The organism is Pokkaliibacter plantistimulans, assembly GCF_003194385.1.
Classification (GTDB): domain Bacteria; phylum Pseudomonadota; class Gammaproteobacteria; order Pseudomonadales; family Balneatricaceae; genus Pokkaliibacter; species Pokkaliibacter plantistimulans.
On the sequence record NZ_LAPT01000067.1, the window covers coordinates 1 to 57,133 of the forward strand.

The window sequence follows — 57,133 nt, forward strand, 5'->3', positions numbered from 1 at the left end:
AACGCAGATAGATTTTCAACGCCCTGTTAAGCGGCAATCCCTTGGAGTGAAGGCAGCTCAGCCTTCGGGGCGGAACAGCTTGCGTGCGTTCAGCGGCCCTTTAGAGATGGTCAGCAGCCAGCTGGCCCAGCACAGCATACCCTGCGGTGCATTACGACGAATGCGGTGATAACCCTGCCAGTTGCCTACCATCAGCCAGGACATGGCCAGCGCAGTGCCATAAGGACCGGTCAGACCATCATGCATGCTGTCCAGAGCAAGCACACAGGTAACGACCAGAACAAGAACGGTGAGGCTGAGAGCGGTAGGCTTATACATGACGTGTTACGGACCTGCGGGGTTGAATCAAGGGAGTGCCTATTGTAACGGCATCGACATAAAAGCGAAGGGGCTTTTGGTTGAATTTTGTACAATTTGAGTGCTGTTTTGTCCTGTACGACCCGAGCCGGTTCGCCGCACGTTCCCGGTGCGTTCAGCGTTGCCATGGCCGCTGCTCCAGCGCCTGCTGCACGATGCTCACGCCGCGATCAATCTCATCCTCACGATAACCGGCATAGCCCATGACCAGCCCGCGGGCAGGGCTCTGCAGGCAGTGGGCACTGAGGGCGCGGCAACCTACTCCCTGCGTCATCAGATACTGGCTCAGGGCGCTGTCATCGACCTCCGGCAGGCGCTGGCACAGATGCATGCCCGCTTCCGGTAAGCGACAACGCTGCTCACTGCCGACCAGCGGCAGCAGGCGCTGCCACAGATAATCACGCCGGGCGGCATAGAGCTGGCGCATCTTGCGGATATGGCCAAGCAGGTTGCCGGAAGCAATAAAGCGCGCCGCCGCGGCCTGAGTATGCAACGGCGCGTGATAGTCCACCAGTGAACGGTAGCGACAGAAGCTGTCGACCAGATGCTCGGGCAATACCAGATAACCCAGCCGCAATGACGGGAACATCACCTTGGCCAGCGTGCCGATATACAGCACCCGGCCGCTCGGGTCGAGGCCCTGCATGGCGGCCAGCGGACGGCCCTCGTAGCGGTATTCGGAGTCGTAGTCATCCTCCAGAATCCAGCAGTTCCACTGCCGGGCCAGATCGATCAGTGCCAGCCGTCGTGCCAGAGGCAGGGTGCCGCCGGTGGGATACTGGTGCGAGGGGGTCAGGTAGATCAGCCGCGGTGCCGCCGCCTGAGCATCAGGAATCAGCCCTTCGTCATCCACCGCCATGGGCTGCAGCTGCACATCGGCGGCGATAAACCCGCCACGGGCGCCGATATAGCCAGGGTCTTCCACCCACACCCGGTCACCGGGTTCCAGACACAGTCGTGCCACCAGCTCAATGCCCTGCTGGGCGCCACTGGTCACCACCACCTGCGCTGCATCACAACGCACGCCGCGGGATTCGCGCAGATAGTCGGCCAGCGCCTGACGCAGGGACAGATAGCCCTGCGGCTGGCCGTAATTGGCCAGCCGTCGCGGCGCGCGGCGAATATCCTGATTGAGCAGGCGGCGCCATTCGGTCCAGGGAAAGGTGTCCAGTTCGGGGATGCCGGGCGCCAGAATCAGCTGCGAGTTACCACCCCCGCGTCCCAGCTGGCTCAGACGCTGGCCGCGTTGCGACAGACCGGGCAGGGTGGCCTTGCTGTCCAGCACGGTGCTGCTCTGCTGCAGGCTGTCGCTGGCCAGTGAGTTGACGAAGGTGCCGGCACCGGTGGCACCGCGGATATAGCCCTCGGCCAGCAGCTGTTCGTAAGCCTGCATAACCGTATTGCGGCTGATCTGCAGCTGGCTGGCGAGATGGCGTGAGCTGGGCAGACGGCTGTCGGCGGGCAGCTGGCCATCCAGAATGCGCTGCCGGATGGCCTGATACAGCTGGCGGAAGCGCGGCACATCGCCATCAGTCAGGGCAGGCAGCATACCTTGCAGATCGAGCATAGGGACTCCGGAGCCGTTACCGGCGGTCATCGACGAATTGGCTCCATCATATTGAAAAAAGTGGACCTTTATCAGGGCCAATTTAAACGAGAAAGTAGGGCCATTGCTGCCGGGGCGTAAACCCGCTCCCGGCGCTGGTGTGCAAAGGAGTGGCTGCGTTGCTCTGGCATGTGGCCGCCCTTTGACTTGATCTGTCCCGATACCGGCTTTCAGGAGACTGCCATGTCACTCAGCCCCCGTACCCGCCTGCGGCGCCTGCCCAAGCGTTCTGTCGAAGAGCGTGAGCAGGCCTACGCCATTATCGACGAATGCCTGATCTGCCACGTGGCCGGTTTCAATGGTGAGCACGCCACGGTGCTGCCCACTGCACACTGGCGCATGGGGGATTACGTCTATCTGCACGGACATGGCAAGAATGGCCTGCTGCGTCAGCTGCTGGACGGGCAGGAGGCCAGCCTGTGCTTCACTCTGATCGACGGTCTGGTGCTGGCTAAGTCAGCCTTTCACCACTCGATGAACTATCGCTCGGTGGTGATGTTCGGCAAGGCCGAGGAGGTGACCGGCGCGCACAAGGCGGAAAGCCTGGATGCCTTTGTCGACAAGGTCGCCCCCGGGCGGGCCGCCCAGGCCCGTCCCGGTAACGAGATCGAGCTGAAGGCGACGCTGGTGCTGCGCATCCCCCTCACCGACTGGTCGTGCAAGGTCCGGGTCGGGCCTTCCTCTGATGATGCAGAAGATCTGCCACTGCTGGTGTGGAGCGGAGTGATTCCGCTGTCACTGCAGGCCGGTGCACCGTTACCTGATTATGCCGATGGTCCGCTGCCGCAGTTACCGGCAGGGATTGTCACCACGGCTGTTACCACTGTTGTTAGCACGCCCGTCGGGGAGGTTTGAGAATGAGTTTTACTGTGCAGTTATGGCAGCCGGAAGCCGCGGATGAGCCGTTGCTGGCCGCGCTGTTCAACGTCTTTCAGGTGCTGCGCCCGCATCTTGATCTGCAGGAGTTCAGCCAGCGTGCCTGTCGTCAGGCGGCTGAAGGCTATCGCATCGCCTATATTGAGGAAGACGGACAGGTACTGGCGGTAGCCGGGTTCCGGGTCGTGCACTTTCTGGCCTGGGGCCGGGTGCTTTATCTGGATGATCTGGTCACCGACCCGGGCCAGAAGCGCCGTGGTCTGGCAGGTGCGCTGATGGACTGGCTGAAGCAGCATGCGGCGGTGCAGGGCTGTGCCGAGCTGCATCTCGACAGCGGCTACCAGCGCCACGATGCCCATCGTCTGTATCTGAATCAGGGCATGGTGATGAACTGCCACCACTTTGCTGTGCCGGTCAAAGCCTGACCGTCGTTAACGATCCTGCGAGCCACAGAGACTGCCATGTACCTACCCAAGCATTTTGACCAGTCCGACCCCCAGCAACTGCAGCAGGTCATGCAGGATTTCCCGCTGGCTAACCTGATTACGCTTGGCCCGCAGGGCTTGCTGGCCAATCCGTTACCGTTGCTGTGGCTGCCTGACGCCGGGGGTGCGGGCCGCCTGCAGGGGCATGTGGCACGGGCCAACCCGATGTGGCATGACAGTGATCTGAGTGTCGAGGCACTGGCGCTGTTCAGTGCCGGTGATGCCTATATTTCACCGGGCTGGTATCCGAGCAAGCAGCAGCACGGCAAGGCGGTGCCGACCTGGAACTACATCACCGTGCAGGCCCGCGGCACGCTGCGCATCATCGATGATTGCGACTGGCTGCGGGATCTGGTCGGCCGTCTGACGGATCAGCATGAGCAGGGGCGGCAGACACCCTGGCAGGTCAGTGATGCCCCGGCGGACTATATTGATGCCATGCTCAGGGCCATCGTCGGTATCGAGATTGAGGTGCGCGAACTGACTGGCAAGTGGAAAGTCAGCCAGAATCAGCAGGCGGCCAACCGTCAGGGCGTGATTGATGGTCTGCAGCAGCAGGGCGATGCGGCCAGCATGAACATGGCGGAGCAGGTGCGGGCAGCCAGTGCCTGACCCCGCTCGCGGCGTGCCATCAACGCTCTGCCAGCAGCAGGTCGGCTGCCGCAACGGTAGATTGCATGCAAAATGGTCGACTTGGCTGCGGCTGGCAGGTTTAATAGTGCCGGTTTTGCCCGGCCCGCTGGTCGCGACAAGCCGGATAATCACCCTTATGCCCGCCCAATCTGCACGAGTTCGCCATGGCCACGCCGATTCCTCCCGCCATTCGTCAGCCCCTTGATCGCACCGCCGTCAGCGTTATGGTGGTGCTCTGTACCATCTGGGCCTCCCAGACCATCATGATCAAGCTGGCGTCGCCCGATATGGGCAATGTGGCTCAGGTGGGGATTCGCTCCGTCGGTGCCACCCTGCTGCTGTGGTGCTATGCACTGTGGTCGGGCGACCGGCTGTGGCAGAAGGATGGCAGCCTGCGCCCCGGTCTGCTGGCGGGCTTTCTGTTTGCCATGGAGTTCGTCTGCGTCACCTTTGGCCTGATGCTGACCTCCGCCACCCATGTGGCGGTCTTTCTCTATACGGCACCCTTATTCTCCGCACTGGGGCTGCATTTTCTGGTGCCCGGTGAGCAGCTCAGCCGTCGTCAGTGGGTGGGTATGGGGCTGGCGTTCGCCGGTCTGGCGCTGGCCATGTCCGATGGTTTTCTGGCCCAGCAGGGCATTGACTGGCAGATGTTTGCCGGGGATCTGATCGGGCTGGCGGGGGGGGCGTTCTGGGGAGTCACTACGGTCGCTATCCGCGCCTCTGCGCTGTCGGAAGTGTCGCCGGTGAAGACGCTGATGTACGAGCTGGGGTTCACCGGTGCCCTGCTGACACCCATGGCCTGGCTGCTGGGCGAGTTCGACAGCTTCCATTTCACCCTGACCTCCAGCCTCAGTCTGGCGTATCAGACCACTATCCTGTGCTCGGCCAGCTATTTGGGCTGGCTGATCCTGCTGCGACGTTATCTGGCCACGCGGCTGGCGGTGTTCTCGTTTCTCACCCCGATCATCGCGGCGGTATTCGGCTGGCTGATTCTGGGCGATGCCATTTCTCATTCATTTATCGGTGGGGGTGTGCTGGTGATGCTGGGCATCATGGTGGTTAACCGGCGCTGATGCGCTGTGCTTTGTGACAAGCTCATCCCATTCCTGCCAGAAGCGCAGCCATAAAGACGCCTCGTCACTGTCCAGCGGCAGCTTGTCCGGGCTGTCCAGATAATACTGCCGTATCTGGGCGGCCAGGGTCAGGACGGCGCTGTGCCAGTCGGCACGGGCGATGAGGATCTGCTGATCGGCGACGGTCAGCTCAATCAGGGCATCGGCCAGATGCCTGATCCATATTTCCACGCCGCCACCGCAGCCCTGTATGTCAATGCACGGCTGGTCGGCAAAGCTCAGCAGATCGAAGCCGCAACAGGGAATCAGCTCGTTATAGGGCGCCAGCGGTTGCTGACGGCTGTGATCCCGCCCGAGACTGCGCAGCAGGTGCAGGCCTGCGGCACTGAGGGTCCAGGAGCCCTGTGACGGGTGCAGCAAGGTGATGTTTCCGACCTGCAGATGCAGTGCGCCGTGCAGGCAGTAGTCGCTGCTGGCATCGCCCATCCAGTGCAGATCAGAGGCCTGTAACAGCAGGGTCGCGGGGGTGGTCATGGTGCTCGCCTGTCCATGGTGAGATGTGAGATGAAGGCCACAGCAGGGCGCTGCGATGATGGCATCGCAGCGCCCTGACCGCGTGTTCACGATCCGGTGTTACTGGAACGCCGTCTCGACAAAGCTGCGCAGTTTTCTGGAATGCAGGCGCTCGGGTGGCATGGCGCGCAGTCGCTCCATGGCCAGCATGCCGATCTCCAGATGCTGGCTGACCTGACGACGATAGAAGTCGCTGGCCATACCGGGCAGTTTCAGCTCGCCGTGCAGCGGCTTGTCGGACACGCACAGCAGGGTGCCGTAAGGGACGCGGAAGCGGAAACCGTTGGCAGCAATGGTGGCCGATTCCATATCCAGCGCGATGGCGCGGGACTGGGAGAAACGCTCCACCGGTTCGCGGTGATCGCGCAGTTCCCAGTTACGGTTGTCGATGGTGGCGACAGTACCGGTGCGCATGATCTTTTTCAGATCCCAGCCGTCCAGTCCGGTGATGTCTTCCACCGCCTGCTCCAGCGCCACCTGTACTTCTGCCAGCGGCGGGATCGGCACCCAGGTCGGCAGGTCGGCATCCAGCACGTGATCTTCGCGCACATAGCCGTGGGCCAGCACGTAGTCCCCGAGTTTCTGGGTATTGCGCAGACCGGCGCAGTGGCCAAGCATCAGCCAGGCGTGAGGGCGCAGCACGGCAATATGGTCGGTGATGGTCTTGGCGTTGGACGGGCCGACACCGATATTGACCAGCGTGATACCGGAGTTGTCCTTGCGCACCAGATGGTAGGCGGGCATCTGCGGCTGCCGGGCCGGAGCACTGCCCTCACGGGGAGTGCTGTCACCGGAGTAGGTGACCAGATTGCCCGGTTCGATAAAGGCCACGTAGTCACTGTTGCCATCCGCCATCATCTGCCGTGCCTTGGCAGCGAACTCATCGACGTAGAAGGCGTAGTTGGTAAACAGCACATAGTTCTGGAAATGCTGCGGACGGGTGGCGGTGTAGTGCTGCAGACGATAGAGCGAATAGTCCACCCGCGGGCCGGTAAAGGGGGCCAGCGGCATGGGTGCACCGGGATGCAGCTCCACCGTACCGTTGACGATGGCATCGTCCATGATGGCCAGATCCGGCACGTCGAAGATGTCACGCAGGGCCTTGGGCAGATTTTCCACCGCTTCGCCATCAACATAGGCGGTTTCATCAAAGGCAAAGTGCAGGGCAATCGGCACATCACTTTCGCCGATTTCCACCTCGGTATCGTGGTTATGGATCAGCAGGGACAGTTGCTCCCTGAGATAGCTGCGATACAGGGACGGGCGGGAAATGGTGGTGGTGTAGATGCCGGGGCCGGGGACATAACCGTAGGCCAGACGTGAATCAATCGCGGTGTGGCTGGTGCTGACAAAACGGATCATCGGATAGCAGGCGCGTACCCGGCCGTCGGGTATCTGACCATTGACCACCGCCTCAAAACGCTGGCGCAGCCAGGCGGTGTTGCGGTCATAGATGTGCTCCAGGCGGGCAACGGCGCTGGCGGCATCCCGGAAGGATTCAAAGCCGATGGAGTCGGGGCTTTCGATGCTGGGGAAGATATCTGCCATGTTCGTTCCTTGGGTATGCGGGTGATACGTTGCAGCAAAGAGACGCTGTCGCTGTCCTCAGTGTGGCCTGTGACGAGCGATTTGGCTATGGTGAGGCAGGATTATGACAGTGCGCCTGACGGCGCCGGAGGAGCACCACCATGCTGCGGGTAGACCGGGCAACCCATCAGGACGTCCCCGTACTCTGTGAGCTGCTGGCACAGCTGTTCAGTCAGGAGCTGGAGTTTCAGCCCGACCGCGAGGCGCAACGCCGTGGCCTGCTGCAGATTCTCGACAATCCCGGCTGCGGACTGATTCTGGTGCTGCGCCTGCAGCGGGCGGAGGAATCGGAGCAACTGGAACAACCGAAGCAGCCGGAACAGGTGATCGGCATGGTCAACCTGCTGTTCACCATCAGTACGGCGCTGGGAGAACGGGTGGCGCTGCTGGAAGACATGATCATCGACCGTCATCATCGCCAGCAGGGGGCCGGAGCGCAGCTGCTGGAGGCCGCCATCAGCCAGGCCCAGCAAGCGGGCTGCCGGCGGATCACCCTGCTGACGGATGAGGATAACCTCAAGGCGCAACAGTTCTACGGCCGTCAGGGTTTCACGGTGTCCACCATGAAACCGATGCGGCGGATGCTGTGACAGGCCGCTGAAAGCCTGTCTGCGTTGCCGGATACACAACAATAAACGTCAAACACGGCAGAGCACTGCTCTGGCATAGGGACATCATGCATCTCGACCCTCTCTCCCTGCGGCTGTTCATCGCCGTCATCGAAGAAGGCACCATCGCCCAGGCCGCGCAGCGCTGTCATATTGCGGCCTCCGCCGTCAGTAAGCGGCTGAGCGAGCTGGAAGACAGCCTGCAGACCAGTCTGCTGGAGCGCACCAACAAGGGCGTGGCGCCGACCGCGGCCGGAATCGAGCTGCTGCAGCTGGCGCGCAGTGCCCTGAATGAGCTGGAGCAGGTCAATGTGCGGATGCGCGACTTTGCCAGCGGTCTGCGTGATCATGTGCGGGTGTTTGCCAATATCTCCGCCATTACCCAGTTTCTGCCGCGGGAAATCAGTACCTTCCTTGCCAGCTATCCGCAGGTGCAGGTGCATCTGGAAGAGAAGATCAGCGCCCACGTCACTCAGGCGGTGGCGGAGAACGCCGCCGACATCGGCATCATCGCCCGCGGTCTCTATGGGCAGGCGCTGGAGAAATTCCCTTATCACAGCGATGAGCTGATCGTGATCACCCCCAGCCAGCACCCTCTCAGCCAGCGACAGCAGGTGACCTTTGCCGAGCTGCTGGACTACGACTTTGTCGGCCTGCACACCGGCAGCGCCATCAATATGCAGCTGCAGAAGGCCGCCAGTGCGCTGGAGCGACAGATCAAGCTGCGCATGCAGGTCACCAGTTTTGATGCCCTGTGTCTGATGGTCGAGGCGGGGCTGGGTATCGGCATTCTGCCCAAGGCGGTAGCACGTCCTTATCGCGCCACGCTCGGTATCCACGGGCTGGAGCTGAAGGAGCCGTGGGCGGCACGGGAGCTGCTGATCTGCGTGCGCTCCTATCAGGCCCTGCCACGGGCGGCACGTCTGCTGGTCGATCATCTGCGCCAGCTGTAGCGGCGGGGCGCTGCACCTGCCGTAGTAGCACATCGTAAATCTTTCGGTTGGTGTGGCGGGGCATCCGCCCCCATTAATCGGAGTGAATACCGACTCTTTCCTTTCTTCGATCTGAGGGCTGGCTGTGCGCTCACGTTTCCCCGTTTTGCTGACCATTCTCGGTCTGTTGCACCTTTATCTGGGCTGGCGTCTGTGTGACGGCCTGCAGCTGGGCGCGTCCGGCTCGCTGCTGGTGGGGCTGGCGTTACTGGCCTCCTGGGTGCTGATGCCACTCAGTGTGTTTGTGCGTGGCCTGCCTCCGCAGTGGTCGGACCGCATTGCCTGGGCAGGTTATGTGTTTATGGGCCTGTTCTCCTCGCTGATGATTCTGACCCTGCTGCGTGATCTGCTGCTGGGCGCCATGGCGCTGCTGTCGACGGTGACGCCGTCCTTCAGCTTTGCCTCGGCACTGACGGTCGTGGTGCTGGCGGCGTTGGTGACACTGGTGGGCTTTATCAACGCCCGGCGGCTGGCACAGGTGGTGAGGGTGGATGTGCCGCTGGCCGATCTGCCTGCTGAGCTGGAAGGCTTCACCATCGCCCAGATCAGCGATATCCATGTCGGGCCGACCATCAAGAAGGCCTATCTGCAGGCCATCGTCGAGCGGGTCAACAGTCTGGAGGCCGATCTGGTCGCGGTGACCGGGGATATCGTCGATGGCAGCGTCGCCCATCTGGCCGGGCATACGGCACCGCTGGCCGGTTTACGTGGCCGTCACGGGGTTTATCTGGTGACCGGTAACCACGAATACTACTCCGGCGCGCCGGCCTGGGTGGAGGAGTTCCGCCGTCTCGGCCTGAAGGTGCTGCTGAATGAACACGAGGTGCTGGACCATCAGGGCGCCAGTCTGCTGGTGGCCGGGGTGACGGATTACAGTGCCGGGCACTTTGATCAGGCTCACAGCAGTGACCCGCACCGGGCAGTGGCCGGAGCGCCGGACCATGCCACTACGCGGGTATTGCTGGCCCATCAGCCGCGCACGGCGACGGCCGCGGCCGAAGCGGGCTTTGATCTGCAGCTGTCCGGCCATACCCACGGTGGGCAGTTCTGGCCGTGGAACCTGTTTGTGCCCATGCAGCAGCCCTTTGTGGCCGGTCTGAACCGCTGGCAGGATCTGTGGGTCTACACCAGTCGCGGCACCGGTTACTGGGGGCCACCCAAACGCTTTGGTGCGCCCTCTGAAATCACCCTGATCCGCTTAACCCGCCGTTGATTCATCTCGGGCCTGGCATAGCGGGTCAGGTGAGCGTGCGTAAGTGCTCTGGTTGTTGGGGCTTCGGTGAAAAGCTCCTTTACCCCCCTACCTGAATGCTTTAAGTTAACCGCCGCAATATAAGGGTACGCTCCGGGAAATCAGTAGCACCGACATAATGATGACCGTGACCCCCACCGACGATGACAACAACGTCATGGCGCGGTTGGTGTACGGGGACAGCGGCCTCAAAGGCCAGCAGATGTCATCAGGCCCCATGGCTGCCTGATGATGCTGAACGAGAAGGCGCCTACGGGAGCCTTTTCACTTTCGCCTGAACCCTCTTTCGCATAAGGACATCCCCATTTCAGGGGGCGGCTCGGTAACCTGCTGCGTTCCTCCTTTATCGGTACCTTTATTGGCCTGCTGCCCGGTATCGGTGGCAGCGCCGCATCGGTGCTGGCCTATACCCAGCAGAAAAACCTGTCGAAGCATCCTGAGCAGATGGGCAAGGGTGCGGTGGAAGGTCTGGTGGCGTCAGCGTCAGCCAACAATGGCCTGACCGGCGGTGCGCTGATTCCGCTGCTGGCGCTGGGGATTCCCGGTGACAGCACCACCGCGGTGCTGATCGGTGCCTTTCCCCTGCAGGGCATTCAGGTTGGTCCGCTGTTTATCCAGGACAACATGAACACCTGGAACGCTATGATCATCGCGTTGTTCTTCGCCAACTTCGTCATGTACTTCTTCATGTTCTACGCCATCTGCTATATCGCCAAGGTGGCGTTGGTGCCCAAGTACTACCTGTTCCCCATCATCATCGTCATGTGTGTGGTCGGCGCCTACGCCATTATGTTCGATGTCTGGACCCTGCTGATCTTCGGACTGCTGGGCTATCTCGGCAGCAAGGTAGGGCTGGAAGTGGCGCCCTTCGTCATCGGCTTCATCCTGGGCGCATCGGCGGAAGCGTACTTCGTCAAGAGTCTGGAATCCTTCGGCAACCTCAGCATCTTCTTCACCAACAGCCCGATTGCTGTGTTCATCTGGGTGCTGATGCTGGCCTCCGTTGGATTCTCCATCAAAAGCTGCAGCCGACCCGGCTGCTGCGATCTGACGACGGTGCCCAGCCACTGAAAGTGGTGGACCCGGCAGCGCTGGAGCATACCGCCATCCTCGATGCCATCCGTGCCAGAGATACCGAAGGTGCCCGCAAGGCAATGCACAGTCACCTCTACCGCGCCTATCGCCTCTACGAACAGTATCGCTGCAGCCAGCAAGGCTGAGCGGTACAGGCTCAGAAACTGAACAGGTTCCTGCGCGGTGAATTTACCGCTGCACAGATAGCTTTTTACAACGTCTGAAATACTGCTGGCGATGCCGGTCGGGTGCACTCCGACCGGCCTCACGCAGCGGCACTGGCACGCCCAGTCAAGCGCAAGGCCGGTCGCATTCTCTGCAATGGCTATCCGACCGGTGTTGAAGTCTGTCATGCCATGGTGCACGGCGGGCCATTCCCAGCCACGTCTGACAGTCGCACGACTTCCGTGGGCAGTGCCGCCATCCTGCGCTTGCTGCGCCCGGTCTGTTATCAGGATCTGCCACAGGGTCTGCTGCCCGAAGCGCTGCAGGACGGCAATCCGCTGGCGCTGCGCCGGCTGCTGGACGGCGTCAGCAGCTGATTCAGCTGCCGGTTGCGGTGCTCCTGCGTGGGGGCGCCGCTGCGATCTGGCCGGCCACCTGTCCCATGGAACAGCTTGTTGGGCGGTGGCGGGAGGCTTAAGGTGTGCGCGGTCAGAGTAGTTCTGATCCTCACATCTAGCAGTTGTACTCGGTCCGGGACCGAGTACTTTTTTCCGGCGGTTAGCCGCCCCTTATTCCTGAATACTTACCCTTCGTTCCTTTCTTGCCTGTCTGCTGCCTGTCAGGGCTGGAACTGACCGATAAAAATGGTCGGGTCTACCCGTGTGCCGTTGAGGCTGACGTTCCAGTGCAGATGCGGTCCGGTCGCCCGGCCAGTCTGGCCCACATTGCCTATCACCGCGTGACGCTTCAGTTCGTCACCGACTCTGACCTTGATCTGCGACATATGGCAGAACATGGAGATCAGCCCCTGACCGTGATCGACAAACACGGTTTGACCATTGAAGAAGTAATCCCCCACCAGAATGACGCGCCCGGCTGCCGGGGTCTGGATCGGCGTGCCTGCAGCGGCGGCGAAGTCGAGGCCGGAATGCGGGGCGCGTTCTTCCTTGTTGAAGAAGCGACGCAGGCCGAAGGGGCTGGACAGCGGCGCGGTGACGGGCCGGTCGAACAGCAGATTGCTGGGCTGGCGCAGGGTGAAGGTGGCGTAGGCGGCATTCTGCTCGGCCAGTTCGCGATCAATGCGCTTGAGATCTTCCGCCAGCGGGTTGACCTGACGTTTGTTTTTCAGGGTGATGTGCTGTTCGCGGTACTGACGGGTACCGACGTCGAAGCGGGCCTCACGGCTGCCGAAAGCATCACGGACTTTCAGGGTCTGGCTGCCCTGGGCGGTTTTCAGTGGAATCCCCACGATGGCGATCCAGTGCTGCTTGTTTTCACGCACGACCAGCACCGGCTTGTCCTGATAGAACGCCTGTGGGGCGGCATCGTTGTCGCCCAGATCGACCACCGCCACGCCACCGGGCACGGGATGATTCAGCAGGTTGGTGATAAATCCGGCGCCATGAGCGGAGAAGCTCAGGGCAAAACACAGCAGCAGGAACAGCGGGCGTAACATGGGAGAGGTCCTCGGCAGACAATCCGACGGGCGGTTGCCTGCGAGGATACTCAATGCATCCGGGCCTGTTAACGCTGGCGGAGGCACGCAGGGCGGGTCAGTCGCTTCAGTGTGTTACCACGGCCTGACCGTTATCTGACCGTTATCTGACCGTTATCTGACAGAGCGCTGCAGCGGGGTTACTGGCCGAGCTTTTTCAGCTTGTCGGCAATTTCCTGACGGCGGCCCTGATCAGCAAGCTCACGGCCGGGGCGATCCGGTGCTTTCAGCGCCTTTTCAAAGTACTTGCGAGCTTCTTCTTTCTTGCCCTGATCCAGCATGTAGTCGGCATAGAAGTAGTTGGGGTCGATGCCGCTCGGGTTGCGTTTCAGTGCTTCCTGCAGGTAGACCGCCGCCTTCTTGCTGTTGCCAAAACCGATGGGCCAGCCGGGCACCTGATAGTAGAGGCTGCCGAGGGTGGTGAAGGCGGAGCCGTCCAGGGTGTCAGGATCATGAGCGATCACATCCTCCAGAATGGCTTTGGCATCCTTGACCAGACCCAGAGCGCCGAGACCGCCTTTGGCGCCGGCATAGGTCGACAGGGAAATGGCTTCCCATACCTTGATTTCAGCGCTGTCAGGATACTGACCGGCAAACTGTCTGGCTTCGTCACTGACTTTGGCCAGCGCGCTCTCGCGGTCTTTACCCTGATGCTGGTAGTTGGCCATTGCCCAGTCCTGCTGCAGGGTATGCAGGGCGGTATCGGCAGGGGCGTCGGCCAGTGCCAGACCGCTGCCCAGCAGGGTGCTGAGGACCAGAGCCTTGAGCAGAGTGGGGGCAGTTTTCATAGGGAGTGTCTCCACGCGTAAAGCGGTTATTGTAATGAGGTTCGGTGTCATCTCAGCGTGACTGGCGGCTGGCCAGCTGGCGGATGGTGGCCAGCTGCTTGTGCAGGGCATTGCCAACCACCGCAGGCAGAATGCTGTTGATGCGGGCGAACCATTTTTCCGGCGAGCCGAGCAGCACTTCGCTGCGCTGGCTGTTGACGGCCGCGATCACCTGTTCAGCCACCCACTGCGGGCTGTCCATCTGGCTGCCGGTTTCCTGCAGCAGGGCCACCGCGTTGGGGTTGTTCAGCGGGGTATCAATGGCACGCGGGCCGACATAGAGCACGCGGGCGCCGCTGCCGCGCAGTTCGCGTCCCAGTGCCTGAGAGAAACCGCGCAGGCCGAACTTGCTGGTGCAATAGGTGACATAACCGGGGTGGCCGATGCTGCCGAAGATGGAGCCGATATTGACGATCAGACCGTCGGGGTGCGCCAGATGCTCCAGCAGGGCACGACTGAGCAGCATGGGGCTGAGCAGGTTGAGCTGGACGATGGCCTGAATTTCACTGGCGCTCTGTTCCTGATACAGGGCAAGGCTGCCCATCCCGGCGTTATTGATCAGGATGTCCAGCGCTTCATTGTCCAGTTGCTGCTGCAACCAGGCAGGGGTGGCCGGATCGGCCAGATCGCAGGCCAGCGCGGTGAAGCGCTGCCGGGGGTACTGCTGGCGCAGCTGTTCGGCCAGCGCATCGAGTCTGGCCTGATCGCGGGCGCACAGCCACACATCACAGCCTGCCGCTGCCAGCTGGTGGGCCAGTGCCTGACCGAGGCCACCACTGGCGCCGGTGAGCAGCACATGTTTGTCAGCCAGAGAGTAACTCATTGCACTTGTCCTTAATGAGCATGGGTGGGCAGCGGCAGTGAGCGCAGCATGTCACCGTAAAGACGGAAAACCATATTGGCGGCCTTGATGATCGCCTGCTGATCGGCGGCATCATCAATGCCATCCATCAGCTTCTGAAAAAACTGGTAGTGCTCCTGATCCAGCGCGCCATGGCTGCTGAGATAGGAGGTGGCTGCCGCCGGCAGCTGCAGATGCGCCCTGACCAGCTCGGCCATGCTGCTGCCCAGCTGTACGCTGGTACCTTCCAGCACATGCACCATGCCAAACAGCGCCAGCGGGTTATGACGCTGAATCTGGTCGTAGAGATAGGCCACCATCAGCTCAATGCTGATGCAGGGTGGCTCGATGGTGTCGGCAGTGGCGTTTTGCGGCTGACCCTGACTGGCGTGCACGGCGGAGATGTCGCTGAGAATCCACTCCTCGTGGCCGATTTCCTCGTCAATGTATTCAGCGATAGCCTTGCGCAGCTGCCCCGCCTGCATCGGCAGGGCGGCGCCGCAGGCCATCAGCAGCGGTGCGGTGTGGCGCACGTGATGGAAGGCCTGGGTCAGGAACGCCAGATAAGTGGCGTGGTCAACCTGCCCCTGCTGGGCGGCCGCAATGACGGGGGCCGTCAGCAGATACTGTCTGCCTGCGGCGGTTTGCTGTACCAGATGCTGGTAGAAGCTCATGGAGTCATCCTCAGGTAAGAACGTGCTGACGAGAGCACAAGCACGTGCCGAAACAATGGGTTAATGCGTCACAGCGGAAGTTTCTGACGCGCTGAACTGCTCATAGAGCGCGTCAATCTCGGCGGCAAAGTGAGCGCCGATCAGCTGGCGCCGTGGCCGACCATTGGCCGTCAGCAGGCCGTTGTCACTGCTGAGCGGCTGCTCCAGCGCCAGCCAGGCGTGGATACGGGCGTAGTCCGGCAGGCGCTGATTGACGGCTGCCAGCTGGGCATCCACCTGCTGGCGGGTGCCGCGTGGTGTGATCAGCGCGACATTGAACGGGCGCCCATCACCCATCAGCACCAGCTGGGCAATGGCCGGGGCCGTCTGCGCTTCGGCTTCGATCCATTCCGGTGAAAAGTTGCGGCCAAAGCTGTTGATAAAGACGTGCTTGCAGCGGCCGGAAATGGTCAGGTAACCCTCCTCATCCAGCTGACCCAGATCGCCGGTGGCTAACCAGCCGTCATCGCTGGTCCCGGCACTGGCAGTGTGGTCCGCCGTGGTTGCGTTTTGATGATCAGCCCGGTTGTCGTGCAGATAACCGGGGAAACGCTGGCCTTTGACCAGCACTTCGCCCTGCTCGCTGATTCGCACCTGCAGATGGCCGAGTGGCTTACCCACTGTGCCGATCTTTTCCGCGCCGGGCAGATTGAGCGCCACCACCGAGGCGCATTCCGACAGGCCATAGCCTTCAAATACCGGCAGACCCAGGGTACGCGCCTGTTGCAGCAGCAGCGGGGCGACCTTGCCACCGCCCACCGGCATGAAACGCACGCTGGCAGGCAGCTGCTGCCCGGCGGCCAGCAGGCCCAGTGCCAGTTGCAGCATCTGCGGCAGTAACAGCAGGCTGTCGGGCTGATAGCGATGCAGGGCGGTCAGCCACAGGTCGGGCTGCAGACCGCTGGAGCCGGTAAATCCCAGCTGCTGGCAGGGCACCAGAGTCAGTCTGGCGCCAAGATAAAGGGGCAGATCGACCCCGGCGATATTTTCCAGCAATACCGCCAGCGGCAGCTGACACAGATGATGCTGCAGTTGCAGCGGGCGTACGGCATCGGCCAGCGCCAACACCACGGCATCAAGCAGGCTGTCGGTCAGGCACACGCCTTTGGGGTTGCCGGTGGTGCCGGAGGTGTAGGTGATCTTGACCGTACCGGCAGGCAGCCGGGCCGGAGTGGCCGGTGCCAGCTTCCATGCCTGCAGTTGTTGCAGCGGGCAGGTGATGGCTTCGGCAGGCATTAACGGCTGCGGGCTGAGCAGCAGATCGGCGCCGCTGTCGTGCAGCACATGCAGCAGCTGACGCGGTGAAAAGAACGGCGGCAGTGGGATCAGCACCACCCCGGCCAGACGGCAGGCGAGGTCGACCACCACCCATTCCGGCCGGTTGTCGGCCAGCAGGGCAAGGCGCTGGACCGACTGCTGACGCAGCCAGTCGGCGCAGGACTGCACCTGTCTGGCCAGTTCGGCGCGGGTCAGTTGCCCACCGGGGCTGTCGATGCAGATCTGGTCGGCGTGTTCCTGATTGCTGTACAGCAGGTGGCGGAGCACCAGACTCATAGCAGTTCTCCGGGCTGAGAGGCGGAGGAATAAAAGAAGTCAGTGAGACATGGCATGGCGGTCAGCCTTCCATCGGCAGCGCTATGCCGCCACAGCGTTGTGGCCAGGGCAGATCGAGCAGCTGGCGCGATAGCAGGGGCGACTGGCTGAGGCTGTCGTAACCGAGGTTGATGGAACCGGCCATGACCTGCGGACGGTTGTCGTAATAGCTGCCCCAGTCGTGGCGCGCATGGCCCAGACGCTCAGGGTCGGCCTCTGCCAGACGCAGTGGCGACAGGCCCAGACGGCGAAAACCGTTGTACAGCTGCGGGGTGCCGGTGAACACCACGTAGCGCCAGCCCAGATGGTGCAGCTGACGGGTAATCAGCAGGATCAGCCAGCGGCCACCACCGGCCACCAGCGTGGCCAGATTGCCGACTTCCACTACATCCTCGCGCCGCACGGGCTGTTGCAGTGCCGCCGACAAAGCCTGTTCGATGGGCTCATCCAGATACTGTTCAAGAAACAGCGGCTGGCGCCCCGCCCCGTGAATGCCGACTGCCGCCTGCAGCTGGCCGTCGATATGCAGACCAAACAGCACAGGCAGGAAGTGACGGACAGTGGCGCGATGCTCATCGCGGTAACGGCGGGCAATAAAGTCCTGCAGCAAGGGGTAGCCGCAGTCGCCCGAGTGGCACTCATCAATACGCAGGGTGGAAGGGATCGCCATATTGCAGGCCTCCAGACTGAATTGCAGTCAGGCTAGGCAGGCAACCTTAAGGCAGGCTTAAGCAGAGATGATGGCGCGCAGGATATTTTCCCGAACAGGACCGCAGTGATGCAGCGGCAATTCGCTTTAATCTAAGTTTATCTCTTTTATTTCAATTATTTATGTCATCTTTGGGCGATTCGGGAGTGTGTTCTGGTTGCCGTGATCAAGGTGTATTGATGCCTAAAACATGATCTGGAACAGGTTTTTGCAACGCCGCGCCGAGCTTAAGTTTCCCTTAAGTTTCGCTGCCTAACCTGCCTTTCGTCAGCGCAACCCATCTGTTCAACTTGCGCTGCCGCACCTCGCTGAGGTGCCTCTACCCATCGTTGTTCAACATTCACGGCGTAGCCAGGGCGATACCCATGCTGTATTGCTGGCCACGTTACCCAAGGAGAGAGTCGATGCAACTGATCAAACGTGTAGCTGCCGTCGCGGCATTGTCTGTACTGGCTGGTGTGGCCATGGCTGATCCGCAGTGCACCAAGGCACCGCAGGACAAATGGATGGACCAGGCGGTCGCCAAGCAGAAGATCGAGGATATGGGCTACAAGATCAAAACCTTCAAGGTCACCAAGACCCACTGCTACGAAATCTATGGTCATGACGCAGCAGGCAAGAAGGTAGAGATCTACTTCAATCCGGAAAACCTCGACAAAGTCAAAGAGGAAGACTAAGCCATGCAGCAGCGTTGGGTCTGGGACCCCTTTATCCGCCTGTTTCACTGGAGCCTGGTGACCGGCATCGTGCTGAACAGCTTTGTGCTGGAAGAGGGTGAGCAGGCCCATCGCTGGGTCGGTTATACCCTTGCCACACTGATCGCACTGCGGGTGGTGTGGGGCTTTATCGGCAGTCATCACGCCCGTTTCAAACATTTTGTCCCCACGCCCACCGAGTTTCGTGCCTATATGGCGGAGTTGCGGCAGGGGCGGCATCCTCACTATGAGGGCCATAACCCGGCAGGCGGTGCGATGATCATCGTGCTGCTGACCACCGTGGCGCTGATCGCGCTGACGGGCTGGATGCAGGAAACCGATCAGTTCTGGGGAGTGGAGTGGGTGCAGAACACTCATGAGGTGCTCGCCAACGGTTTGCTGGCGCTGGTCGCCGTGCATGTTTGTGCGGTGCTCTGGGCCAGCCGCAAGACCGGTGAGAACCTGATCAAGGCGATGATTACCGGGAAAAAATCCGGCTCCGGAGAAGGGGCTCTGGATTAAAAAGAACAGGGGGCCTGCAGAGCACGGCGTTGGTGGGTGGCAATGTGAAAGGCCGTTGCCCTCTTCAACCTAACAGGTCGTTGAAAATCTATCTGCGTTGCCGAATACCGCGTCAAAAACAGGCTCACAGCCAAAGGCTGAACGTGCTTTAGCACGGCCCCGAAGGGGCGAGCGGAGCGAGTCAAATGCTCATTTAGTGCACTAAACTCCGCTTTTTCGCCTGTTTCTTGTGCCCTCGGGGTATTTCCTTGTCTCGGCTGCCTCGATGACGTTTTTCAACAGCCTGCTAAGATCTGCAGATCCTGATGTGCGACAGGCCGATAGCAGCACAGCGCTGTTATCGGCCTTGTTTTTTATGTGCAAAGCACCTTGAACAGTGGGTTCAGTCGTGGGTTTATGGATTAGCTGGGCTAATCAGTGAGAGGGTGTTGCCCAGTTCCTGATAATCAATGAACAGAGGTCAGCGCTGTCGTGGCAGATCAGCTGCCTGTGCGGGCCAGAACAGGCGGTGATCGTCGTGGAACAGGCGGGAGAAAATCAGCGTTTACGCCGGGTCAACCTGTGTGCTGCTCATTTGACAGGGCGTGTCTGGCTGATAGTATTTGCGCATTCTTTATACGGCCGGGCCTGCTGGCCGCTTCTGGTATTACCTGCGGATCGATTACCCATGACTACCATCCTCAAAAGTCTTCCTGTTGGCCAACGTGTTGGCATCGCCTTCTCCGGCGGTCTCGACACCAGTGCTGCGCTGCACTGGATGCGCCTGAAGGGCGCGGTACCCTACGCTTACACCGCCGATCTGGGTCAGCCCGACGAATCTGACTACGAAGCCATTCCCCGTAAGGCCAAACAGTACGGTGCTGAGGATGCCCGTCTGATCGACTGCCGCGCGCAGCTGGTGGCCGAAGGTATCGCTGCTATCCAGTGTGGTGCGTTCCACATTTCTACCGGTGGTGTGACCTACTTCAACACCACGCCGCTGGGCCGCGCGGTGACCGGCACCATGCTGGTGACCGCGATGAAGGAAGATGGCGTCAACATCTGGGGTGACGGCAGTACCTACAAAGGCAACGACATCGAGCGTTTCTACCGCTACGGCCTGATCGCCAACCCCAACCTGAAAATCTACAAACCCTGGCTGGATGATGCGTTTATCGACGAGCTGGGTGGTCGCGCCGAAATGTCCGAGTTCATGAGCAAGGCCGGTTTCGACTACAAGATGTCAGCCGAGAAAGCCTACTCCACCGACTCCAACATGCTGGGCGCGACCCACGAAGCCAAAGATCTGGAGTACCTCAACTCCGGCATCAAGATCGTTAACCCCATCATGGGCGTGAAGTTCTGGGACGAGAACGTCAAGGTCGAGCCTGAAGTCGTGACTGTACGCTTTGAAGAAGGTCGTCCGGTGGCTCTGAATGGCATGACCTTCCAGAACGATGTGGAAATGATGCTGGAAGCCAACCGCATCGGCGGTCGTCATGGTCTGGGCATGAGCGATCAGATCGAAAACCGCATCATCGAAGCCAAGAGCCGTGGTATCTACGAAGCGCCGGGGATGGCCCTGCTGCACATCGCCTATGAGCGTCTGGTCACCGGTATCCACAACGAAGACACCATCGAACAGTACCGCATCAATGGTCTGCGTCTGGGTCGTCTGCTGTATCAGGGCCGCTGGTTCGATTCACAGGCACTGATGCTGCGTGAAACCGCTCAGCGCTGGGTTGCCAGCGTGATCACCGGCGAAGTGACGCTGGAACTGCGCCGTGGTAACGACTACTCCCTGCTCAACACCGAGTCACCCAACCTGACTTACGAAGCTGAGCGTCTGACCATGGAGAAAGGCGAGTCTGCCTTCTCGCCCAACGATCGTATCGGTCAGCTGACCATGCGCAATCTGGACATCGCCGACACCCGTGCCAAACTCGGCGCCTACGCTAAGACCGGCCTGTTGTCTGCTTCGGTGACCAATGCGCTGCCACAGCTGGACGAAAGCAAGTAAGTCTGACTGATTAGCCCAGCCTGTCTGGGTTAAGCAGAGCCCGATGCCCCGTCAGAGCCGTTGCCATAGCAGCGGTGTCTGACGGGGCATCGTCTTTTATGGACATTGAGCAGGTATGGACAGTTAACAGGAATGGACAGTGAACAGGGAGGTAACGGCCATGCAGTGCCGCGTGCGGCTGACTTTACGGGCAGCGGGTGTGGGTAAGTTGCTGCCGCCAGCGTGGGCAGTGCTGCTGATCATGATGCTGCAAGGTTGCGGCGCAGCCACCTGGCAGCATCCGCCGACCCGGAGCGATCAGCAGATGCTTTATGTGGTCAGTCACGGCTGGCACACGGGGATTATCCTGCCGACGGTGGAGCTGTTGCCTGCCCTGAGCTTCCTCAGGGAAGACGTTGCCGATGGGCCTTACGTCGAGATTGGCTGGGGTGATAAAGGCTTTTATCAGGCACCGGAAATCACGGTGAAGCTGACCTTGCAGGCGATGTTCTGGCCGACGGACAGCATTCTGCATGTGGTGTCCGTGCCGGAAGCACCGGCTGAGTATTTCAGTGCCAGTCAGGTGGTGGAAGTGCCGGTATCGCGCGAGGGTATGGCGGCGTTGCAGCAGTCGGTACTGGCCACCTTTGTGCTCAATGATCAGGGCCGCGGTATCATCACCCAGCCCGGTATTTACGGTAAGAGCTATTTCTACGCCGCCAACGGCTACTATTATCTGACCAATACCTGCAACCGCTGGACGGCGCAAATGCTGGCGGCGGCGGGGTTGCCCATGGCTCCTCTGACCCTGACCGCGGGTGGAGTCATACGGCAGGTTCGGGCAGCGCAGCTGCAATTGTCTCCTTCACTCTGAGTAAGCACCGGTGCCAGTGAGGGCGCTGAATATCTTGTAACAGGATCAACGCAGCCCAATATGGGTTAAACCTTTATTTCGCGAAAGCACTGCGGCAGTGGATCGTCTGCGGTGCGCAACTGCCCGGCGGTGCCATTCATTTCAGGCCGTCCCGGGTGCCATCCTTACCATCACACAGGGAATGCCATGATGAAATGTACCAGCTGTAATCAGGGTGAACTCAAGCCCAGCTTTATCGATAGCCTGTTCCGCGCCCATACCTGCAGCCACTGCGGTGGTAACTGGATTCTGATCGAGGATTATGTGGCCTGGAAGGAACGCCATCCTGAGTATCAGTTTGCTGCGGACATGAGTCTGGAAGAGAGCGACGCTGAAGACTCCCGACAGGCACTGCTGTGCCCGATGACGGGGGCATTTATGCAGAAGTTTCGTATTTCCCTGCACAGCAGCCATCGCCTTGATTACAGCTCGGCGGTAGGCGGGCTGTGGCTGGACAAGGGAGAATGGGAGCTGCTGAAGAAGGAAGGGCTGGCGGGCAGCCTTAATGCCGTAGTGACGCCACAATGGCAGAAAAAGCTGCAGCAGCAGGGGGCCAAAGAGCACTTTGCCCAGCTCTATCGTGACAAGTTTGGTGAAGCTGACTATGCCAGAGCGCAGGAAGTGCGCGCCTGGTTGCAGGCCCATCCGCGCAAGGCGGATCTGCGTGCCTATCTGCTGGCGTTTGATCCTTACTCGGCAGAGCGTTAAGCGGCTGGGCCTGTCTGATCGGACAGGTTTATCCCGTCAGTACCTTTGCTAAAGTGCGCATCGTCCTATGGCAGTGAATGCTGTCTGGCAATCGCACACTGACATTTGTTGTCATTTGCCCGGCTCCGCCGGGCATTTTTCTTGCTGCCGCTGATGGCTCCCTCTGTTTGCTCCTCTGACCCGAATTATCCCGCCAGGATTCACATTGCTGGCTGACTGGTGTATCACATCAGATGGTGTTCAACAGCGCTGACCTCAGCGACGTGGTGTGGCCAATCCTATCCAGCGGCAAGGAGCCGATATGAACAAGACCCGTAGTGCATTTGCGATTTCCCTGTTATCGCTGTCCATTGCTGCAGCGCTGCTGCCTGCCGGTAGTCAGGCGGCATCCCTGCCTGCCGTCGAAGCGCAGAATGGCATGGTGGTATCCTCCCAAGCGCTGGCCTCCCAGGCGGGCATCGATATTCTCAAACTTGGTGGTAACGCGGTGGATGCCGCCGTGGCGGTGGGCTATGCCCAGGCTGTGGTCAACCCCTGCTGCGGTAACATCGGCGGCGGTGGTTTCATGACCCTGCATCTGGCCGATGGTAAAGATACCTTTATCGACTTCCGCGAAATGGCACCGGCTGCCGCGACGGCCAATATGTATCTGGACGACAAGGGCGAGCTGAAGAAGGGCGCCAGTCTGTACGGTTATCTGGCCGCGGGGGTACCGGGCACAGTAAAAGGACTGGAGATGGCGTTGGCGCAGTATGGCTCCGGTAAAGTCAGCCGGGAGCAGATCATGGCACCGGCGATCAAGCTGGCCCGTGATGGCTTTGTGCTGACCCGAGCTGATACGGATGTGCTGGATACTTCGCTGCAGAAATTCCGTGATGACAAGGAAGCAGGCAAGATTTTCCTGCGGGCCGATGGTTCACCCCTGCAGCCCGGCGACCGTCTGGTGCAGAGTGATCTGGCCAACACCCTTGAGGCGATTGCCAGCAGTGGTGCTGACGCCTTCTACAAGGGCAAGATCCCTGAAGCTGTAGCTGCGGCTTCCAAAGCCGGTGGTGGCATCCTCAGCGTGGAGGATTTTGGCAACTACAAGGCGGCTGAGCGCACTCCCGTACGCTGTGACTACCGGGGTTATGAGTTTATCTCTGCACCCCCACCCAGCTCCGGCGGCACCACCATGTGCCAGATTCTCAACATCCTCGAAGGTTATGACATCAAGGCCATGGGCTATGGCTCAGCCGAATCGGTGCATTACATGACCGAGGCCATGCGCCATGCCTACGTGGACCGCAATACCCTGCTGGGCGATCCGGACTTCGTCAAAATGCCGCTGGATAAGTTACTGAGCAAGGAATACGCCGCCAGCATTCGCAAGGAAATCAATGCTGACAAGGCCACGCCTTCGGAGCAGGTTCAGCCCGGTATCGGCCCGCATGAAAAACCGGAAACCACCCATTACTCCATCGTCGACAAGGATGGCAATGCTGTCTCCACGACCTACACCATCAATGGCCGCTTCGGTGCCGGAGTGATTGCGCCGGGCACCGGTTTCTTCCTCAACGACGAAATGGATGACTTCACCACCAAGGTAGGCACCCAGAACCTGTTCGGACTGGTGCAGGGCAAGACCAACGCCATCGAGCCGGGCAAACGGCCGTTGTCGTCCATGTCACCCACTATCGTCACCAAGGATGGCAAGGTGTTTCTGGTGGTGGGCTCTCCCGGTGGCTCGCGCATCATCACCATCACGCTGGAAACGGTGATGAACATCATCGACCACGGTATGGGGCCACAGGAAGCGGTGGATGCGCCGCGTATCCATCATCAGTGGCTGCCTGATCAGGTGTATTTCGAGACCCGTGGTCTGTCGCCTGACACCCTGAAACTGCTGGCGGGTATGGGCTACAAGATGGTCGAGCAGACGCCCTGGGGCGCTGCCGAGCTGATCATGGTCGGCTTGCCTGCCGACAAGTCGGGTTCTGCCAGCTCCGGCAACGACGGTGCGGTGTCGGGTAAGGTGCGTGAAGGCTACCTGTACGGTGCCAACGATGCCCGCCGGCCCGCCGGTGCCGCCATCGGCTACTGATGCTGGTTGTAGCGAGGTCTGGCCTGCATTGCTAATACATCAGGCCTGCTTCTCTACAGGATCAGACAGTAAAACGCCCCGTGAGCTTTGGCTCACGGGGCGTTTTCGTCTGCAGCCTGTTTAGCCGTGGGGTGCCAGAGACCGTGCCTGCATTGAGGCCGAACGGGCGAACTGCTGACGATACTGGCTGGGGCTGATGCCCAGCTGTTTACGAAAATGATGGCGCAGGGTCAGGGCATTCCCGAAGCCACATTTGTCTGCCAGTGTTTCCAGATCATCGGCGGTGGTTTCCAGATAGCCTCGGGCCAGAGTCAGACGCTGGCTGATCAGCCATTGCTGCGGCGTCATGCCGGTGGCAGCGCGGAAATGGCGGTCGAAACTGCGCCGTGACATGCGTGCCTGATCTGCCAGCTGATCTACGCCCAGCGGCTGGTGCAGGTGTTTCCTGGCCCAGTCGAGGGTGGCGCTGAAACGATCCTGACGCGGCAGGATGGGGGTATCGACAAACTGTGCCTGTCCGCCCTGACGATGGGGTGAAATGACCAGTCGGCGGGCAACACTGTTGGCCACGTCATAACCGAAATCCTCACGGATGACGGCCAGCCCCAGATCCAGCCCGGCGGCACTGCCCGCTGAACAGCCAAGCTGGTCATGCAGCACGTACAGCACATTATCGACATAGTCAGTGGCAGGAAAACGCTGGCGGAAGCCATCGGCATAGCGCCAGTGGGTGGTTGCCCGGCGACCGTCCAGCAGGCCGCTTTCGGCCAAAAGAAACGCACCAGAGCAGAACGTCAGGATACGTCCACCCCGCTGATGCAGGGCGCGTATGGCATCGAGCAACCCTGCCGGAATGACTTTATTTGCAGCGCTCCAGCCCGGAATCACCAGCATGTCGAAGTCATCCAGTGCGCTGACCTGACGCGCACTGATGAGGATACCGCCGGTGGCCCGCAGCGGACCGCTGTCAAAGCTGATGACCTCTGTCTGATACCAGTGCGGCCATTCCGGCCGTGGCAGGGCAAACAGTTCTACCGCGCAACCAAATTCGAAGGTGGCCAGCTGGTCATAGGCAAGAATGGCGACCCGTGGTGACGCAGGTTCGGAGCGAGGTTGGGTCATGCTGATTCCGGTCAGTAGGTATGTGGTTGGCTGGATATTATCGATAAATGGTCATTCGGCCAATGGGCGCCATCGACGTCTCCTCGTACAGTAGTGTCATCACTTACGCACATTACCCAGCTAACGATTCAGGGAGAGTCCCATGTCTTCAGCCGTATCCCGTCCTGCTGCCGCCTCCAGTGCTGCTGCCGAAGCGCATTTTTCCGCACTGCTGGCCTTTGAAACCGACTGCTGGGATGTCAATCATGCCATCAGTAACGGCCGTCGCGATTTTGTGCTGCTCGATGTCCGTGGCGAAGCCCAGTATCAGCAGGGGCATCTGCCAGAAGCGCTGCACTTTCCGCATACCCGACTGAATGCCGACAGTCTGGCCGACTATCCGCCGGATACCCTGTTTGTGGTCTATTGTACTGGCCCGCACTGTAACGGGGCAGACAAGGCTGCCCTGCGTCTGGCGAGGCTGGGGCGGCCGGTGAAGAAGATGATTGGCGGTGTCACCGGCTGGCTGGATGAGGGCTTCAGTCTGAAGCAGGCATGACCGGTACGGAGGGCGGGGTATTTACAGTAAATTTACCCGTAGATACCTTGCGTTACGTAACGGAGTAAAATCTGTGCAGAGAAAAACATGCTCCCTGTGCGTTAAAGGGCTATACTTGGCCATTATTTGTACAGCCAACCTGTTGGCATTATTTACATAGGGGCGCAACTATGGCCATTTCCTTCAACGCATCCAGCTCGTCCTCGACCAGTCTGCTTGATCGCCTGCAGGAGCAGCAGGAAAAGCAGAACGAGAAGCTGGCCTCGGGCAAACGCATCAACAGTGCGGCCGATGATGCTGCGGGCCTGCTGATTGCCAACCGCCTCAGCTCCACCATTTCCGAGTCTGATCAGCGTGCCATCAACGCCCGCGATCAGCAGAGCCTGAATAACATCCAGAGCGGTCAGCTGAGTGCCATCAGCGACAACCTGCAGCGTATGAACGAGCTGTCGGTGAAAGCCGGTAACCCGCTGTATGCCGGTTCCAAGGCGATTCAGCAGGAGCTGAATAACCTGACCGAAAGCACCAATGCCATCGCTGGCGAAGCGCTGGGCAACAGCAATTTCCTGTCGGGACTGGATGCTTCTGACCCTGCCGCGTTGCAGGCGGCCATCAATACGGCATCCAGTACGGTAAACGATAAGGCCACTACGCTGGGCGCTGATACCAACGCGCTGCAGAGCCAGATCAACACCTATCAGGTGTCTTCCATCAATACCGCAGCGGCCCGTTCACGCATCGCCGATACCGACTACGCCAGTGCGGTCAGTGATCAGGCCAGTAACAGCGTACAGTCACAGATTGCTGTGCAGGTTCAGCGCAGCCGTCAGCAGCAGGCAGGTTTGCTGGTTGATACCCTGGTGTGATGCCTGAACGCAGGCCTCGTTCCTGCTGACAAGACTCAGTGTTGATAAGCCATCCCTCGGATACCGACGGATGGCTTTTTTCTTTATGCTGATCGGCCCGCCCTTTTGTCGGAGTTGCTCATGAGCCAGCCAGTTGTTAGTGCTGTCAGCCTTCACCCTTATTCACCTGAGTTTCAGCAGGGCGTGGTGGATCTGATCCTGCCTATCCAGCAGCAGGAGTTCGATATTCCTGTCACCCTGGCTGACCAACCGGACCTGCTCGACATTCCCAATTTCTATCAGCACGGCACCGGTAACTTCTGGGTGGCGGTGGTGGACGGGCAGGTGGTGGGCAGTATTTCCCTGCTGGATATTGGCAATGGCCAGACCGCCCTGCGCAAGATGTTTGTGCATGCAGACTGGCGTGGCCGCGAGCGTGCCGTGGCACAGCAGCTGTTGCAGCATCTGGTACAGCAGGCCCGCCTGCAGGGCGTGCGTGATATTTTCCTCGGCACCACGGCCAAGTTTCTTGCGGCGCATCGCTTCTATGAAAAGCACGGCTTCCTGCTGATCGACAAAGCCGAGCTGCCCGCCCGCTTCCCGGTGATGCAGGTTGATACGCGTTTTTATCATCTGCCGCTTGCCGCCTCCGCAGTCTGACGGCACAGAGTCTGTAACGTTGCCGTGTGGGCGAGACGGAGGACAGATCACGACCCGCGGGGCTGAGCCAGCCGAGAAGGGGGAAATCTAGCCATGGACAACCTCAGTGAGTTTGCCAATGGGCGCGCCTACGATGCGCAGTATGGTCATCTCTATACCGATGACATCGCCTATCTGACCAGCCTGTTAGCGGAGACCGGCGGGCCGGTGCTGGACCTCTGCTGTGGTACCGGCATCGTCAGTATTCCGCTGGCGCAGCAGGGAGTGGAGGTGATCGGTGTGGATCTCAGCCAGCCCATGCTCGACTGGGCCAGAGCCAAAAGTCAGGGGCTGCCCGTGCGCTGGGTGCACAGTGATGTGCTGGCCTATGAGCCGGTGTGGCGCTTTGGTCTGATCACCATGACCGGCAATGCGCTGCAGATGTTTCTCGATGACACCCGTCTACTGGGGCTGTTTCAGCGGGTAGCGGGATGGCTGAGTGATGAAGGCTGCTTTGTCTTTGACACCCGCCTGCCCACGCCGCAGCAACTGCATCCCTATGAAGAGGAAGTGGAGCTGGCGCGCTTTCTGGACAGCGAATGCCATGAGGTGGTAGAGCTGGCGACCCGCTACTACGACAGCATCAGCCAGTGCCAGACCTGGCATAAGCGGCGGCTGCGCAATGGCGAACAGCAGCACAGCCAGATCACCCTGCGCTACAGCACTATCGAACAGCTGGAAAGCATGATGTATGAGGCCGGTTTACAAGTGCAGGCCCGCTTTGCTGACTGGCAGCAAACGCCGTTTCAGCGCGAAGCACACAGCATCGTCTATCGTCTGGGACGAATTCGTCACCCCTGAACTGAACAGGTGTTCACGATCTGAGTACAGTGTGATGATCGGCAGCACGTCCGCTATTTCGGTGAATGCGACGAAGATCGCGATCGGTGCTTGTTGAATGAACGCAATTTGCTAAAGTGCTGCGTTATTCGGATAGCGCTGCTGCCCTGCCGTCTTGTGCGCCTGAACAGCTTGGTACAGGTGGCGCTGACCAGAGGGCGCTGAGCGGGTCTCGAGAATCCCTTCTGAGGAATGTTATGACAACCACCACTGACATCATTCGTGGCCGTGTCGCGGCCTTGCGTGCGGCCATGGCCGACCGGGGCGTCACTGCCTGCCTGATCCCTTCTGCCGATCCCCATCTGTCCGAGTATCTGCCCAAACGCTGGCAGGGGCGTAAATGGCTGTCCGGTTTTACGGGCTCGGTCGGTACCCTGATTGTCACCGCCGATTTTGCTGGTGTCTGGGTGGATGGCCGTTACTGGGTACAGGCCGAGCAGGAGCTGGCAGACACCGGCATCCAGCTGATGAAGCAGGTTGCCGTCCAGCAGGTCGCCTATATCGACTGGCTGGCAGACACCCTGCCTGAGGGCAGTGTGGTTGCTGTCGATGGGCAAGTGCTGAGCCTGACGCTGACGCGCACTCTGCAGCAGGCGCTCAGCGCTAAAAAGATCGGGCTGCGCAGTGATGTGGATGTGCTCGACGCCATCTGGCCAGAGCGTGCCGGTCTGCCAGAGGCACCGATTTACGCCCATGAAGCCCCCTTCGCCACGGTCAGCCGGGCACAGAAACTGGCCCGTGTGCGCGAGCGCATGCAGGCATCAGGAGCCGACTGGCATTTTATTTCCACCGTCGATGATCTGGCCTGGCTGTTCAATCTGCGCGGCAGTGATGTGTCGTACAACCCGGTTTTTGTCGGCCACGCTCTGCTGGGACGGGATGAGGCCACCCTGTTTATCGCCGATGGCAAACTCAGTGCTGAGCTGACGGCGCAGCTGGCCGCAGATGGTGTGAGCATCGCCCGCTATGAGCTGGCGCCGCAGAGGCTGGCAGCCCTGCCGGCGGGCACTAGCCTGTTATGCGATCCCAACCGTGTGACCGCTGGGCTGATTGGCCAGTTGCCAGCAGGTGTCACGATACGGGAAGAGCTGAATCCATCGACCCTGATGAAGGCCTGCAAGACGGCCGAAGAGGCTGCCCATGTTCGTCATGCCATGGAGCAGGATGGCGCGGCACTGTGCGAATTCTTTGCCTGGCTGGAGCGGGCTCAGGCGCAGGGTGAACATATCACGGAGCTGACCATTGATGAGCAGATTACTGCGGCGCGGGCCCGTCGCCCCGGCTTTGTCTGCCCCAGCTTCTCCACCATCGCCGGTTTCAATGCCAACGGAGCCTTGCCGCACTACCGTGCTACTGAGGAAGCGCACAGTGTTATCAGCGGTGATGGCCTGCTGCTGATTGACTCCGGTGGCCAGTATCTGGGCGGTACTACCGATATCACCCGTGTGGTGCCTGTGGGCGAGGTCAGTGCAGCGCAGAAGCGCGACTATACCCTGGTGCTGAAGGGCATGATGGCGCTGTCCCGTGCGCGTTTCCCCAAAGGCATCAAGTCACCGCTGCTGGACAGTATTGCCCGTGCACCCTTGTGGGCGGAAGGTATCGATTACGGTCACGGCACCGGCCATGGCGTGGGCTACTTCCTCAACGTCCATGAAGGTCCGCAGGTGATTTCCTATTACGCCCAGCCTGCTCCGCAGACTGCCATGGCCGAAGGCATGATCACCTCCATCGAGCCGGGCATTTACCGGCAGGGCCAATGGGGCGTGCGGATCGAGAATCTGGTCATCAACCAGAGCGCTGCGGGTGAGTTCGGTGAATATCTGCAGTTTGAAACCCTGACGCTGTGCCCTATCGACACTCGCTGTATCGACCTGTCGCGCATGCGTCCGGATGAAATCGACTGGCTCAATGGCTATCACGCCGAAGTGCGCGCGCGCCTGCTGCCACTGGTTGAAGGGGAAGCCAAAGCCTGGCTGGAGCGCCGTACCCAGCCGCTGGCCTGACAGAGCCAGAAACGGCAGATTGCGCTGCCTCACGCAGCGCAGTCTTTCGTAAACAGTCACTAATCGATGCGTCGATTGCCGGTATGCTGGGATGTTCTTCACTGCATTGGCCAGGTTCAGCATGACCGCATCACGTCGTTCTTTTCTCAAGCAGCTCTCGGGTCTGGTGCTCGGTACAGGCAGCCTGTCTGTGCTCAACAGTCTGGCCGCGGCGCCTAGTACAGCGCTGGTGCCAGCCCTGTTCATCGGTCATGGTTCACCGATGAATGCGCTGGAGAACAATCCTTTCACCCTCGCCTGGGATGCCATGGCCGATAACCTGGCACGCTTACCCAGGCCCAGAGCCATCCTCTGTGTTTCTGCGCACTGGCAGACGCCGACCTCGACCGTCTCAGTTGCCGCCAGACCATCGACCATCTATGACTTCTATGGTTTTCCCGGGGTGCTGTATATGCGCCAGTACCGTGCCATGGGCGTGCCGGAAAGCCAGCAATGGTTGCAGCAGGCGACCACTCAGGCGATAGGGGCTGATGCGGAGCGCGGTCTCGATCATGGTGCCTGGGTGGTGTTATCGCGACTGTTTCCGCGGGCGGATGTGCCGGTATTTCAGCTCAGTCTGGGACAGGATCTGGACTTCGATGGCCACTATCAGCTGGCGGCACAACTGGCGTTGTTACGACGTCGCGGGGTGATGGTGATTGGCAGTGGCAATATGGTGCACAACCTGCGTTCTGCGCAGGAGGATGACCTGTACGGTACGCGGGATCAGGTGCATGGCTGGGCACAGGAGCTGGATCAGCGCCTGCTGAGTGCCATTGATGCGCAGGATCACCTGCGCCTGCGTCATCTGCCGATTACCGAGCCGCGCCTGTTTGCGCAGGGGCATCCCACCGCAGAGCACTTTCTGCCGCTGCTGTATCCGCTGGCGATGCAGGATAAGCAGGATGAGCTGCACTACTTCGCCAAGGGTTTTGCGCCGGGGTCTATCTCCATGACCTCTCTGCTGCTGATGCCAGCCTGAGCGAGCCACAGAAACAACAAAGCCTGCACGAGGCAGGCTTTGTGTTGTTCAGAAAGCGCGGGTCAGTTAGCGACCGGTGGTTTCAAAACGTGCCAGATGAGGCTCATTTTTGCTGGCCTTGTCGGCCGCCACACGCTTTTCCCAGAAGGTGGCGTTCTTGATGCCCAGCTTCTGGGGATGGAACACGGGGTCCAGACCCTGTTTCTTCTGCGCTTCGTAATCCTTCAGTGCCAGCAGGGCGGGCTTCTGCAGAATCAGGATGGCGATGATGTTCAGCCAGGCCATCAGACCTACACCGATGTCACCCATGCCCCAGGCTACTTCAGCGGAACGGATGCTGCCGTAGAACACCGAACCCATGATCACCAGCTTCAGCAGCAGGCTCAGCCAGGGGCGATGCACCTGACGGTTGATGTAGGACACGTTGGTATCGGCGATGTAGTAGTAAGCCATGATGGTGGTGAAGGCAAAGAAGAACAGTGCGACCGCTACGAAGATGTTACCGAAGCCGGGCAATACGGTTTCAACCGCGGCCTGGGTGTAACCGGGGCCAGCATCAACGCCGGGCAGATTCTGTACCAGGAACTCGCCTGCAGTCAGACCTTTGACGTTATAGGTGCCGGTGATCAGGATCATCAGCGCGGTTGCAGTGCAGACGAACAGGGTGTCAACGTATACGGAGAAGCCCTGTACCAGACCCTGTTTGGCAGGGTGAGACACTTCAGCCGCGGCTGAAGGATGTGGGCCAGTACCCTGACCGGCTTCGTTGGAGTAAACACCACGCTTCACACCCCACTGGATCGCCAGACCCAGCACAGCACCGAAGCCTGCATCCATACCGAAAGCGCTTTTGCAGATCAGGGCGAAGATCTGGGGCAGTTCACTCAGGTTCATGGCGACGATCACGCACGCCACGATGATGTAACCCAGCGCCATGAAAGGGACTACGACTTCCGCAACCTGAGCGATACGCTTAATACCACCGAAAATGATCAGACCCAGCAGGATAACCACGACAGTAGCGGTCACCGTGGGATCAATACCGAAGGCATTGGCGACACCAGTGGCAATGGAGTTGGCCTGTACGCCGGGCAACAGCAGACCACAGCCGATCACGGTCGCAATGGCGAAAATCCAGGCATACCACTTCTGGCCCATGCCTTTTTCGATGTAGTACGCCGGGCCACCACGGTACTGGCCGTCTTCTTTCTCTTTGTAGATCTGTGCCAGGGTGGACTCAACGAAGGCCGTGCTGGCGCCGAGGAAGGCTACCGCCCACATCCAGAACACTGCGCCCGGGCCACCAAAGGTAATGGCAGTCGCCACACCGGCGATGTTACCGGTACCTACACGGCCGGAGAGGGAAATCGTCAGGGCCTGAAAGGAAGAGACACCGCTGGCTGAGGCTTTGCCTTCGAACATCAGGGTGACCATTTCTTTCACGTGGCGAACTTGCAGAAAGCGGGTGCGCAGAGAGAAGTAGCAGCCTACCAGCAGGCAGAGGCCTATCAGATAGTTGCTCCAGATAACGTCATTGATTGCGTTGACTAACTCAGCCATGACAGCGGTACCCTCGTTATAGTTTATTTTTGGAATTATGGTGATTGACAGCGAATCTTCCCGGTTGTTTTTTCACCAGCAGGCTGGATGGTCGGGATAGAAAATGAGCGCAGAAAAATACTCTGATCGTTACTTTTTGACAAGCACTCACTGCGTGGGGATGTCAATAGAAACATTGAAACCGTTTGGTTTAGAAATGCTTTTTGCTGTACCGATTCTGCAGCACCGTATGGCCGACGTGCAGCAGATCGTGAACAGGTTCTCAGGTGAAAGGAGGGGGGTTATTGAGGGGGTGTGAAGATGTTGTCAAAAATGCCCCGTAAGCCATTTTCCGCCAGCAGACGCTGGTAGCGGCCACTGCTGACCAGTTTCATCAGTCCGCGGTTGAAAGCGTCGATCAGTTCGGTATGGCGCGGGTTCTGGTAGCCGGAGATGGCGTAAATCAGATTGCGGCTCAGGGGCTTTTCGGCAAATTCCAGCTGCTGCAGGGTGGCTTTGTCCTGCTGCGATAACTGATAGCGGGCCACGGTTTCATTTTCCGGCATCAGGTCGATGCGTCCTTCGAGTAGCATACGAATCCCTTGCGAGAATGCGCGCACTTCAAAGGTGTTGTAGTTATTGCTGGCGAGAAAGTCGCTGTTGTAAGCATAGCCCCGAATCAGCGCAATATTTTTGCCTGCCAGGCTGGATAACCCAAGAAAGATGAAGGGGTCATCTTTGCGCTTGATGAACTTGATCGAGCTGTCCAGATAGGGGCGGCTGAACATGAAATCGCGACTGCGGTCACTGTCCCACCAGGCATCGACGATCATATCGAACATGCCTGTGCGTGTGCCTTCCAGTGCTCGTGCCCAGGGCACAAACACCATTTCCACCTGATAGCCCTCTTCTTCCAGTGCCTCTCGGGCCAGCTGCACAGCAATACCGTTATCTGCCCGCCTGTCATCGAGATAGGGCGGCCAGGGATCTCCGGCAATGGTGACATGCTTGGACTGTGGATTCTGTACTGTCTCGGCAGAAACCAGCAGCGGAGCCATGCTCAGCCAGAAAAAGGCAGACAGAAAGAAGGCGCGAATGGTGTGTTACCTACATTACGGGCAGAGGATACGATGCATTGAGTTCGGCAAAATCGCTGCAAATTTCAGTAACTTAACGCGAACACAGTTCACATACCTGAGTAGACTAGTCAGCTTTATCCCGCTTGACCAGCGCTGCGTGGTGCAGAAAGCGCCATTCACGCACCCTCTGCTACCAGCAAGGGTGATGGTTTGCACAGGGGTATAGCTCAGTGCTTGGTCGTCGACTCGAGCAGACGCAGGATTTGCACCCCTTCCTCGCGTACCGCCGGACCACTCTGATTGACCCGGGTGGGCAGCTCGGCGGCGGGGCTGACTTCATCAGGCTGGCCATCCAGACGCATGGAGTCGTTGAAGTCACAGGCGACGCATTCGCGGTATTCCCGCTCTTCATCACGGTACATGCGCAGGGTGTCCTGCTTGGCACAGCGCGGGCACACCGCACCAGCGATAAAACGTTTGATAGTACTCATCACGGTATCCTCCCTCTGCCCCCGACCGTCAACGGCCGGGCGCGCGGGTATGTTATAGCCAGACTGGCGGAGGAGCCAGTTTTGGGTCGGGGTGTTGTGTGCGGCGTTGTGGCTGCCAGAGCCTCAGGCCGCGAGGCCTGAATGACGCAGCAGCGGGCCAATGTCTGGCTCGCGGCCGCGGAACGCTTTGAACAGTTCCATGGCAGGCTTGCTGCCACCTTGCTCCAGTACGGCAGTGAGGAAGCGCTCGCCGGTCTGACGGTTGAATATGCCTTCTTCTTCAAAGGCGCTGAAGGCGTCAGCAGACAGGACTTCTGCCCACTTGTAGCTGTAATAGCCCGCCGCATAGCCACCGGCAAAAATGTGGGTGAATGCATGGGCGAAGCGATTGAAGCTGGGCGGAATCAGCACTGCCACTTCGGCACGGACCGCATCCAGCACCTGCTGTACCTGAGTGACACCGGGCTGGAAGTCGCGATGCAGGACAAAGTCGAACAGGGCGAATTCCAGCTGACGCACCATCATCATGGCGGCCTGGAAGTTTTTCGCCGCCATCATCTTATCCAGCAGCTCGGCAGGCAGGGGTTCACCGGTCTGATAGTGGCCACTGATCAGGTCCAGCGCTTCTTTCTCCCAGCACCAGTTTTCCATGAACTGGCTGGGCAGCTCGACCGCATCCCAGGCCACGCCGTTGATGCCAGACACGCTGCCAACGCTGACTTTTGTCAGCATGTGGTGCAGACCGTGGCCAAATTCGTGGAACAGGGTGGTGACTTCGTTATGGGTCAGCAGCGCCGGTTTGCCACCGACAGGCGGGGTGAAGTTGCACACCAGATAGGCAATGGGCAGCTGTACGCTGCCGTCCAGGCGCTGACGACGCACCCGGCAGTCGTCCATCCAGGCGCCGCCGCGTTTGTGGCTGCGGGCATAGAGATCGAGATAGAAACGGGCAATGGCCTGACCATCACGCTGCACTTCGTAGAAGCTGACATCGGCATGATAGGTGTCGAAATCATGCAGCTGCACGATGTCGATGCCGTACAGCTTGCCGATCACGGTAAACAGGCCGTTCAGCACTTTGGGGGCAGGGAAATAAGGGCGCAGGTCTTCCTGCGACAGGGCATAGCGGGCCACCCGCAGTTTTTCGCTGGCATAACCCACATCCCAGGCCTCCAGTGTCGGCAGGCCCAGCTCACTGCTGGCAAACGCCTGCAGTTCAGCCAGTTCCTGCGCGGCGGCGGTTTTGCTGCGCTGGGCCAGCTGACGCAGGAAGCTGACAACCTGCTCGGTGCTTTCCGCCATCTTGGTGGCCAGTGACAGCTCGGCGTAGTTGGCAAAACCCAGCAACTGGGCTTCTTCCTGACGCAGGGCGAGGATTTCTTCCATCAGCTGGGTGTTGTCAAACTGACCGGCATGCGGGCCCTGATCAGATGCTTTGGTGACATTGGCGCGATAGACCTCTTCGCGCAGGGCGCGATTGTCGCAGAAGCTCAGAATGGGATAGAAGCTGGGGAAATCGAGGGTGATCAGCCAGCCTTCCTTGTCCTGCTGCTGGGCATTCTGCGCCAGCATGTCCAGTGCGCTCTGCGGTACCCCGGCCAGCTCACTGCTGTCGGTGATATGGCGGGTCCAGGCCTGGGTGGCATCCAGTACGTTGTTGGAGAACTGGCTGGTCAGCTCGGACAGGCGCTTGTTGATATCGGCATAGCGCTGTTGCTGTTCTGCAGGCAAATCGATGCCGGACAGACGAAAGTCACGCAGGGCATGCTCGATGGTGGCCTGTTGGGCGGCGCTCAGTGAGGCGAAGTCAGCGCTGTCGGCGATGCGGCGATAGGCCTTGAACAGACCCTGATGCTGGCCGAGTTGCGTGGCGTATTCCGACAGTTTGGGCAAGGCGGCATTGTAGGCTTCGCGCAGTTCCGGCGTATTGGCCACGGCATTGAGGTGGCCGACCGGCGACCAGGCCGAATTCAGGCGGTCATAGGCTTCCTCGATGGGGGCGATCACGCTGTCCCAGCTGGGCTGGTCGTTGTTCGCCAGAGTATCGACGGTGGCCAGCGTGTCGCTGATCAGGGTTTCGATGCCGGGCAGAATGTGCTCGGGCTGAATGGCACTGAACGGCGGCAGGGTGTGGGGTGTCAGCAAAGGATTGGACATGAACGATTCCTATGGCAAAGAGAGGGCCGGTCAGTGGCGTCACCTGAGCGGGGAGCGTCAGCTCGTCGCGCCGCAGGTGGCCTTAATACTGTCAGTCTCACGGGCTTACTCAATATGGGTGCGCCCCCGATCAATTGTAAACGGGGCGGCACACTGACTGACAGTGATGGAGCCAGCTTAGCGAAAGCCCTGGCGCGCTGAAACCTGCTTTTGGCTATTGGACTGATAAAGACGGGACATTAATGGGTATCATGCCTGTCCAGTGCGGTCAGACGCAGAACCATCACAGAGGATTGAACCATGGCAGTGCGCAGTTTCAAAAATACGGCCCCGGTATTGGGTGAACGGGTCTTTGTCGATCCCAGCGCCGTGGTGCTGGGTGATGTAGTACTGGGCGATGACAGCTCGGTATGGCCGATGACAGTCATTCGCGGCGACATGCACCGGATTCGCATTGGCGCCCGCACCAGCGTACAGGACGGGGCGATTCTGCATATCACCCACGCCAGCAGTTACAACCCGGATGGCTACCCGCTGACCATCGGTGAAGACGTCACAATCGGCCATCAGGCGGTATTGCATGGCTGCACCATCGGCAACCGCGTGCTGGTGGGCATGGGCGCCAAGGTGCTGGACGGTGCCGTGGTGGAAGACGAGGTGATGATCGGTGCCGGTGCGCTGGTGCCTCCCGGCAAACGTCTGGAGTCAGGTTTTCTCTATGTTGGCAGCCCGGCCAAACAGGCCCGGCCGCTGACCGACAAGGAACGCAGCTTCTTCACTTACAGCGCGGGCAACTACGTCAGGCTGAAGGATGAGCATCTGGCGGAACACTACGCGGATGCCTGCGAATGACCCGCTGCAGCTGATTGGAAGGTGAAAAACGACAGAGGATGAATTGCACGTACCAAGACTTCGTCGCTTTGGGTACAATTCCATCCCTTCGGTTCAAACTGTCACTATTTTGTACAGCTGCCTCGTGCAGGTGGCTGCCAGGTGGCTGAACGCTATTGACTGGTTCAGAGAGCAAGCGGATGACCCATACTCCCTATAGCAAAGATTTCCCGGTGTCCTGGGACGAACTGCATCGAAATGCCCGTGCCTTGTCATGGCGCCTGCTGGAAATGGGGCCATGGAAAGGTATTGTGGCCATTACTCGCGGCGGTCTGGTGCCTGCGGCGATTATCGCCCGTGAGCTGGATATTCGACTGATCGATACCATCTGCATTGTCAGTTATGCCAGCAAGGGCGCAGAGGCCGCCCAGCATCAGGGACAGCTCAATGTACTGAAAGGTGTAGAAGGTGATGGCGAAGGCATGCTGCTGATCGACGATCTGGTCGACACCGGCAAAACCGCCCGCGCCGTGCGCGAAATGCTGCCCAAGGCACATTTTGCCACTATTTATGCCAAACCAGCGGGCAAGCCACTGGTGGACACCTTCATCACCGAAGTCAGTCAGGATACCTGGATCCGTTTCCCCTGGGATATGGAGTACGCCTTCTCCACGCCGTTGGCTGATCGCGACCGCTGATCCGCTCCCGCACCGTCCCACTTCACCAAAAAGCCGACCCCGCGTCGGCTTTTTTGCATCTTGTTCACCGCTACCTTCCCGGCTCTGTCAGGTCAATGACCAGCATTGGCTGCTTTTCTGTCCCCGCTTGAATTCCTGTCGGATTGTCGACATACAGAATGCTTTGAAATGTAGTATTTCCATATCGATATAAATTTATCCGTTTGTTATCGGGTTAATAACCGTACTTGTGAACCTAACTGGCATTTGTTAGGGTTTTTAATGACAAATAAATATATAGAGTTCAAATTAATTTGTTTGTCATCTGATCATAATAAAGAGGAAATAATTAGCCATGTGTGGCCTTGCAGGAGAACTTCGCTTTAACGACGGACCGAGCCAGCTGGCGATGCTGGAGCGCATGAATCATCGTCATATTCCCCGTGGACCCCATGCGGACGGGGTATTCCATCAGAACCGGGTGAGTCTCGGTCATCGCCGTCTTAAGGTAATGGACCTGTCCGAACACTCCCAGCAACCGATGTACGACCCCCATCTGGGCCTCGCCCTGGTGTTCAATGGCGCCATTTACAACTACCGTGAGTTGCGCCATGAGCTGCAGGGTATGGGCTATGCCTTCTACTCCGATGGTGATACCGAAGTCATCCTCAAGGCTTACCACGCCTGGGGAGAAGCCTGTCTGCAGCGCTTCAACGGCATGTTTGCCATTGCCATCTGGAATCAGGCCAGTGGTGATCTGTGGCTGGCCCGTGACCGGCTGGGGATCAAGCCGCTGTATTACAGTCAGGATGCCGAACATCTGGTGTTCGCCTCGACGCTGCCCGCCCTGCTGGAAGACTCGCGCGTCAGCCGTGAGCTGGACGCCGAAGCCCTGCACTTCTATCTGCATTTCCATTCCGTGGTGCCCGCCCCGCGTACCCTGCTCAAACAGGTGAAGAAGCTGGAGCCGGGCCACTGGCTACGTGTCACGGCCGATGGTCGCAGCTGCAAGCAGAAGTGGTGGGATCTGGCTTTTGGCATGCAGGATGCCGATCGCAACCGCTCCGAGCAGGACTGGCAGGAGGCGCTGCTGGCCGAACTGCGGGGGGCGGTGGCGCGGCGTAACGTGGCGGCGGTGGATGTCGGTATTCTGCTGTCGGGCGGTGTCGACTCTTCGCTGCTGACGGCGTTACTGCATGAGGTCAAACCGGACATCCATACCTTTTCTATCGGCTTCGATGCAGTGAACGGTGAGCAGGGCGATGAGTTTGTTTACTCCGACATCATCGCCAGACACTTCAACACCCGGCACAGCCAGATACGTATCGCCCCCGAACGGATGCTGACGGCGCTGCCCAAAGCCATTGCCGCCATGTCGGAGCCGATGGTCAGCCATGACTGCGTCGCCTTTTATCTGCTGTCCGAAGAAGTGTCCAAGTCCTGCCGGGTGGTGCAGAGCGGCCAGGGGGCGGATGAAATCTTCGCCGGTTATCACTGGTATCCGCCGCTGGCCGACAGCCATGACGCGGTGGCCAGCTATCGTGCGGCGTTCTTTGACCGCAGTTATGAAGAGTACATCCATACCGTCACACCCCAGTGGCAGACGCCTGATCTGGCCGGTGAGTTTGTCCGCAGCCACTTTGCCGCCTTTGGCGCGGATGACCCGGTGGACAAGGCCCTGCGGCTGGACAGCCAGATCATGCTGGTGGATGACCCGGTCAAGCGGGTCGATACCATGACCATGGCGCACAGTCTGGAAGCGCGGGTGCCCTTCCTTGATCACCAGTTGGTGGAATTTGCCGCCCGCATTCCTGCCCGCTACAAGCTGGCCCATGACGGCAAGGGCATTCTCAAGCAGGTGGCACGCCAGCTGATTCCCCATGAAGTGATTGATCGTCCCAAGGGCTACTTCCCGGTGCCAGCGCTGAAATATCTGCGCGGACCGGTGCTGGATCAGGTGCAGGAAGCACTGATGGGGCGCAAGGCCCGCGAACGCGGACTGTTCAACACCGATTATGTCGAGCAGCTGCTGGCCCGCCCCGACGACCACATCACCCCGTTGCGTGGCTCTAAACTGTGGCAGCTGGGCTTACTGGAACTGTGGTTGCAGGAACAGGGAATCTGACCGTGAACATACCCAAGCGTACGGCGCTGATCGCCAGGGACAGCAACACCAGCGAGCCGGAACGACCTGCGGCGCCCTCATTGCCCGGTAAGCGCGGCAGCGTACCTGTCGCCGCCCGGGGAGAACGCCAGAGTGGCAGTGAACGGCAACGGATGCTGCGCCGACGCCAGCCTTCTTATGCGCATCTGCAGGCAGCCCGCCACCGTGGTCATCAGCAGGCACCGGCCATCAAGCCCAATGTCAGTCTGCATTGCGGCTGGGGGCGGCTGCTGTTTGGCCATACCTTCGTCAATGAACAGGAGCTGGCGGCCACGCTGCTGGAAGAAAGCCAGGGTGAACGCGACATCGCCTTCTATGTCGCCCGTCCGCACGTGGTGGTGAGCCATGACCCGCAGCGGCTGTTCCTCGACCCGTCCGACAGTTACCGCCTGTGGCTGAGCGAATACCAGCCCAAGCGTGACCGGGTGAAGGGAGTGCGGGTGCGGCGCCTGCGGACGCTGGCCGATATCGAGCAGGTCAATGCCATCTACCAGCGCTGCCGGATGCAGCCACTGGATGTTGATGTGGTAATGGACAAGCGCAATTCGCAGGAGCAGCTGTATCTGCTGGCCGAAGACTGCCATACCGGCGCGGTGCTGGGTGCGGTGCTGGGGCTCAACCACGCTCTGGCCTTCAATGACCCCGAATCCGGCTCCAGCCTGTGGAGTCTGGCGGTAGACCCCGGCTGCCAGACACCGCAGGTAGGGGAAACCCTGGTGCGGCATCTGGCCGAGAAGATGCAGACCCGCGGCTGCCATTATCTGGACCTGTCGGTGCTGCATACCAATCAGGCCGCGATCAGCCTTTACCAGCGCCTGGGCTTCCGCCAGATTCAAACCTTCGCGGTGAAGAAAAAGAACGCCATCAATCAGGCGCTGTATACCGACACCTCGCCGCTGGATGTGCTTAATCCCTATGCCCGCATCATTGTTGATGAGGCCATCAGCCGTGGCATTCACGTCGATGTGGAAGATGCCGAGCACAATATCTTCACCCTGAGCTGGGGCGGGCGGCGTATTCGCTGCCATGAAAGTCTGTCAGACCTGACCCCGGCCACCGCCATGACCCTGTGTCAGAACAAGTGGCTGACCCAGCGCTGTCTGCAGCGTGCCGGGCTGAAGACCCCGGCTGGGGTGATGCTGGCCGACGATCAGGACCCGGCGGAACTGCTTGAGACACTGGGCTCACGGCTGGTGGTCAAACCTCACGATGGTGAGCAGGGCAAGGGGATCGCGGTCGATGTACGCGATGCCGAAACGCTGCGAGCGGCGGTAACGACAGCGCAGCGCTATTCCTCACAGGTGCTGATCGAGCCTTTCTGTCAGGGTGACGACCTGCGCGTGCTGGTCATCAACGACGAGGTGGTGGCGGCCGCGGTACGTCGTCCGGCGACCATTTGCGGCACCGGCCAGCACAGCATTGCCGAGCTGATCGAACGCACCAGCCGCCGGCGGGCTGCCATGACCGGCGGTGAGAGCACTATCCCGATGGACGGTGAAACCCGCCGCTGTGTCGAAGCCGCGGGTTACCGGCTGGAGGATGTGCTGGCGGAAGGGCGCAGTCTGGCGGTGCGCAAGACCGCCAATCTGCATACCGGCGGCACGCTGGAGGATGTCACCACGGTGCTGCATCCGGCCCTGCGTGAAGCGGCCCTGCGCGCCGCACGGGCGCTGCAGATCCCGGTCACCGGCATCGACATGCTGGTGCCCGACCCCACCCTGCCCGATTACGTGCTGATCGAGGCCAACGAGCGCCCGGGGCTGGCCAATCATGAGCCGCACCCGACGGCGCAACGCTTCATTGATATGTTGTTTCCCACCACCCGCCAACACTGAGCGCTGTATTTCCGCCCGGTGAAATCAGGCGTTCCCGGCGAAGGGATTCAATCGCTGCACGGGCTGCGTGCCCGTGCAGACTGACCAGAGGACATGCCCATGCTACCCAAGTTACCTGCCATCGATACCCAGTACCTGACCCGTCGCCTGCTCGATATGCTGGCGATTCCCTCACCCACCGGTTTCACCGACAGCATCGTCTATTACGTCGGCCGCTGTCTGGAGGAGCTGGGAGTCGGCTATACCCTCAGCCGCCGTGGCACCCTGTGCGCGACCCTGCCCGGTGAAGTAAAAGGGCCGAAACGGGCACTGGTCACCCACCTCGACACCATTGGCGCCATGGTGCGCGAGATCAAGCCAAATGGCCGGCTGGCTATTACGCCTATTGGCCACTGGTCCAGCCGCTTTGCCGAAGGCGGCCGGGTGACCCTGTTCGGTGAGCGTATCCAGTACCGCGGTACGGTGCTGCCGCTGATGGCTGCCGGACATGCTTTCAACGAGGCCATCGATACTCAGCCGGTCAACTGGGATCAGGTGGAAGTGCGGCTGGATGTGGCGGTGCAGAGTGCCGATGATGTGCGCGCGGCCGGGCTGGAAGTCGGTGATTTCGTGGCGTTTGATGCGCATCCGGAGATTACCGAGACCGGCTTTATCATTTCCCGTCATCTGGATAACAAGGCCGGTGCTGCCTCCCTGCTGGCCACCCTTGAAGCCATGCAGCGCCATCAGCTCAGGCCACGGCTGACCACCGAAGTGCTGTTTACCCTGTCGGAGGAGGTCGGCTCCGGTGCGGGCCATGCGCTGGATGATGATGTCACCGAATTTGTCGGTATCGACATCGGCCCGGTCGCCAGTGGCCAGAACGCCCGCGAAACCGGGGTGACGGTGGCGATGAAGGATTCCAGCGGGCCGTTTGATTACCACCTCAGCCATCACCTGATCGATTTGTGCCGACGCCACGATATTCCCTGGCAGCGTGACGTGTTCCGCTTCTATTACAGTGATGCGGTGTCGGCGGTGCAGGCAGGCCATGATATCCGCCCGGCACTGATCACTTTCGGCACCGATGCCACCCACGGCTACGAACGTACCCATCTGCATGCGCTGGAATCCTGTGCCCGGCTGATGAGCGCTTACCTGCTCAGTGATCTGGCCTGGAAGGCGGATCGCAAGCAGGACGTGCCGCTGCAGGAGTTTGCCGCCAAGATTACCGAGCAGGCGCCACAGGCGATGCCGCGGGAGCGGCCGGAGGCAGTGATTCTGACGCCAACAACGTAAGGGATTCCGCCGCCGTCTCTTGGTTAGTTGAGTATCTGGCCTATACTGAGTCAATCGGGCAGGGCTGCTGGCTCTGCGCCCGGCGAGGTGACAAAAGGCTAAGGAGACGGGTCATGTCGGTAGAATCACTATTCAACAACGTATACAACCTGCCCAGCATCCCCAAAGTGGTGCAGGAGCTGACGGAAAGTTTTGGATCGGACAAGGCCAACGCCGACGAAATCGCAAACAAGATCGCCAAGGATCAGGCTTTTGCTGCCAAGGTATTACGTCTGGCCAACTCTGCCCGTTATGGCGTTGGCCGCAAGATCGCTTCCATCAGCAATGCCGTCGTGCTGCTGGGTATCTCTCAGCTGCGTACGCTGGTCACTGCCTCGGGGATGACCTCGGCTTTCGTGGATGTGCCCGGTCTCGACAAGCGCCAGTTCTGGAAGGACACCTTCAACGTCGCCAGCCTGTGCAAGATGCTCGGCAAGCACGCCAAGGTGGACCGCGAAGTGGCCTTCACCTGCGGGATGATGCATTCCATCGGTGAGCTGCTGATTCACATGGGTGAACCCGACAAGGCCAGCAAGATTGATACGCTGGTCGCGCACGGTGGCAACCGCGTTGAACTGCAGGAAAACATGCTGGGCTATCACTATGCCGACGTCGGTGTCGAGCTGGCCCGGCGCTGGAAATTCCCCGAAGAGATTCAGGAAGCCATCCGCGGTCAGATCAGGCCGATGGAGGGCGGTTTCTCTCCCTATGCCGCGCTGATCTATATCGCCACCTATATCAATGAGTGCGACAAGAAAGGTCAGAGCGAAGAAGAGCAGATGGCGCACTTCCCCATGGAGCTGGCCAAGAAACTCAATCTGGACCTGAGCAAGGTGTTCGACGACTGGACCACCCTCAAGTCCGAAGAAGATGATATTGATGCCTTGCTGAGCTAATCCCGTTCCTGCACAGTGGGCCCGTCCGGGTCCACTTTTCCTGCCAGTTTTTGTTCAACATCAGTCAATCGATGGTTTGTTAAAAAGTCATGATTGACGTCATTCGTCGCTCTCCCTAGTATCCCCAGGTAATATAGATGTGTTCATTTTTTGAACAAGGACGCGCTCATGTTGCCCACGAAATCTCAACTCAAGCCGGTACTGCTCGGCTTTAATGCCATCATGATTGCGTTGTTGCTGGCGCTGGCGCTGGTCAGCCATTTCAGCCTCAGCAGCTCAATTGCTGAAGACGAGGTTGAGCACGTTATGACCGGTGGTTTGACCGCCAATATCGATGATGCTCGTTTTAACGTGGTACAGGTCCAGCAGTTTCTGACGGATGCCAGTGCCACCGGTGACCGCGCCGGTTTCGATGATGCCGAGGAGCACTTTCAGGCGCTGCAGAAGAATCTGGATGAGATCGCTCAGCTGCGCCCTGAATTTGCAGCTAGCGTGTCGCGCACCCGTGAGCTGGCCGGTCAGTACTTTGCCATCGGCAAGCGGATGGCGACTGCCTATATTGAGCAAGGTCGCGACGCCGGTAACGCGCTAATGAAACAGCCCGGTGGCGGCTTTGATGATCGAGCGCTGGCACTGTCTGAACAGCTACAGGTGTTGGCGAGTCAGGTAAAAGAGCGGACCGCATCACTGGCGGCAGATAACCTGAGTGATCTGCGCGATCTGCGTAACATGATCGTTGGCTTAGTGGCGGCCTTGAGCCTGATTCTGCTGGTAGGCGCGGTAGTGCTCTATCGCCGAGTGTTCGGCATTCTCGGTGGCGAGCCTGCGCAGGCGGTCACACTGGCGCATCGTATCGCTGCCGGTGATCTGAGCCAGCGAATTTCCGGCACGCCGGGCAGCCTGCTGGCGGCGCTGGAACAGATGCAGGATCAGCTGAAAAGCGTCACCGGCAATATTCGCAGCCTGTCACGGGAAGTGCAGGACAGCTCTGAGCATCTGTCTGACGCCTCACAGGCCATGCAGCACAGCGTGCACTCGCAGAATGAAGCGACCCGCGCCATGTCGGTCACCGCTGAGGAAATGTTCCAGGGCATCGAGCAGCTGAGCCATGAAGTATCTGTGGTGGGCCGTCAGACCGAAGAAGCCCAGCACACTATCAACGAATGTGAACAGGTGATCCGCACCTCGACCTCGGATATCCGTTCCATCGCTGACTATATCGGCAACGCCGCTGAGAAGGTGCACGCCCTTAATCGTCAGACCGATGAGATTGCCAGCATCACCCGTACCATCCATGAAATTGCCGACCAGACCAACCTGCTGGCACTGAATGCGGCTATCGAAGCAGCCCGTGCCGGGGAAACGGGCCGCGGCTTTGCGGTCGTAGCGGATGAAGTACGTAGCCTTGCAGGGCGGACCGGCTCGGCCACGGTCGAAATCTCCAGCCAGATCGACACCATCCGTCAGGGTATGGAGCAGGTGGTGAAAGTGATGGAGCAGAGTGTGGAAGCCTCACGTCGTGGCGTGGCGCAGACCGATGTAACCAGTCAGGCGATTGGTGGCATTCGCGACAATACCGTGCAGATCAACCAGCATGTGCAGGGGATCGTGGTTGCCCTGCAACAGCAGCAGGCCGCCATGGGTGATATGACCCAGCGGATTGAGATGATTGCCACCATGACCGGCAGCAATCAGGATGCGGTGGACAAGACCGTCAGCGCCTCCGCTGATCTGAAAGACCATGCTCGCGAGCTGGGTGACGCGGTCAGTATCTTCAAAGCCTGATCACACGGCCCTCGGTATCACAACGCCCGTGCGGGTTGCCCGCACGGGCGTTGTCGTTTCTGCGCTGGCACTCGTTACTGCCAGCGCACATTTTGCTGTGCTTACACTACTCGCAGGTCATGTACTACTCGCAGGTCATACTCAGCAGCCGCTGACGCTTTCCGGTGGGAGTGAGCTGATAGCGGGCCTGCTGTCAGGCAGGGCCTTGTACAGCATCGCCGAAGTATCGGTATAGCTGCAGCCCACCAGATAGTGGTCACCAGCAGTGCGAGGCAACTGCCAGCTATCGATGGCCATGCCTTCCTTATTCTCGCTCTGATCGGGCACCTGCGCCGCCAGCGCGTTGAGCGGGCCGAGAAAAATACCAACCCGGTCCAGCGAGCGCTGACCGCTGCTAAGTAACACCTGCAAGCCGGGCTGCTGGCTGCTGACCAGTGGTGTTGCGCTGATCTGCGGTGGGCATTGCCAGTCACTGGCGGTGGCCGTGGCCGTATGAGCCGTAACGCTGCTGAGCAGGATGGCGACGACGCCTGCATGATTCCGGATGCTCATCCCTGTTCTCTCTCCTGTGCGCGGTATTCCGCTCAGCAGGATAGAACAAAAACAGCCCGGGCAGGGTGGCTGCGCGGGCTGTAGGTATCTTGTCTGAACCTGTTCACCGGCGTGGGAGCACGTTCAGGCTGGCGGGTAATTACAGCAGATCGAAGCGATCAGCGTTCATCACCTTGGTCCAGGCGGCGATAAAGTCCTTCACGAACTTCTCCTGATTGTCATCCTGAGCGTACACCTCGGCGTAGGCGCGCAGGATGGAGTTGGAGCCAAACACCAGATCGGCGCGGCTGGCGGTCCACTTGACGGCACCGGAAGCGCGTTCACAGATGTTGTAGCTGTTGCGACCGGTGGGCTTCCAGCTGTAGTTCATATCGGTCAGGTTGACGAAGAAGTCGTTGGTCAGGGCACCGACGCGATCAGTGAATACGCCGTGGACGCTGCCACCGTAGTTGGCTCCCAGTACCCGCATGCCGCCGACCAGCACGGTCATTTCACTGGCGGTCAGGCCCAGCAGCTGGGCACGATCCAGCATCATCTCCTCGGGATGGACAACGTAATCCTTCTTCTGCCAGTTACGGAAGCCATCGGACAGCGGCTCCAGTACGGCAAAGGACTCGGCATCGGTCTGCTCTGCCGAGGCATCACCACGGCCTGCAGTAAAGGGCACGCTGACATCAAAACCGGCAGCTTTGGCCGCCTGTTCGATACCCACGTTACCACCCAGCACGATGACATCAGCGACGCTGGCACCGCTGACGGCAGCGATCTGCTCCAGCACGGCCAGTACCTTGCTCAGGCGTGCAGGCTCGTTGCCTTCCCAGTCTTTCTGCGGCGCCAGACGGATGCGTGCACCGTTGGCACCACCGCGGTAGTCAGAACCACGGAAGGTGCGGGCGCTGTCCCAGGCGGTAGCGACCAGTTCACTGATGCTGAGGCCAGAAGCAGCAATCCGGGCTTTCACAGCGGCTACATCGTAGCTGCTGCTACCGGCAGGCACCGGGTCTTGCCACAGCAAATCTTCCTGCGGTGCGTCCGGGCCGACATAACGGGACTTCGGCCCCATGTCGCGGTGGGTCAGTTTGAACCAGGCACGGGCAAACACTTCGGAGAAGTAGTCCTGATCGTCTTTGAATTTCAGCGCGATATCGCGGTAGATCGGGTCCACTTTCAGCGCCATGTCGGCGTCGGTCATCATCGGATTGAGACGGATCGACGGGTCTTCCACATCGACCGGCTTGTCTGCTTCGGCAATGCTGACTGGTTCCCACTGGGTCGCACCGGCAGGGCTTTTCACCAGATGCCAGTCGTGTCCGAACAGCATTTTCAGGTAGCCGTTGTCCCACTTGGTGGGTTCGGTGGTCCAGGCACCTTCCAGACCTGACACCACGGTGTCGCGGCCAATACCACGGCCCTGAGTGTTCATCCAGCCGAGGCCCTGATATTCGGGGGCGGCGGCTTCCGGGTCAGCGCTCAGATTGGCCGGGTTGCCGTTGCCATGGCACTTGCCGATGGTGTGGCCACCGGCGGTCAGGGCGACGGTTTCTTCATCATTCATGCCCATGCGGGAGAAGGTTTCGCGCATCTGTGCTGCGGTCGCCAGCGGGTCAGACTTGCCGTTGACGCCTTCCGGATTCACGTAGATCAGGCCCATCTGCACGGCGGCCAGTGGATTATCCAGGGTGGCAGGCTTGGTCACGTCGCCATAACGACTGTCGCTTGGCGCCAGCCATTGCTTTTCATCACCCCAGTAAGTGTCTTTCTCGGGGTGCCAGATGTCTTCACGGCCAAAGGCGAAACCGTAGGTCTTGAGACCGGCAACTTCATAGGCGATGGTGCCCGCCAGCGCGATCAGATCCGCCCAGGAAATCTTGTTGCCGTATTTCTTCTTGATCGGCCACAGCAGGCGGCGGCCCTTGTCGGTGTTGACGTTATCGGGCCAGGAATTCAGTGGCGCAAAACGCTGGTTGCCGGTGTTGGCGCCGCCGCGGCCATCAGAGGTACGGTAGGAGCCGGCAGCGTGCCAGGTCACACGGGCCATCATGCCGACATAGCTACCCCAGTCAGCGGGCCACCAGTCCTGGCTGGTATTGATCAGGGCGCGCAGGTCTGCTTTCAGGGCGTCAACGTCCAGCTTCTTCAGTTCTTCACGGTAGTTGAAGTCGGCGCCGAGGGGATTGGTCTTGGTATCGTGCTGATGCAGGATGTCGAGGTTCAGCGCTTCCGGCCACCAGTCCATGACTGATTTGCCGGTGCTGGTCATACCGCCATGCATTACGGGGCACTTGCCGCCGCTGTTTCCGTTGGACGTCATTTATTCTCTCCAAAGCAGGATGTGCAGGCCTTTGCAAAAGCAGACAGATTTCAGCGGCCTGTCAGGAATGAGACAACGGAAAGAATACTAGTAGGGCCGGGTCAGCTTGCCCAATTGACTGACCCAATTCGTTTCATAGTGACGAGCTATTGAAATAACCTAGCTTGATAGTCAGGTTTAAAGATTATTTCAGCCGGGGCGCCTGATAGCTGATCAGCTTGCTGCTGCCCAGACCCAGCTGCACCAGACCTTCCACCCATTTCAGGGCGACCTGCACCCCGTCAATCACCGGTACACCAAGATCGTTCTGCAGTGCTTTGGCCCATTGCGCCATGCCGGCACAGCCCATCACCAGACATTCGCTGCGGTCCTGCTCCAGCAGCTGCTTGCCGAGCTTGCGCAGACGGCCATAACTGCCGGGATCTGATTCCAGCGACAGCACCGGAATATCAGCGGCGTGGACGCCCGCACAGCGGCGGTCGACGCCGTAGCTGCGCATATTGCGCTCAATGATGTGGATAGAGCGGGGCAGGGTAGTCAGCACCGAGTAACGCACACTGAGCATGCTGGCGGCGTGCATGGCGGCTTCACCAATCCCCAGCACCGGCCCGCTGGCCAGCTCACGGGCGGCATCCAGCCCGGTGTCATCGAAGCAGGCGATGATGTAACCCTGCACCCCTTCGGCTTCGCCCTGACGGACGGCGTCCAGCAGGTGGTAAGCGGCCTGTACGCCGTCGCAGGCGCCTTCGATACTGGCGACGGAGTCCGGCAGGCAGCGTACCTGCAGCTCGGTCCCCGGGTTAATGATGGCCTGGCACTGCTGGGCCAGCATCGCCGTCATGGACGCCGATGCGTTGGGATTGATGACCTGTATTTTCATGATGGCTCTGATCTGGCGACGAAGGTGGCTGGCAAGCAGGGTCAGCGGCGGCAGTGCCATCCGCTGACGATTGCCGGGCAAGTTTTGTTGGCAAGGTGTGACCGGAGCGCCTGCTCAGTGATGTTGCTGACGCTGGCGGCTGACCGACATCAGCACCACGATCAAGGTGATCACCGCAAAGGAGAACACCGTGGTCAGGGTGCCGAGCGCATAGAGCACCGGCGTGGTGACGTTAGTGGTCATGCCGAACAGCTCCAGCGGCAGGGTATTGAAGCTGCCGGACACCATCAGGGTGCGGGCAAATTCATCGTAGGACAGCGTCAGGCCAAACAGCGCTACCCCCAGCAGGCTCGGTGCAATCAGCGGCAGCACGATCAGTCGCACGGTCTGCCAGTGGCTGGCACCAAGATCACGGGCGGCTGCTTCAAAGGAGGGATTGAAGCGGTTGAACACGGCAAACATGATCAGTAGCCCGAACGGCAGGGTCCAGGTCAGGTGGGCACCGAAGGCCGAGCTGTACCAGTGCGGCGCCCAGCCGAGGCGGTCAAACATCAGGCCGATACCGAGGCTGATCAGGATCGAAGGAATGATCAGGCTGGCCAGGGTCAGATAGAACAGGGTGTTGGAGCCTGCAAACCGGCGCCGGTAGGCAAAGCCTGCCAGCAGCGAAAAGACCGTGGTGCAGAGCATGACGCCGACGCCCAGCAGCAGCGAGCGGGTGAAGGAGCCACCGAAGTCACCCACCTGCTGTTCGGTAAACAGGTTGTGGAACCAGTACAGCGAGACGCCGTTCATCGGAAAGGTCAGGCCGCCGTTCGGCCCCTGAAACGACAGGATGCCAATGGTCAGGGTCGGGCCGTAGAGAAACAGCATGAACAGGGCAAACAGGGCAGTCAGCCAGTAGAAGCTCCTGGGGCGGCGGTTGCCAGTGGTACGGGCCATGATCACAGCTCCTTGCGAATATCGACCAGACGGAACATCACCATCAGCATGATCAGCACGGTGATCAGCAGTACCACGGCACTGGCGGCGGCGGCCGGGTATTGCAGCAGGGAAATCTCGTTCTTGATGATCAGCCCCACCGAGGCATGCAGGCCTCCGCCCATAATGCTGACGGTAACGAAGTCGCCCATCACCATGGTCAGCACAAAGATGCTGCCGATCAGAATGCCGGACTTGCACAGCGGCACGATCACCATCAGCAGGATCTGCCAGGGCGCCGCCCCGGCATCGCGGGCGGCCTCGATCAGGCGACGGTCAATACGCATCATGGTGTTGAAGATAGGCGTCACCATGAACAGGGTGTAGAGATGCACATAGGCCAGGATGATGGAGAAGTCGCTGTACAGCAGGAATTCCAGCGGCTGCTCGATCAGTCCGGTGCTCAGCAGGAAGCTGTTGACCATACCGTTGCGGCCCAGCAGCGGAATCCAGGAAATCATGCGAATGATGTTGGAGGTAAAGAAAGGGATGGTGCAGAGCATGAACAGCAGGGTCTGCATCCGGGTCGTGCGAATATGGAACGCCAGGTAGTAGGCGATACTGAAGCCCAGCACCAGCGTGATCAGCCAGGTACTGATGGCGTATTTGAAAGTGTTCAGATACGCCTGCCAGGTCACCGATGAGGTCAGCAGATACTGGTAGTTATCGAGGATAAAACCCGGAATCAGTTGGTAGGAGTCATAGTCCCAGAAGCTGACGATGATGATCACGGCGATGGGAAACACCAGAAACATCAACAGCGTCAGGCTGAGCGGCAGGGCCTGCAAATGGCTGACGGAAAGAAGGCCTCTGTTCATCGGTAAATCCTTGCAGAATACGGCATGGGGCCGGGCCAGCCCGCACCGTGGAGGGCACGTGCGGGCTCGCCCGGCTAACGGTGATGACGCGATGCCATCATCAGGAAACGATAAATTCGTTCCACTTGCGGACCATGTACTTGTTCTCGTCCATGACCGAGTTCCAGCAGGCCACGTGGCCCATGCGCTCGGCGTAGGAGCCGCCATCGCGCACGGCACCGGCTTTTTCCATGACCTTGCCTTCGGGGCTGAGAATGTCGCCTGCCGCCGCTTTACCTTCCATCCAGTAACCCCATTCATCGGCGCTCATGAAGTTCTTGGCTGTTTCCGGCGCGGCGCTGTAGTAGCCCTGACGGTTGAGGTAGGCACCGACCCAGCCAGACAGATACCAGTCGATATATTCGTAGGCGGCATCCAGCTCCAGACCGGTCAGGTGCTTGGCCAGACCCAGACCGCCGCCCCAGGCGCGATAGCCTTCTTTCAGCGGCTGATATTTACAGGCGATACCACGGCTGCGGACCGCGGCCACGGCGGGAGACCACATGGACTGAATGACAACTTCACCGGAGGCCATCAGGTTGACCGACTCATCGAAGGACTTCCAGAACGCGCGGAACTGACTGGCTTTCTTGGCTTCCATCAGCAGGCCGATGGTCTTGTCGATCTCCTCCTTGGTCATGTTGCCCTTGTCGCCGTAGCTGACCTTGCCCATGGCTTCGGCAATCATCGCCGCATCCATGATGCCGATGGCAGGAATGTTGAGGATGGACGCCTTGCCCTTGAACGCCGGGTCCATGATGTCGGCCCAGGTGGTGATGTCACGGCCGACCAGATCAGGACGGATACCCAGGGTATCGGCGTTGTAAATGGTGGGGATCAGGGTCATCCACTGGGTGGGTTCCTTGGCGAAGGTCTTGCTGTCGGCTGATTCGACGAAGCCAACGGTATGGGGCGCTGTGCCCTGAGCAATTTTCGAGTCGGGGGTCAGCTTGCCGTTGATGAACAGCGGCGAAATCTTGCTGAAGTTCTTCATCCGTTCGACATTCATCGGCTGCATGACGCCTGCCGGGAAGACCTTCTTGCAGATCCAGTATTCGATGTCAGCGATGTCATAGGAGTTGGGCTGGGTCACGGCGCGCTGGGCGACGGCATCGGAATCCAGTGCGGTCAGCTCCAGATTGATGCCCAGATCTTCCTTGGCCTTCTTGGCGATGTCGTTGAGGTTGGAAACCCCGGTACCGAACTGACGCAGCGTCACGTTCTTGATGTTCTGTGCCCAAATCATGGGGAAGCCGGTGATGGCTCCGGAGCCCACGGCAACCGCTGACAGCGCACCGGCACCCTTGATCAGGCTGCGGCGGCTGATCAGGCTGCTATTGCTGGTGTCCGCCTCGGCAGAAGCTGCGGCTGGGGTAGTGGCTTCGTCGTACTGCTGGGTCATAACGCTTTCTCCAAAGATGATTGGTTAGATCGCCATAGCGGGTTGCGCGACTTGGGCGGTTGAGTTGAGGTGCTGCGGTTGAAACAGATTGAGGTGCTGCGCTGACCAGCTGAGGGTGACCAGATCACCCGCATGCAGTGGCAGCTGACCAAAATGACGGTCGGGCAGATAGGCCATCAGGGTGTTGCCGGTGCTGGTTGTGCACTCGACATAGATGAACTGGCCCTGGAACTCGATATCACTGATGCTGGCGGTCACTGCGAACTGACCCGCTGCCGCCGGGTGCTGACCCGGTTGCAGGTCGATGTGATCGCAGCGCACTGAAAAGGACAGCTCGCCTTGTCCGGCAGGCAGACGGTGGCTGTCGATCCAGCCTGAACCCTGCGGATCGAAATGCAGCTGTACCTGATCGTTCTGACGTGCGCCGGGCTGCGCCGTCAGCAGGTTATGGCCGCCGATGAACTGCGCCACAAAGGGCGTGGCGGGCTGTTCAAACAGCTCACGAGGCTCGGCGATCTGCTGAATACGGCCACCTTCCATCACTACCGCCAGATCGGCCAGCGCAAAGGCTTCTTCCTGCGAGTGGGTGACGTGAATAAAGGTCAGACCGAGTTTCTGCTGAATGGACTTCAGCTCCTTGCGCATCTTGATGCGCAGGAAGGGGTCAAGGGCTGACAGCGGCTCGTCGAGCAGTACCACATCCGGCTCGGTAATCAGCGCACGGGCCAGAGCTACACGCTGTTGCTGGCCGCCTGACAGCTGATCGGGGAATGACTGGGCGTAATCCTGCATATTCACCAGCGCCAGCAGTTCGCGGGCACGGGCATGGCGCTCTGCGGTTTTCATGCCGCCGATACGCAGGCCGAAGGCGACGTTGTCGAGGCAGTTCATATGCGGGAACAGGGCATAGTTCTGGAACATCATGGCGGTGCCACGCTGGGTGGGAGACAACAGCGTGACGTTGCGGTTGTCCATCAGGATGTCGCCCTCGGTCACCGCCTCATGACCTGCCAGCATGCGCAGTGTGGTGCTTTTACCACAGCCGCTGGGGCCAAGCAGGCAGCAGTATGCGCCGCTGGGAATGCGCAGGTTCACGTCCGTGACGGCAGGGCGGTTCCCGTAGGATTTATGAACGGAGACGAGCTCGACTAAACCTTTTCCCGACATGGCGGCATTCCACAGATTGCTAACAATTATATTTTTATTGTTAGCAATCTATATGCCACAAATTCACCGCAGTGGATTCTGTTTCCTCTGCAGGAGGTCTTGGAAGACCGGTTTTATATGTAAATTCAGCGCTTTATTCGCACTGCAAAAAGATCATCAGAGGATCCTGAAGGCTGAATCAAAAGGCTCAGAATGCTGATTTTATGAGCCGAATGGTTTAGATAACTGACCCAAAGTTGGGCGTAGGCAGCACAAAACTGAAACATATCGGGGCAGTGCAAAACAGCGCTAGGCATTCACCTTGTGTTTCCGCTAAATTGCTAACAATAGAACAGCGAGAGCCAGGCAAGAGTAACAAGTTATGGCCAGCCATGCCGTCCGCGAAGTACAACGCATCTTCAACTCCATCTACGACGCCATCGTCGAGCAGCGTCTCCCCCCGGGCACCCGTCTGACCGAGCTGAATCTGGTCGAGGTGTTTGCCGCCAATCGCAATCATGTGCGCAGCGCCTTGCGTGATCTGTCCCATCTCAAGCTGGTGCGGATTGAAATGAACCGGGGTGCCTTTGTCGAAGAGCCGACACCGCAGCAGGCCCGTGAAGTGTTCGCTGCCCGCCGGGTGATTGAAAAGGCGATGATCGAGAATGCCATCGACAATATGAGCGCAAAGGATCGCAAGGCCATCAGTGCGCATATTGCGCAGGAGCATGCACTGGGCCATGACCCGGCCAAGCCGGAGTTCATCCGTCTTTCCGGCGACTTTCACCGCCTTTTATCACGCATAGCCGGTAATCAGACCCTGGGCGAAATGCTCGATAGCCTGATCGCCCGAACCTCACTGATCATTGCCCTGTATGAAGTGCAAAGCGGCATACAGTGCTCCCACGACGAGCACGACCATCTTGCCGAAGCGCTGCTGTCAGGCGATAAGGCCGCTGCGGTAGCGTCAATGGAGCACCATTTACTTGCCATCGAAAAACGCCTGCGCCTTGGTCCACAGAAAACGGAAGAGGTAGATTTGTTTGAGGTATTTGCCGGGGTGGAGACGGTGAAGTAGAGATCAAAGCCTGAAGATAGGAGGCCAGTGCTCAATAAGCTGGCCCAGTTCAACGAAAGAATGTCTGCCCATTTGGGTAAGCGCTATAGCTAGACTCAATGAAGTGATGTAGGCAGAGAAATAAATCAGCGCAATATGTTTGGCCAGTGTGTTTTTTGAAAAAGCTATTTCTACGGCACCTATCTGGATAGAGAAATAGAAAAGCAGGATATAGATAGGTAGCCAGTGCAGAAAAAGATAAACCAAAAGTGTGGATGACAGTATATAAGTAGTTGTTGATAGAATTACGCTATATATGTTGACTGGTTTCATGGTTTGGTTGGTAAATAAAACGGCTATAGAGGGTTTTGTTTTTCATTACTTTATCTGTCTTACGTCTTTGATTTTTAAAATAAATCTGACTGCATGTGTGAATAGTTAAAATGATACCATGTAATTACAGATTGTCGCTTGTATTGCCCGTTATGCTCTCTATAAATTTCCTCATATCGTTTGAGCTTACCTCTATGTTCATAAAAGCAGCTCTGAGTCTTAGCAGGTTTGCTTCATTTACTCTGCTGTTAAAATTGTCTAATCCTATACTTTTAATGAGTTGATATAAAAAACTTACATCATCAAAAAAATCTAATACATCTGTAAGATTTTCTATTTTCTTATTATCTATATCTTGTAAATTTCTAATATATCTTTCAAATATTCTATCGGTTGTTTCTTTTTCTGGATTTTCATTATTTTTGCGCATCATATTCAAGGAGGTAATCGTGTATGCTGAAGTCAAGTTTTGTATTGATGTGTAGCTTCATAGCTTTTATACATGGGGTTGCTGTCTTGCAGATTGAAAATATATTCAAGCTTTTGTGTTGATATATATTTTAATCTCAATTTCACCCACGAAGAATTTATCTGCCTTTTTTGAAAATAATTATATACCCTATTTATGGTTTTATGGTTTTATGGTTTTATGGTTTTATGGTTTTATGGTTTTATGGTTTTATGGTTTTTCGCTATAAACACCATCAATGCTATATTGGCTGAAGCGGAAATATGAGCATTGAACATTCTCTTGGATGACAAAAAATGATGAGCCGCCTCATAACTAACTTAACTATAAATAGATATAGTGGCTTTCTTCTGTTCAAGTATTTTCTTTATATTGGGGGTTATGAATAAACTCGCCAGATATATCACCATTTTGATTTACTTTCCAAGCGCCAATAATTTTTTCTGGGGGGATGTAGTCGCTTTCTTTTAAATCACCATCTATTGTATATAAGTATGCGTTCGGCATTTTTTTTGCCTTGGACTTGATTTCTTCTGTTATTTCAGGTGCTTTTGTCTTTTTCATAAACTATGAGTGCTTTTTAATAATGTGAATCAGTCTGGTGTCATTGACGAGCATGAGCTTTATATATATAAGTAGAAAAATCATTCTCATCATCATGCATTCTCCAAGACCTGGCATCGGTTGATCCTGAGAAATCCATCCACGATGGGTAGTCTATCTTGAATACAATTTTCCTCTTTGATGTATCTCTGTTCTTTTATCGAATTGAACTTCATTATCCTTGTCGTTGAATCTCTCTATTGTCATGGCTTGGGTTGAGACCAAGAAGGATATTTTGCATCGATTTTTCCTTAACTGTATCCCAATCGCCATGTTTTCCGAAAACTTCATCAGGAGTGTTGATTTAGAAAAATATAACACGTGCAAGTTTAACAGCGATTG

53 protein-coding genes and 2 pseudogenes are annotated in these 57,133 nt (G+C 58.9%); 31 read left to right on the forward strand and 24 right to left on the reverse strand.

From position 1 onward, the window contains the following. Positions 1-57: 57 nt before the first annotated feature. Both WH50_RS13815 and pdxR read right to left on the reverse strand, forming a co-directional pair. On the reverse strand, positions 58-318 hold the full coding sequence (locus WH50_RS13815; RefSeq protein ID WP_104152721.1) for a hypothetical protein: 261 nt from the start codon (positions 316-318) through the stop codon (positions 58-60). A 154-nt stretch (positions 319-472) separates the two neighbouring features. After that, the gene (gene pdxR / locus WH50_RS13820; RefSeq protein ID WP_165838426.1) at positions 473-1,924 is read right to left on the reverse strand and encodes a MocR-like pyridoxine biosynthesis transcription factor PdxR; all 1,452 of its coding nucleotides are present in this window, start codon (positions 1,922-1,924) and stop codon (positions 473-475) included. A gap of 222 nt (positions 1,925-2,146) precedes the next feature. Between pdxR and WH50_RS13825 the strand changes: the two genes are divergently transcribed. The 4 genes from WH50_RS13825 to WH50_RS13840 all read left to right on the forward strand — a co-directional run bounded on the left by WH50_RS13825 (position 2,147) and on the right by WH50_RS13840 (position 5,033). Then, on the forward strand, positions 2,147-2,818 hold the full coding sequence (locus tag WH50_RS13825; RefSeq protein WP_207780307.1) for a pyridoxamine 5'-phosphate oxidase family protein: 672 nt from the start codon (positions 2,147-2,149) through the stop codon (positions 2,816-2,818). Positions 2,819-2,820: 2 nt separating this feature from the next. Next, positions 2,821-3,264 carry a GNAT family N-acetyltransferase gene (locus tag WH50_RS13830; protein WP_110187837.1) on the forward strand — a complete coding sequence of 148 codons (444 nt, stop codon included), beginning with the start codon at positions 2,821-2,823 and terminating at the stop codon, positions 3,262-3,264. Between the two features lie 36 nt (positions 3,265-3,300). Beyond that, entirely contained in the window at positions 3,301-3,936 is a 636-nt protein-coding gene (locus WH50_RS13835; RefSeq protein WP_110187838.1) for an FMN-binding negative transcriptional regulator, read from the forward strand. Between the two features lie 185 nt (positions 3,937-4,121). Further along, positions 4,122-5,033 carry a DMT family transporter gene (locus tag WH50_RS13840; protein ID WP_104152716.1) on the forward strand — a complete coding sequence of 304 codons (912 nt, stop codon included), beginning with the start codon at positions 4,122-4,124 and terminating at the stop codon, positions 5,031-5,033. On the opposite strand, the gene WH50_RS13845 is transcribed toward WH50_RS13840, so the two are convergent. Together WH50_RS13845 and WH50_RS13850 are read right to left on the reverse strand one after the other, a co-directional pair. Beyond that, entirely contained in the window at positions 4,974-5,567 is a 594-nt protein-coding gene (locus tag WH50_RS13845; RefSeq protein WP_110187839.1) for a hypothetical protein, read from the reverse strand. The genes WH50_RS13840 and WH50_RS13845 overlap by 60 nt on opposite strands. 99 nt (positions 5,568-5,666) lie before the next feature. Then, a complete protein-coding gene (locus WH50_RS13850) occupies positions 5,667-7,154 on the reverse strand; it encodes an AMP nucleosidase (protein WP_110187840.1) in 1,488 nt (495 codons plus the stop codon). A 140-nt stretch (positions 7,155-7,294) separates the two neighbouring features. Here WH50_RS13850 and WH50_RS13855 point away from each other — a divergent pair, with 140 nt between their 5' ends. The 6 genes and pseudogenes from WH50_RS13855 to WH50_RS13880 all read left to right on the forward strand — a co-directional run. Continuing rightward, positions 7,295-7,783 (forward strand): GNAT family N-acetyltransferase, encoded by a 489-nt coding sequence (locus WH50_RS13855; protein WP_207780308.1) that lies wholly within the window; start codon positions 7,295-7,297, stop codon positions 7,781-7,783. 86 nt (positions 7,784-7,869) lie between these two features. Then, complete coding sequence (locus WH50_RS13860) at positions 7,870-8,754, forward strand: LysR family transcriptional regulator (protein WP_110187841.1); 885 nt, start codon at positions 7,870-7,872, stop codon at positions 8,752-8,754. 124 nt (positions 8,755-8,878) lie between these two features. Then, entirely contained in the window at positions 8,879-10,006 is a 1,128-nt protein-coding gene (locus tag WH50_RS13865) for a metallophosphoesterase (RefSeq protein WP_207780309.1), read from the forward strand. A 357-nt stretch (positions 10,007-10,363) separates the two neighbouring features. After that, positions 10,364-11,116 (forward strand): annotated as a pseudogene (locus WH50_RS13870) (tripartite tricarboxylate transporter permease); the annotation flags it as partial. A 2-nt stretch (positions 11,117-11,118) separates the two neighbouring features. Continuing rightward, on the forward strand, positions 11,119-11,265 hold the full coding sequence (locus WH50_RS26350; RefSeq protein WP_165838425.1) for an FCD domain-containing protein: 147 nt from the start codon (positions 11,119-11,121) through the stop codon (positions 11,263-11,265). 147 nt (positions 11,266-11,412) lie between these two features. Further along, positions 11,413-11,661 (forward strand): annotated as a pseudogene (locus tag WH50_RS13880) (aldehyde dehydrogenase (NADP(+))); the annotation flags it as partial. 242 nt (positions 11,662-11,903) lie between these two features. Here the strand turns inward: WH50_RS13880 and WH50_RS13885 are convergent. The 6 genes from WH50_RS13885 to WH50_RS13910 form a co-directional block, all read right to left on the reverse strand. After that, positions 11,904-12,740 carry a peptidoglycan DD-metalloendopeptidase family protein gene (locus WH50_RS13885; RefSeq protein WP_110187843.1) on the reverse strand — a complete coding sequence of 279 codons (837 nt, stop codon included), beginning with the start codon at positions 12,738-12,740 and terminating at the stop codon, positions 11,904-11,906. A 179-nt stretch (positions 12,741-12,919) separates the two neighbouring features. Then, positions 12,920-13,567: a tetratricopeptide repeat protein gene (locus tag WH50_RS13890; protein WP_110187844.1), complete on the reverse strand. Its 648-nt coding sequence runs from the start codon at positions 13,565-13,567 to the stop codon at positions 12,920-12,922. Between the two features lie 52 nt (positions 13,568-13,619). Further along, entirely contained in the window at positions 13,620-14,429 is an 810-nt protein-coding gene (locus WH50_RS13895; RefSeq protein ID WP_110187845.1) for an SDR family oxidoreductase, read from the reverse strand. An 11-nt stretch (positions 14,430-14,440) separates the two neighbouring features. Beyond that, a complete protein-coding gene (locus WH50_RS13900; RefSeq protein ID WP_110187846.1) occupies positions 14,441-15,121 on the reverse strand; it encodes an iron-containing redox enzyme family protein in 681 nt (226 codons plus the stop codon). A 60-nt stretch (positions 15,122-15,181) separates the two neighbouring features. Continuing rightward, on the reverse strand, positions 15,182-16,714 hold the full coding sequence (locus WH50_RS13905; RefSeq protein WP_110187847.1) for an AMP-binding protein: 1,533 nt from the start codon (positions 16,712-16,714) through the stop codon (positions 15,182-15,184). A 61-nt stretch (positions 16,715-16,775) separates the two neighbouring features. Next, entirely contained in the window at positions 16,776-17,423 is a 648-nt protein-coding gene (locus WH50_RS13910) for a thermostable hemolysin (RefSeq protein WP_110187848.1), read from the reverse strand. A 443-nt stretch (positions 17,424-17,866) separates the two neighbouring features. Here WH50_RS13910 and WH50_RS13915 point away from each other — a divergent pair, with 443 nt between their 5' ends. From WH50_RS13915 to ggt, 6 genes are all read left to right on the forward strand, one after another. Continuing rightward, positions 17,867-18,139, forward strand: a complete 273-nt coding sequence (locus tag WH50_RS13915) for a PepSY domain-containing protein (protein ID WP_165838427.1) — start codon at positions 17,867-17,869, stop codon at positions 18,137-18,139. Between the two features lie 3 nt (positions 18,140-18,142). Next, on the forward strand, positions 18,143-18,679 hold the full coding sequence (locus tag WH50_RS13920) for a cytochrome b/b6 domain-containing protein (protein WP_110187850.1): 537 nt from the start codon (positions 18,143-18,145) through the stop codon (positions 18,677-18,679). Between the two features lie 667 nt (positions 18,680-19,346). Further along, complete coding sequence (gene argG / locus WH50_RS13925; protein ID WP_110187894.1) at positions 19,347-20,678, forward strand: argininosuccinate synthase; 1,332 nt, start codon at positions 19,347-19,349, stop codon at positions 20,676-20,678. 139 nt (positions 20,679-20,817) lie between these two features. Further along, positions 20,818-21,531, forward strand: coding sequence for a TIGR02117 family protein (locus WH50_RS13930; RefSeq protein ID WP_133251325.1), 714 nt, complete (start codon positions 20,818-20,820; stop codon positions 21,529-21,531). 186 nt (positions 21,532-21,717) lie between these two features. Then, positions 21,718-22,278, forward strand: coding sequence for a zf-TFIIB domain-containing protein (locus tag WH50_RS13935; protein WP_243410110.1), 561 nt, complete (start codon positions 21,718-21,720; stop codon positions 22,276-22,278). A 301-nt stretch (positions 22,279-22,579) separates the two neighbouring features. After that, on the forward strand, positions 22,580-24,361 hold the full coding sequence (ggt, locus tag WH50_RS13940) for a gamma-glutamyltransferase (RefSeq protein ID WP_110187852.1): 1,782 nt from the start codon (positions 22,580-22,582) through the stop codon (positions 24,359-24,361). A gap of 120 nt (positions 24,362-24,481) precedes the next feature. Here ggt and WH50_RS13945 read toward each other — a convergent pair whose 3' ends face one another. After that, complete coding sequence (locus WH50_RS13945; protein WP_110187853.1) at positions 24,482-25,483, reverse strand: helix-turn-helix domain-containing protein; 1,002 nt, start codon at positions 25,481-25,483, stop codon at positions 24,482-24,484. Between the two features lie 142 nt (positions 25,484-25,625). Between WH50_RS13945 and WH50_RS13950 the strand changes: the two genes are divergently transcribed. From WH50_RS13950 to WH50_RS13975, 6 genes are all read left to right on the forward strand, one after another. Continuing rightward, positions 25,626-26,021 carry a rhodanese-like domain-containing protein gene (locus WH50_RS13950; protein ID WP_110187854.1) on the forward strand — a complete coding sequence of 132 codons (396 nt, stop codon included), beginning with the start codon at positions 25,626-25,628 and terminating at the stop codon, positions 26,019-26,021. A 170-nt stretch (positions 26,022-26,191) separates the two neighbouring features. After that, on the forward strand, positions 26,192-26,887 hold the full coding sequence (locus tag WH50_RS13955) for a flagellin (protein ID WP_110187855.1): 696 nt from the start codon (positions 26,192-26,194) through the stop codon (positions 26,885-26,887). A 120-nt stretch (positions 26,888-27,007) separates the two neighbouring features. After that, positions 27,008-27,526 carry a GNAT family N-acetyltransferase gene (locus WH50_RS13960; protein WP_110187856.1) on the forward strand — a complete coding sequence of 173 codons (519 nt, stop codon included), beginning with the start codon at positions 27,008-27,010 and terminating at the stop codon, positions 27,524-27,526. A gap of 93 nt (positions 27,527-27,619) precedes the next feature. Then, the gene (locus tag WH50_RS13965) at positions 27,620-28,366 is read left to right on the forward strand and encodes a class I SAM-dependent DNA methyltransferase (protein WP_110187857.1); all 747 of its coding nucleotides are present in this window, start codon (positions 27,620-27,622) and stop codon (positions 28,364-28,366) included. 236 nt (positions 28,367-28,602) lie between these two features. Next, positions 28,603-30,408, forward strand: a complete 1,806-nt coding sequence (locus WH50_RS13970) for an aminopeptidase P family protein (RefSeq protein WP_110187858.1) — start codon at positions 28,603-28,605, stop codon at positions 30,406-30,408. Between the two features lie 121 nt (positions 30,409-30,529). Continuing rightward, positions 30,530-31,429, forward strand: a complete 900-nt coding sequence (locus tag WH50_RS13975; protein ID WP_165838428.1) for a dioxygenase family protein — start codon at positions 30,530-30,532, stop codon at positions 31,427-31,429. A 66-nt stretch (positions 31,430-31,495) separates the two neighbouring features. Here the strand turns inward: WH50_RS13975 and WH50_RS13980 are convergent, their stop codons facing one another. Further along, positions 31,496-32,989 carry an alanine/glycine:cation symporter family protein gene (locus WH50_RS13980; RefSeq protein ID WP_110187860.1) on the reverse strand — a complete coding sequence of 498 codons (1,494 nt, stop codon included), beginning with the start codon at positions 32,987-32,989 and terminating at the stop codon, positions 31,496-31,498. A gap of 103 nt (positions 32,990-33,092) precedes the next feature. Here WH50_RS13980 and WH50_RS13985 point away from each other — a divergent pair, with 103 nt between their 5' ends. After that, the gene (locus WH50_RS13985) at positions 33,093-33,287 is read left to right on the forward strand and encodes a hypothetical protein (protein ID WP_110187861.1); all 195 of its coding nucleotides are present in this window, start codon (positions 33,093-33,095) and stop codon (positions 33,285-33,287) included. Here WH50_RS13985 and WH50_RS13990 read toward each other — a convergent pair. The 3 genes from WH50_RS13990 to prlC form a co-directional block, all read right to left on the reverse strand. Continuing rightward, positions 33,271-34,026, reverse strand: a complete 756-nt coding sequence (locus WH50_RS13990; RefSeq protein WP_110187862.1) for a substrate-binding periplasmic protein — start codon at positions 34,024-34,026, stop codon at positions 33,271-33,273. The genes WH50_RS13985 and WH50_RS13990 overlap by 17 nt on opposite strands. A gap of 248 nt (positions 34,027-34,274) precedes the next feature. Beyond that, positions 34,275-34,538, reverse strand: coding sequence for a YheV family putative zinc ribbon protein (locus tag WH50_RS14000; RefSeq protein WP_110187864.1), 264 nt, complete (start codon positions 34,536-34,538; stop codon positions 34,275-34,277). 123 nt (positions 34,539-34,661) lie between these two features. After that, entirely contained in the window at positions 34,662-36,695 is a 2,034-nt protein-coding gene (gene prlC / locus WH50_RS14005) for an oligopeptidase A (protein ID WP_110187865.1), read from the reverse strand. 300 nt (positions 36,696-36,995) lie between these two features. Here prlC and WH50_RS14010 point away from each other — a divergent pair, with 300 nt between their 5' ends. The 7 genes from WH50_RS14010 (at position 36,996) to WH50_RS14040 (ending at position 46,200) form a co-directional block, all read left to right on the forward strand. Next, the gene (locus WH50_RS14010) at positions 36,996-37,547 is read left to right on the forward strand and encodes a gamma carbonic anhydrase family protein (protein WP_104152685.1); all 552 of its coding nucleotides are present in this window, start codon (positions 36,996-36,998) and stop codon (positions 37,545-37,547) included. Between the two features lie 179 nt (positions 37,548-37,726). Further along, the gene (gene gpt / locus WH50_RS14015; RefSeq protein WP_110187866.1) at positions 37,727-38,224 is read left to right on the forward strand and encodes a xanthine phosphoribosyltransferase; all 498 of its coding nucleotides are present in this window, start codon (positions 37,727-37,729) and stop codon (positions 38,222-38,224) included. A gap of 334 nt (positions 38,225-38,558) precedes the next feature. Continuing rightward, complete coding sequence (locus tag WH50_RS14020; protein WP_110187867.1) at positions 38,559-40,328, forward strand: N-acetylglutaminylglutamine amidotransferase; 1,770 nt, start codon at positions 38,559-38,561, stop codon at positions 40,326-40,328. Positions 40,329-40,330: 2 nt separating this feature from the next. Further along, positions 40,331-42,202 carry an N-acetylglutaminylglutamine synthetase gene (gene ngg, locus WH50_RS14025; protein ID WP_243410111.1) on the forward strand — a complete coding sequence of 624 codons (1,872 nt, stop codon included), beginning with the start codon at positions 40,331-40,333 and terminating at the stop codon, positions 42,200-42,202. 99 nt (positions 42,203-42,301) lie between these two features. Next, complete coding sequence (locus WH50_RS14030) at positions 42,302-43,480, forward strand: osmoprotectant NAGGN system M42 family peptidase (RefSeq protein WP_110187868.1); 1,179 nt, start codon at positions 42,302-42,304, stop codon at positions 43,478-43,480. A 113-nt stretch (positions 43,481-43,593) separates the two neighbouring features. Further along, positions 43,594-44,415 carry an HDOD domain-containing protein gene (locus tag WH50_RS14035; RefSeq protein WP_110187869.1) on the forward strand — a complete coding sequence of 274 codons (822 nt, stop codon included), beginning with the start codon at positions 43,594-43,596 and terminating at the stop codon, positions 44,413-44,415. A gap of 168 nt (positions 44,416-44,583) precedes the next feature. Further along, positions 44,584-46,200 carry a methyl-accepting chemotaxis protein gene (locus WH50_RS14040; protein ID WP_110187870.1) on the forward strand — a complete coding sequence of 539 codons (1,617 nt, stop codon included), beginning with the start codon at positions 44,584-44,586 and terminating at the stop codon, positions 46,198-46,200. A 141-nt stretch (positions 46,201-46,341) separates the two neighbouring features. Here WH50_RS14040 and WH50_RS14045 read toward each other — a convergent pair whose 3' ends face one another. The 7 genes from WH50_RS14045 to WH50_RS14075 form a co-directional block, all read right to left on the reverse strand. Continuing rightward, complete coding sequence (locus tag WH50_RS14045; RefSeq protein WP_110187871.1) at positions 46,342-46,752, reverse strand: STY0301 family protein; 411 nt, start codon at positions 46,750-46,752, stop codon at positions 46,342-46,344. 139 nt (positions 46,753-46,891) lie between these two features. Then, positions 46,892-49,063, reverse strand: a complete 2,172-nt coding sequence (katG, locus tag WH50_RS14050) for a catalase/peroxidase HPI (protein WP_110187872.1) — start codon at positions 49,061-49,063, stop codon at positions 46,892-46,894. A 184-nt stretch (positions 49,064-49,247) separates the two neighbouring features. Next, a complete protein-coding gene (locus WH50_RS14055) occupies positions 49,248-50,003 on the reverse strand; it encodes an aspartate/glutamate racemase family protein (protein WP_243410113.1) in 756 nt (251 codons plus the stop codon). Between the two features lie 54 nt (positions 50,004-50,057). Continuing rightward, positions 50,058-50,885 carry an ABC transporter permease gene (locus WH50_RS14060; RefSeq protein WP_104152677.1) on the reverse strand — a complete coding sequence of 276 codons (828 nt, stop codon included), beginning with the start codon at positions 50,883-50,885 and terminating at the stop codon, positions 50,058-50,060. A 2-nt stretch (positions 50,886-50,887) separates the two neighbouring features. Next, positions 50,888-51,742 carry an ABC transporter permease gene (locus tag WH50_RS14065; protein ID WP_104152676.1) on the reverse strand — a complete coding sequence of 285 codons (855 nt, stop codon included), beginning with the start codon at positions 51,740-51,742 and terminating at the stop codon, positions 50,888-50,890. A 100-nt stretch (positions 51,743-51,842) separates the two neighbouring features. Then, positions 51,843-53,183, reverse strand: coding sequence for an ABC transporter substrate-binding protein (locus WH50_RS14070; RefSeq protein WP_110187873.1), 1,341 nt, complete (start codon positions 53,181-53,183; stop codon positions 51,843-51,845). A gap of 24 nt (positions 53,184-53,207) precedes the next feature. Continuing rightward, positions 53,208-54,350, reverse strand: a complete 1,143-nt coding sequence (locus WH50_RS14075; RefSeq protein ID WP_110187874.1) for an ABC transporter ATP-binding protein — start codon at positions 54,348-54,350, stop codon at positions 53,208-53,210. A gap of 361 nt (positions 54,351-54,711) precedes the next feature. Between WH50_RS14075 and WH50_RS14080 the strand changes: the two genes are divergently transcribed. Next, positions 54,712-55,407, forward strand: a complete 696-nt coding sequence (locus WH50_RS14080) for a GntR family transcriptional regulator (RefSeq protein ID WP_104152673.1) — start codon at positions 54,712-54,714, stop codon at positions 55,405-55,407. A gap of 436 nt (positions 55,408-55,843) precedes the next feature. On the opposite strand, the gene WH50_RS14085 is transcribed toward WH50_RS14080, so the two are convergent. Both WH50_RS14085 and WH50_RS14090 read right to left on the reverse strand, forming a co-directional pair. Beyond that, positions 55,844-56,158, reverse strand: a complete 315-nt coding sequence (locus tag WH50_RS14085; protein WP_133251326.1) for a hypothetical protein — start codon at positions 56,156-56,158, stop codon at positions 55,844-55,846. Between the two features lie 384 nt (positions 56,159-56,542). Further along, positions 56,543-56,752: a hypothetical protein gene (locus tag WH50_RS14090; RefSeq protein WP_110187876.1), complete on the reverse strand. Its 210-nt coding sequence runs from the start codon at positions 56,750-56,752 to the stop codon at positions 56,543-56,545. Positions 56,753-57,133 lie beyond the last annotated feature (381 nt).

Excerpts from the sequence above, each read along its gene's own strand:
- WH50_RS13815 (WP_104152721.1), bottom strand. The coding sequence starts at position 318 with ATGTATAAGCCTACCGCTCTCAGCCTCACCGTTCTTGTTCTGGTCGTT.
- pdxR (WP_165838426.1), bottom strand. The coding sequence starts at position 1,924 with ATGCTCGATCTGCAAGGTATGCTGCCTGCCCTGACTGATGGCGATGTG.
- WH50_RS13825 (WP_207780307.1), top strand. The coding sequence starts at position 2,147 with ATGTCACTCAGCCCCCGTACCCGCCTGCGGCGCCTGCCCAAGCGTTCT.
- WH50_RS13830 (WP_110187837.1), top strand. The coding sequence starts at position 2,821 with ATGAGTTTTACTGTGCAGTTATGGCAGCCGGAAGCCGCGGATGAGCCG.
- WH50_RS13835 (WP_110187838.1), top strand. The coding sequence starts at position 3,301 with ATGTACCTACCCAAGCATTTTGACCAGTCCGACCCCCAGCAACTGCAG.
- WH50_RS13840 (WP_104152716.1), top strand. The coding sequence starts at position 4,122 with ATGGCCACGCCGATTCCTCCCGCCATTCGTCAGCCCCTTGATCGCACC.
- WH50_RS13845 (WP_110187839.1), bottom strand. The coding sequence starts at position 5,567 with ATGACCACCCCCGCGACCCTGCTGTTACAGGCCTCTGATCTGCACTGG.
- WH50_RS13850 (WP_110187840.1), bottom strand. The coding sequence starts at position 7,154 with ATGGCAGATATCTTCCCCAGCATCGAAAGCCCCGACTCCATCGGCTTT.
- WH50_RS13855 (WP_207780308.1), top strand. The coding sequence starts at position 7,295 with ATGCTGCGGGTAGACCGGGCAACCCATCAGGACGTCCCCGTACTCTGT.
- WH50_RS13860 (WP_110187841.1), top strand. The coding sequence starts at position 7,870 with ATGCATCTCGACCCTCTCTCCCTGCGGCTGTTCATCGCCGTCATCGAA.
- WH50_RS13885 (WP_110187843.1), bottom strand. The coding sequence starts at position 12,740 with ATGTTACGCCCGCTGTTCCTGCTGCTGTGTTTTGCCCTGAGCTTCTCC.
- WH50_RS13890 (WP_110187844.1), bottom strand. The coding sequence starts at position 13,567 with ATGAAAACTGCCCCCACTCTGCTCAAGGCTCTGGTCCTCAGCACCCTG.
- WH50_RS13895 (WP_110187845.1), bottom strand. The coding sequence starts at position 14,429 with ATGAGTTACTCTCTGGCTGACAAACATGTGCTGCTCACCGGCGCCAGT.
- WH50_RS13900 (WP_110187846.1), bottom strand. The coding sequence starts at position 15,121 with ATGAGCTTCTACCAGCATCTGGTACAGCAAACCGCCGCAGGCAGACAG.
- WH50_RS13905 (WP_110187847.1), bottom strand. The coding sequence starts at position 16,714 with ATGAGTCTGGTGCTCCGCCACCTGCTGTACAGCAATCAGGAACACGCC.
- WH50_RS13910 (WP_110187848.1), bottom strand. The coding sequence starts at position 17,423 with ATGGCGATCCCTTCCACCCTGCGTATTGATGAGTGCCACTCGGGCGAC.
- WH50_RS13915 (WP_165838427.1), top strand. The coding sequence starts at position 17,867 with ATGCAACTGATCAAACGTGTAGCTGCCGTCGCGGCATTGTCTGTACTG.
- WH50_RS13920 (WP_110187850.1), top strand. The coding sequence starts at position 18,143 with ATGCAGCAGCGTTGGGTCTGGGACCCCTTTATCCGCCTGTTTCACTGG.
- argG (WP_110187894.1), top strand. The coding sequence starts at position 19,347 with ATGACTACCATCCTCAAAAGTCTTCCTGTTGGCCAACGTGTTGGCATC.
- WH50_RS13935 (WP_243410110.1), top strand. The coding sequence starts at position 21,718 with ATGATGAAATGTACCAGCTGTAATCAGGGTGAACTCAAGCCCAGCTTT.
- ggt (WP_110187852.1), top strand. The coding sequence starts at position 22,580 with ATGAACAAGACCCGTAGTGCATTTGCGATTTCCCTGTTATCGCTGTCC.
- WH50_RS13945 (WP_110187853.1), bottom strand. The coding sequence starts at position 25,483 with ATGACCCAACCTCGCTCCGAACCTGCGTCACCACGGGTCGCCATTCTT.
- WH50_RS13950 (WP_110187854.1), top strand. The coding sequence starts at position 25,626 with ATGTCTTCAGCCGTATCCCGTCCTGCTGCCGCCTCCAGTGCTGCTGCC.
- WH50_RS13955 (WP_110187855.1), top strand. The coding sequence starts at position 26,192 with ATGGCCATTTCCTTCAACGCATCCAGCTCGTCCTCGACCAGTCTGCTT.
- WH50_RS13960 (WP_110187856.1), top strand. The coding sequence starts at position 27,008 with ATGAGCCAGCCAGTTGTTAGTGCTGTCAGCCTTCACCCTTATTCACCT.
- WH50_RS13965 (WP_110187857.1), top strand. The coding sequence starts at position 27,620 with ATGGACAACCTCAGTGAGTTTGCCAATGGGCGCGCCTACGATGCGCAG.
- WH50_RS13970 (WP_110187858.1), top strand. The coding sequence starts at position 28,603 with ATGACAACCACCACTGACATCATTCGTGGCCGTGTCGCGGCCTTGCGT.
- WH50_RS13975 (WP_165838428.1), top strand. The coding sequence starts at position 30,530 with ATGACCGCATCACGTCGTTCTTTTCTCAAGCAGCTCTCGGGTCTGGTG.
- WH50_RS13980 (WP_110187860.1), bottom strand. The coding sequence starts at position 32,989 with ATGGCTGAGTTAGTCAACGCAATCAATGACGTTATCTGGAGCAACTAT.
- WH50_RS13985 (WP_110187861.1), top strand. The coding sequence starts at position 33,093 with ATGAGCGCAGAAAAATACTCTGATCGTTACTTTTTGACAAGCACTCAC.
- WH50_RS13990 (WP_110187862.1), bottom strand. The coding sequence starts at position 34,026 with ATGGCTCCGCTGCTGGTTTCTGCCGAGACAGTACAGAATCCACAGTCC.
- WH50_RS14000 (WP_110187864.1), bottom strand. The coding sequence starts at position 34,538 with ATGAGTACTATCAAACGTTTTATCGCTGGTGCGGTGTGCCCGCGCTGT.
- prlC (WP_110187865.1), bottom strand. The coding sequence starts at position 36,695 with ATGTCCAATCCTTTGCTGACACCCCACACCCTGCCGCCGTTCAGTGCC.
- WH50_RS14010 (WP_104152685.1), top strand. The coding sequence starts at position 36,996 with ATGGCAGTGCGCAGTTTCAAAAATACGGCCCCGGTATTGGGTGAACGG.
- gpt (WP_110187866.1), top strand. The coding sequence starts at position 37,727 with ATGACCCATACTCCCTATAGCAAAGATTTCCCGGTGTCCTGGGACGAA.
- WH50_RS14020 (WP_110187867.1), top strand. The coding sequence starts at position 38,559 with ATGTGTGGCCTTGCAGGAGAACTTCGCTTTAACGACGGACCGAGCCAG.
- WH50_RS14030 (WP_110187868.1), top strand. The coding sequence starts at position 42,302 with ATGCTACCCAAGTTACCTGCCATCGATACCCAGTACCTGACCCGTCGC.
- WH50_RS14035 (WP_110187869.1), top strand. The coding sequence starts at position 43,594 with ATGTCGGTAGAATCACTATTCAACAACGTATACAACCTGCCCAGCATC.
- WH50_RS14040 (WP_110187870.1), top strand. The coding sequence starts at position 44,584 with ATGTTGCCCACGAAATCTCAACTCAAGCCGGTACTGCTCGGCTTTAAT.
- WH50_RS14045 (WP_110187871.1), bottom strand. The coding sequence starts at position 46,752 with ATGAGCATCCGGAATCATGCAGGCGTCGTCGCCATCCTGCTCAGCAGC.
- katG (WP_110187872.1), bottom strand. The coding sequence starts at position 49,063 with ATGACGTCCAACGGAAACAGCGGCGGCAAGTGCCCCGTAATGCATGGC.
- WH50_RS14055 (WP_243410113.1), bottom strand. The coding sequence starts at position 50,003 with ATGGCACTGCCGCCGCTGACCCTGCTTGCCAGCCACCTTCGTCGCCAG.
- WH50_RS14060 (WP_104152677.1), bottom strand. The coding sequence starts at position 50,885 with ATGGCCCGTACCACTGGCAACCGCCGCCCCAGGAGCTTCTACTGGCTG.
- WH50_RS14065 (WP_104152676.1), bottom strand. The coding sequence starts at position 51,742 with ATGAACAGAGGCCTTCTTTCCGTCAGCCATTTGCAGGCCCTGCCGCTC.
- WH50_RS14070 (WP_110187873.1), bottom strand. The coding sequence starts at position 53,183 with ATGACCCAGCAGTACGACGAAGCCACTACCCCAGCCGCAGCTTCTGCC.
- WH50_RS14075 (WP_110187874.1), bottom strand. The coding sequence starts at position 54,350 with ATGTCGGGAAAAGGTTTAGTCGAGCTCGTCTCCGTTCATAAATCCTAC.
- WH50_RS14080 (WP_104152673.1), top strand. The coding sequence starts at position 54,712 with ATGGCCAGCCATGCCGTCCGCGAAGTACAACGCATCTTCAACTCCATC.
- WH50_RS14090 (WP_110187876.1), bottom strand. The coding sequence starts at position 56,752 with ATGAAAAAGACAAAAGCACCTGAAATAACAGAAGAAATCAAGTCCAAG.